This is a genomic window from Streptomyces sp. NPDC051211 (assembly GCF_040689505.1).
Lineage (GTDB): Bacteria > Actinomycetota > Actinomycetes > Streptomycetales > Streptomycetaceae > Streptomyces.
Genome location: NZ_JBFBAV010000001.1, coordinates 336306 through 392978, shown reverse-complemented (window position 1 = coordinate 392978; position 56673 = coordinate 336306). Strand labels below are relative to the sequence as shown.

Below are 56673 nucleotides of genomic sequence, written 5' to 3'. Positions count from 1 at the left end.
AGCCCTTACACCAGACGCACCGTCCTCGAACGCGCCCTGAGAATCACCGAGGAGCGCGAGAAGGACATCGTCGAGGCGATGATCGACGAGCTCGGCGGGACCCGCCCCAAGGCCGAGTACGAGGTCCACCTCGCCAAGGAGTTCATCCGCGAGGCCATCCAGCTGGCCGTCCGCCCCGAGGGGGAGATCCTGCCCTCCCCGGTCGAGGGCAAGGAGAACCGGGTCCAGCGCCTCCCGGTCGGCGTGGTCGCGGTGATCAGCCCCTTCAACTTCCCCTTCCTGGTGACCATGAAGTCGGTCGCACCCGCCCTGGCCCTCGGCAACGCCGTCGTGATCAAGCCGAACCAGAACGCCCCGGTGGTCGGCGGCGGGGTGATCGCCAAGATCTTCGAGGACGCCGGGCTCCCGGCCGGCCTGCTGAACGTCCTGGTCACCGACATAGCCGAGATAGGCGACGCGCTGCTCACCCACCCGGTCCCGAAGGTGATCTCCTTCGCGGGCTCCGACCGGGTCGGCCGGCACGTGGGCTCGGTCGCCGCCCGCCACTTCAAGCGGACGGTGCTGGAACTCAGCGGCAACAGCGCCCTGGTGGTCCTCGACGACGCCGACATCGACTACGCGGTCGACGCGGCGGTCTTCAGCCGGTTCGTCTACCAGGGCCAGGTCTGCATGGCGGCCAACCGGATCCTCGTCGACCGGTCCGTGGCCGAGGAGTTCACCGAGAAGTTCACCGCCCGGGTGAAGGCCCTGCGCACCGGCGACCCGCACGACGCCGACACCCACATCGGCCCGCTGATCAACTCCTTCCAGGCCGACGCCCTGACCGCCCTCGTGGACCGGGCGGTCGAGGAGGGCGCGCAGGCGCTGGTCCGGGGGTCTACGCGCGGCAACCTCGTCGAGCCCACCGTGCTGGCCGGGATCCCCGAGGGCTCGCCGCTGCTCGGCCAGGAGATCTTCGGCCCGGTGGCCCTGCTGGTGGTGTTCGACGGGGAGGAGGAGGCCGTACGGCTGGCCAACGAGACCCCGTACGGACTGAGCGGCGCGGTGCACACCCGGGACGTCGAGCGCGGCGTGCGGTTCGCCGAGCGGATCGAGACCGGCATGATCCACGTCAACGACTCCACCATCGGGGACGAGCCGCTCGCCGCCTTCGGCGGGGAGAAGGACTCCGGACTGGGCCGGCTCAACGGCCGGGCCACCGTCGAGGCCTTCACCACCCAGAAGTGGATCTCGGTGCAACACGGCCGGAGTTCCTTCCCCTTCTAGGACAGGAACTGACCGCAAGCCTCCGTAGCGTGTTTCTTGTCGGCGCGGGGCGTCGGCGGGGAGACATCGCGACATCCACGGAAGAGGCGGTTGATCATGGCTCAGCTTTCCACCGAGGTCATCGGCGACGAGCGCGGCACGCTCCTGGCCTTCGTAGAGGCCCAGCGGACCGCGATCCGCGAGGCCCTGGACGGGCTCACCGAGGAGCAGGCGGCGAGCCGTCCGAGCGCCAGCGAACTCTCGCTGTCCGGGCTGGTCAAGCACGCGGCCGAGGCCGAGTTCCACTGGCTGCGGATGGCCCAGCAGCGGCCCAATGAGCGGTTCCGCTCCAACGGGGCCTGGAGGGACGGCTTCCGGCTGACGGACGACGAGAACATCCCGTCCGCGCTCGCCTTCTGGGAAGAGGTCAGGGCCGAGCTGGAGGCCTTCATCGCGGCCGTCCCCAGCCTGGACGACACCTTCCCGCTGCCCGAGGCCCCCTGGTTCCCGAAGGACGGGAAGGTCTCGATGCGGTGGCTGCTGCTGCACCTGGTGGAGGAGTACGCCCGGCACGCCGGGCACGCGGACATCATCCGGGAGTCCCTGGACGGCACCAAGGCCATGGGCTGACCGCCCGGCCGTTCCCGCCCCGCCGGACCTGCCCGGCCCCGCCGTTCCCGCCCGGCCCGGCTGGATAGCCTGGGCCCCATGTCAGCGATCCGGCTTCTCGTCCTCGGGGCGGTCCGCCAGCACGGGCGGGCCCACGGCTACCAGGTGCGCAACGACCTGGAGTACTGGGGCGCGCACGAGTGGTCGAACGCCAAGCCCGGCTCGATCTACCACGCGCTCAAGCAGATGGCCAAGCAGGGAGTGCTGCTCGCGCACGAAGTGGCCCCGAGCGCGGCCGGCGGCCCGCCGCGTACCGAGTACGAGATGACGGAGGCCGGCCGCGAGGAGTACTTCCGGCTGCTGCGCGAAGCCCTCTCGGCGTACGACCAGAAGCGCGACGCGCTGTCGGCGGCGCTCGGCTTCATGGTCGACCTGCCCCGCGCGGAGGTGCTGGAGCTGCTCCGGCGGCGGCTGGACGGGCTGGCGGAGTGGCGTACGGCGGTGACCGAGTACTACACGCCGGAGGGCGGCCCGGAACAGCTCGGGCACATCGGCGAGATCATGCACATGTGGGTCCACTCGGCCGAGGTGGAGGCTGAGTGGACCCGGGGGCTGATCGCCCGGATCGAAGGCGGCGCGTACTCCTTCGCCGGTGAGGGCGGGGACCCCTTCGTGGGCGTGCTGGCCGAGGGCCAGGAAAACCCCTTCGCTTAATCAAGTTTGACTAGCCCGGGTGCCGGGGATACCTTGGCCGACCCGGCTAATCAAATTTGACTAGCTCGGTATCTCTTCAGGGAGTGGTTCTGCTGATCGTGCTCGAAGGCGTTCACAAGCGGTACGGAGAGAAGCCGGCCCTGGCCGGCCTGGACCTGGAGGTGAAGCCCGGGACCGTGCATGCCGTCCTCGGCCCCAACGGAGCCGGCAAGACCACGGCCGTCCGGGTGATGAGCACCCTGCTGCGGCACGACGAGGGCGTGGTCCGGGTCGCCGGGCACGACGTGCGCACCGAGGCGGCGGCCGTCCGCGCCCGGATCGGCCTGCTGGGCCAGCACGCGGCGCTGGACGAGGAACTGGACGGTCGGCAGAACCTGGAGATGTTCGGCCGGCTCCACCACCTGGGCGCGCGCCGGGCCGGCGTGCGGGCGGACGAACTCCTGGACCGCTTCGCGCTCGCGGACACCGGCCGCAAGCCGGTCAAGCAGTACAGCGGCGGCATGCGCCGCCGGCTGGACCTGGCGGCCTCGCTCATCACCGAACCCGCGGTGCTGTTCCTGGACGAGCCCACCACCGGCCTCGACCCGCGCGGCCGGGCCGAGGTGTGGAGCGCGGTCCGCTCGCTGGTGGGCGGCGGGACGACCGTCCTGCTCACCACCCAGTACCTGGAGGAGGCCGACCAGCTGGCCGACCGGATCGCGCTGGTCGACGGCGGGCGGGTCGCCGCCGAGGGCACCGCCGACGAGCTCAAGGCCCTAGTGGGCGGCACCCGGGTGGAGCTGGCCCTGGCGGACGCAGCGGCCCTGGCGGCCGCGGCCCGGGCCCTGCCGGGAGCCGCGGTCCGCGAGGAGGAGCTGCGGCTCAGCCTGCCCGCGGCCGGCGCCGCCGATCTGGCGGCGGCCGTCCGGGCGCTGGACGAGGCCGGGGTGGAGGCGGCGGACATCGCGCTCCGCCGGCCGACGCTGGACGAGGTGTTCCTGCGGCTGACCGACCGCTCCGACGACTCCGTGGAGGTGACCGCATGAGCACGGCCTGGGCGGTGCAGGATTCCTGGACGATGACCCGGCGCGAGCTCGCGCACTGGGGACGGCAGCCGGTGCAGGTGCTCGTCGGGCTGGTGTTCCCGGTGATGATGCTGCTGATGTTCGGCTTCCTGGTCGGCGGCGGGCGGGGCATCGACGGCGAGTACGTCGAGTTCCTGGTGCCCGGCATGCTGGCGCTGACCATGGCCTTCGGGCTGGAGGCCACCATGACCGCGGTGACCCGGGACCTGGACAAGGGAGTGATCGACCGCTTCCGGTCCATGCCGATGTCCTCGTCGGCGGTGCTGGTCGGCCGGAGCACGGCGGACATGATCCAGTCGGCCCTGGGGCTGGCGGTGCTGGCCGGGGTCGGGCTCGCGCTGGGCTGGCGCTGGCACGGCTCGTTCCCGGCGGCCCTCGCCGCCTTCGGCCTGCTCCTGCTGTTCCGGTTCGCCATGCTGTGGATCGGCATCTGGCTCGGCATGGTCGCGGGCAAGCCGGAACTGGTGCAGGCGGTGCAGATCCTGGTCTGGCCGGTGGGCTTCCTGTCCAACGCGTTCGCGACCCCGGAGTCGATGCCGGGCTGGCTGGGCACGGTGGTCGAGTGGAACCCGATGTCGGCGACCGCCACGGCGGTCCGCGAGCTGTTCGGCAACCCGGCGGCCGCATCCGCCTCCTGGGCCTCGGACCACGCGGCCCTGCTGGCGGTCCTCTGGCCGGTGCTGCTGCTGGCGGTGTTCTTCCCGTTGGCGGTGGGCCGCTTTCGCGGACTGAGCCGCTAGCCCCCCGCCTGCGAAGAGAGCGCGTCAGCGCACCGACCGGCCGTCCTCGGTCAGCTGCATCTGGGGGCGGCCGGTCACCAGTAGCCAGGCCGGCAGCACCGCCACGCACAGGAGCGGCAGCACCCCCGTCGTGGGGGCCAGCACGGCCGCGGTGAACAGGCTCAGCCAGCCCTGCCGGGTGGTGGCCAGCAGGACGCCCAGCACCCCGCAGGTGGTCCCCACCATCGGGTGTACGGCGGGCACCAGGGCGTGCGCCGTCAGCCCCAGGGCGACCCCGATGAAGACCGCCGGGAAGATCCGGCCGCCCCGGAACCCGGCCGAGGCCGCCACCACCAGCGCCACCAGCTTGACCAGGCACATCAACAGCAGCGCGCCCCACGCGTACGCGCCGGGGTCCGAGGTCAGCTCGCGCATCTGGTCCAGGCCCTTGAAGAGGGTGAGCCGGCCGCCGAGGGCCCCCAGCAGCCCGAGCACCACCCCTCCGGCGGTCAGTGCCAGCACCGGGTTCGGGAGGGCGTGGAACACCCGGTGCACGTACGGGAAGGCGTAGACGCCGGCCAGTCCCAGCAGCGCGGCCGCCGAGGCGACCACCATCGCGGCGAGCAGGTCGCCCCAGCCCGGGCTGCCGAAGTCGGGCAGGGTCGTCCGGAAGGACTCGTGCGCGAGCAGCGAAGAGGTGAGGCTGCCCGCACCCGCAGCGATCAGCGGTGCGAACAGCCGGTCCCACAGCGGGGCCGGGTCCGTGTCCGCGCGGCTCGCCGCCATCGTCTCCGTCAGCACCAGGGCCGCCGCCACCGGCGTGCCGAACAGCGCCCCGACCGTCCCCGCCACGCCCAGCCCGACCCACAGGGTGCCCGGCCGGGCCGGGGCGAACCGGCTCCCGAGCCAGAAGGCGAGGGCGACGTTCGAGGCGACGATGGGGTTCTCCGGGCCGAGGCTCACCCCGCCGGCCAGGGTCAGCCCGCCGGCGAGCAGCAGCCCCGGAACCCACCGGGGGTCCATCGGCGCCTCCACCAGCCCGCTGGTGGCCGGGTCCGGGCCGGCATGCCCGTACACCTTCCACACCACCAAGCCGGACAGGACGCCGATCCCGGTCAGCACGATCAGCATCCAGGCCACCGAGTAGCGGCCGAGCCCGACCGCGTCCGGCAGGACCTCCCACAGCACCTTCTCCAGCTGGTCCGCGGCCACCGTCACGCCCACCAGCAGCAGGGCGGAGCCGACTCCTACAGCCAGCGCGGGGAGGATCAGAGGGAGCAGAGCGCGGGCGGCAGGCGTCATCCGCTTAACGTAAAGGGGCAATTCGCCCCTATCGCGGAGGCGTGCGGGCTTGCACCTCACGTCGCGTGAGGGCTCACAGTGAGGTGCGTACCCGATCAGAGGAGCGGAAACGATGGGCTACTCCGTGGGCCAGGTCGCCGGTTTCGCCGGAATCACGGTGCGCACCCTGCACCACTACGACGAGATCGGCCTGCTCTCCCCGAGCGGCCGCAGCCGCGCGGGCCACCGGCGGTACGACGACGCCGATCTGGACCGGCTGCAGCGGATCCTGTTCTACCGGGAGCTCGGTTTCCCCCTCGACGAGGTCTCGGTCCTGCTGGACGACCCGGATTCGGACCCGAAGGAGCACCTGCGCAGGCAGCACGCCCTGCTGTCCGACCGGATCACCAGGCTCCAGCAGATGGCCGAGGCCGTTGAGCGCGCCATGGAGGCACAGAAGATGGGCATCAACCTCACGCCCGAGGAGCGGTTCGAGGTCTTCGGCGAGAACGACCCCGAGCAGTACGCGGAGGAGGCCGAACGGCGGTGGGGCGGCACGGAGGCGTATGCGGAGTCGCAGCGCCGGGCCGCGTCGTACACCAAGGACGACTGGAAGCGGATGCAGGACGCGTACGCCGACTGGAACGCCCGCTACGCGGCCCTGCTGGCCGAGGGTGAACCCGCCGACGGCGAGCGGGCCATGGACCTGGCCGAGGAGCACCGGCAGCACATCGACGCCTGGTTCTACGACTGCGGGTACGAGATGCAGCAGTGCCTGGGTGAGATGTACGTCGCGGACGAGCGCTTCAGGGCGACCTACGAGGCGGTGCACCCGGGTATGGCCGAGCACCTGCGGGACGCGATCCTGGCGAACGCCCTTCGCAAGGGGTGAGTGGAACCGGGGGGTGGCGGTGTGCGTTGATAATTGAGGGCACGACTGCCCACCGCACCGCCCCCACCCCGAATCCAGGAGCCCGGATCTCGTGAACACCCTCGCCCTCGCCCCGGAGTGGCTGTCGCCGGACTACCTGATTTCGCACTTCGGGCTGCCCGGCATCCTCATCATCGTCTTCGCGGAGTCGGGGCTGTTCGCCTTCCTCCCGGGTGACTCCCTGCTGTTCACGGCAGGTCTGCTCGTCGCGGACGGGCAGTACATCACCCAGCCGCTGTGGCTGGTCTGCACCCTGATCGTGGCCGCCGCGATCATCGGCGACCAGGTCGGCTACATGATCGGCAAGTTCTTCGGGCCGAAGCTGTTCAACCGGCCGAACTCGAAGCTCTTCAAGCGGGAGAACCTCGACAAGGCGCACGAGTTCATGGACAAGCACGGCCCCAAGGCCATCGTGCTCGCCCGGTTCGTCCCGATCATCCGGACCTTCGCGCCGATGGTCGCGGGCGCCGGCTCCATGAAGTACCGCACGTTCCTGACGTACAACATCATCGGCGGCATCGGCTGGGGCGCCGGTGTGACGGTGGCGGGCTACTGGCTCGGCCAGATCGAGTTCATCAAGACCAATGTCGAGCCCATCCTGGTCGGCATCGTCCTGGTCTCGGTCATCCCGGTGGCCATCGAGGTCATGAAGGCCCGCAAGGAGGCGAAGGCCGCGGCCGCCGAGGGCATCGACCCCGCCGACGGCTCGGCCCCGCAGGCCGCCGGCCAGGGCGGCCGCGGCCGCCACGCCAAGCGCTAGAGACACACCGGCCGGCGCACCCGGAGCGGGCTCAGAAGCCCCGGGTGCGCTTGGCCGCCCGGCGCTTCGCGGCGCTCGCCGCCCCCGGCATCCGCATGAACAGCCGCGAGGTCTCCGACCCCAGGTTCACCCCGATCGCGATGGCCAGCGCGATCGCCGCCGCGTTGGTCAGCGAGGCCAGGCCCGCGTCCAGCCGGTTCTCGGCGATGGACAGCAGCCCGTAGTACGTCGCCGAGCCCGGCAGCAGCGGGCCGATCGCCGCCGTGACGTACGGCAGGGCCGAGGCGAACCGGTAGCGCGAGAAGAGCTGCCCGAACAGGCCCACCAGCCCGGCCGCGACCGCGGTCGACGGCACCGGCGCCAGCTCGGCGGCCCGCAGCGCACCGAAGGTCACCCAGGCGACCCCGCCGTTCAGGGTGACGATCCACACCGTGGACCGCTCCTGCTGGAGCAGGATCGCGAAGGTGAAGACCAGCACCATCGAGGCGGCGATCTGGATCAGCGGCCGGTCCGGGATCTGGAGCACGTCGTCCGGGTCGGGCGCGGCCCCCAGCTGGAGGCCGACGTAGATCACCGCCAGCACTCCGATGATGATCCCGATGAACAGGTACATCACCTCCAGCAGCCGGGCCGAGGCGGTGATGTAGTAGCCGGTCAGGCCGTCCTGCACGGCCGCCACCAGGGCGCGTCCGGGCAACAGCGCGAACAGCCCGCCGGTGATCACGGCGGAGGCCCGGACATCGATCTCGGCGACCTTGAGGGCCACGCCGATCGCGGCGGGCGGCATCGCGGCCACCACGAACTGGTAGAACTCCGGCAGCCCGCGGCCCGCACAGAACCAGGCCAGCCGGTCGCCGAGCACCGCGCCCAGGGCGGCCGCGAAGAACACGAAGACCCCGCCGCCGACCAGGATGGAAGCCGCTCCCGCCAGCAGTCCGGCGGCGGCCGTCAGCACCCAGGTGGGGTAGGGGTGCCGGTTGCGGCGGATCTCCGCCAGCCGCCGGTACGCCTCCTCCAGGGTGATCTCGACCTCGTGCGCGCTGATGTCGTCGACCAGCCGGTACACGGCCGCCAGCCGGGTGTAGTCGGTGCCGCGGCGGCGGACCGTCCGGCTAGCCGTCACGGGGTGGTCCACCAGGGAAGGCTGGTGGCTGATCGACAGCATGGTGAAGGTGACGGTCGGCTCGCAGCGGTCCAGCCCGTAGCTGCGGGCCACCGCGAACATGGCCGCCTCCACGTCCTCCGCGCCCTCGCCGCCGGCCAGCAGCAGCTCCCCGATCCGCAGGGTCAGGTCGAGGACCCGGCCCACCGCGGGGCCCGCCTCGGTCGGCTTCTGGGCTGGCTCGGCCACCGGCCGGACGTCGACCGGCATGCGGAGCATGGTCCGCATCCGGTCCTGCCAGGGCGATTCCTTGATGCGGTGGAGCGGGAAGCCGTGCCCGGGGATGTAGGCGGGCGGCGAGTGGGCCGCGCTGTAGGTGCTGGGCGTGGCGAAGGCGGAACCCGTTTCGGGCGCGGCCTCGGCCGGCTCGGTGCCCGCCGGAAGGGCGAACTCGGAGGTCGGCTCGTCCTCGGGCGACACCTCCGGGGCCGTCCCCGGGGGCGGCGTGAACGCGCTGTGCGCCTCGTCGGAACGGGGCTTCCTGTCCTCTTCCCCCTCGGCCTCCGCCGCCACGCGCCCTCCACTCCCCGGTCACCCGGGTATCAGTATGCGGAACCGTTTCATCCGCGGCTGCCCCGGATACGCCGAAGGGCACCCCCGGACGACCGGGAGTGCCCTTCGGGGCGTTACGGGGGCGGGATCAGTGGTGACCGCCCTGCGCCTGCAGGCGCTTGAAGGAGGCCTCGATCTCGGCCTCGGCCTCGGTGCGGCCCACCCAGTTGGCGCCCTCGACCGACTTGCCCGGCTCCAGGTCCTTGTAGACCTCGAAGAAGTGCTGGATCTCCAGGCGGTCGAACTCGGAGACGTGGTGGATGTCGCGCAGGTGCTCGACGCGCGGGTCGGAGGCCGGCACGCACAGCAGCTTGTCGTCGCCGCCCGCCTCGTCGGTCATCCGGAACATGCCGATCGCGCGGCACTTGATCAGGCAGCCCGGGAAGGTCGGCTCGTCCAGGATGACCAGCGCGTCCAGCGGGTCGCCGTCCTCACCGAGGGTGTTCTCGACGAAGCCGTAGTCGGCCGGGTAGCTGGTGGAGGTGAACAGGCGACGGTCCAGACGGATCCGGCCGGTCTCGTGGTCCACCTCGTACTTGTTCCGCGAACCCTTGGGGATCTCGATGGTGACGTCGAACTCCACGTCCTGCTCCTCCATGATCAGCTTCTGCAAGCTCGATTGCTTCGAGTGATAGCGCGTCCGGCCCAGCCCTGCCGGGTGGGGTGCCATGCTCGCGGCAAGACGCAGTGGTTAAGTGTCCCTCACGCACACGTGTGATCGCGAAAGGGGCTGGTCCGAGTGCCATTGATCAGAACCTGGCAGCTCGTCGCGGGTTCGGCCGCCGCAGGCCTGATCCTGTCGGCCGGCGCGGTGGTGGCCGCAGGTCCGTGGGACTCGGGCCAGCGTAAGGCCGAGCGGGACCGGGTCGCCTCCCTGAGCCGGACGGGTGGCGCAGATCACGGCGAACGCCCGCTTCCGCAGGCCGCGCCCAGCGCCCCGGGAGTCCTGCCGGGCCTCCCCGGCCTCGGTACGGGCGCCACCGGCGCCAGCGCCCGGCCGGCCGAGCCCGGCCGCGACGCCGCCGCAGCCGACGGGGCCGGCCCCGAGGCGGCCGCCCCGGACAGGGGCGCCCCCGACGCCGCCGCCCTCGCCGCGGCCCTGAAGCCGCTGCTGGCCGACCCCGCGCTCGGAGACCTCCGTACCGCCTCCGTCATCGACACCGCCACCGGCACCGTCCTGTACGAGGCGAAGCCGCGCGAGGCCATGACCCCCGCCTCCACCGTCAAGATCGCCACCGCCGCGGCCGCGCTCGCCGCCCTCGGCCCCGAACACCGCATCGCCACCACCGTGGTCCCCGGCCCCGGAACGGGCCGGATCGTCCTGGTCGGCGGCGGCGACCCCTCCCTCACGGCCCGCAAGAAGGCCCCGGCCGGCTCCGGCGGCAGCCTCGTCGACCTGGCCGCCGACACCGCACAGGCCCTCAAGGCCGCGAACACCACCGCCGTCACCCTCGGCTACGACGACACCCTCTACTCCGGCCCGCCCGTCCACCCGATCGGCATCGACAACGACAACATCGCGCCGGTCAGCGCCCTGACCGCCGACGAGGGCCGCCCGGACGACTCCTTCGCCGGCCCGGTCGACCGGAGCAAGACCCCCGCGGCCGACACCGCCCGCGCCTTCGCCTCCCTGCTCCGCGAAAGCGGCATCAAGGTCACCGGAGCCCCGGCGCAGGCCAAGGCCCCGGCCGGGGCCGCACCCCTCGCCACCACCCGCTCCACACCGCTCGGCGCACTCGTCGAACGGATGCTCACCCACAGCGACAACGACATCGCCGAAGCCCTCGCCCGGCAGACCGCCCTCGCCGCCGGGCAGCCAGCCAGCTTCGAAGGCGCCGAGAAGGCCGTCGCGGCCAAGCTCGCCGGCCTCGGCCTGGACCTCGCCGGCAGCCGCTTCGCCGACGGCAGCGGCCTCAACCGCGCCGACAAGGTCTCCGCCCGACTCCTCACCGCCCTCCTCGCCAAGGCCGCCGACCCCGCCCGCCCCGAGCTCCGGCCCGTCCTCACCGGCCTGCCCGTGGCCGGCTTCTCGGGCACCCTGCGCACCCGCAACACCGGCAGCTCCCCGGCAGCGGGCCTGCTGCGCGCCAAGACCGGCACCCTGTCCGGGGTGAACTCCCTCGCGGGCACCGTGGTCACGCCCTCCGGCCGACTGCTTTCCTTCGCGTTCCTCGCCGCGAACACCCCGGACAAGCCCTCCGCCGAGAAGGCCCTCGACAGGCTCGCCGCAGCCGTCGCCGGCACTCCGTAGCCCCGCACGGGCTCCGCTGAACGGCTGGTCCACGTACGGTTGACGCATGACGAGCATCGGTGGTGCGGAGATGGTCGACTGGAACCTCGCGGTGACGACCGCGACCCGGCTGGTACGGCCCGGCCCGGAGGTCAGCCGGGACGAGGCCCGGGCCGTCGTGGCGGAACTGCGCGAGTACGCCAGGACCGCGGAACGGCACGTGCGCGAATTCACCCGGATGATCCCCGAGGGCACGGCCGTGGACGACACCCCCGTCCTGGTCGTCGACCGGGCCGGCTGGGTCAAGGCCAACGTCGCGGGCTTCCGGGAACTCCTCGGCCCGCTGCTCGGCAAGATGCAGGAACGCCGCGGCGCGACCCCCGGCGGCGCCGTCCTCGGCGCGTTCGGCGGCAAGGTCACCGGCGTCGAGCTCGGCATGCTGCTCAGCTTCCTGGCCTCCCGGGTGCTCGGCCAGTACGAGACCTTCGCGCCCGTCACCCGCGAGCTGCCCGGCTCCACGGCCGGCGGCGGCCGCCTGCTGCTGGTCGCGCCCAACATCGTGCACGTCGAGCGGGAGCTGGAGGCGCACCCGCAGGACTTCCGGATGTGGGTCTGCCTGCACGAGGAGACGCACCGTACCCAGTTCACGGCCGTCCCGTGGCTCCGCGACCACCTGCAGGGCGAAATCCAGTCGTTCCTCGGCGCCACCGACATGGACCCGATGACGGTCCTCGAACGCCTCCGCGAGGCGGCCCAGTCCCTGGCCGGCGCCCGCCCCGAGGGCGAGCGCGGCGACGAGGGCCGCTCCCTGGTCGAACTCGTCCAGACCCCCGAGCAGCGCGAGGTGCTCGGCCGGCTCACCGCCGTGATGTCCCTGCTGGAGGGACACGCCGACTACGTCATGGACGGGGTCGGCCCCGAGGTGGTGCCCTCCGTCGCCGAGATCCGCGAGAAGTTCCAGCGGCGCCGGGCCAGCGGCGCCGGCCGTCTCGACACCGCCCTGCGCAAGCTGCTCGGCCTCGACGCCAAGCTCCGCCAGTACCGCGACGGAGAGCGCTTCGTCCGCGCCGTCGTCGACCAGGTCGGCATGGACGGCTTCAACCGGATCTGGACCTCGCCCAACACCCTCCCCACCAAGGGCGAGATCGCCAAGCCCGCGGACTGGGTCGCCCGCGTACACCGCAAGGGAACCGGAGAACAGGCGTAAACATGTCCCACTGGGGGAAGCAGCGTCACCCGTCCGAGGGACCGTGGGCCGTAGAAGGGCGTGCGATGCTCGGGGAACGGCTCGGTTCTGTCACCATCAACGCACTCTGAGTGACATCTCGATCCCGGGCACACGCCCGAAGAGCATCCCGACTCGGCATCCGAAACTCCACCGAAGGGCACCGGACATGGGTCCCCATCCTGCGGTCGCAGCGATACGCCTGGCGGTCCGCCGCGTACTCCACGACGTCCTCACCGACCTCACCCCCCGGCCGGACGGCCGACAGCCGCTCGTCCTCGTCGCCTGCTCCGGCGGCGCCGACTCCATGGCGCTCGCCTCCGCCCTCGCCTTCGAAGCCCCCAAACTCGGCGTCCGGGCCGGCGGCATCACCGTCGACCACGGACTGCAGCCCGGCTCCGACCTGCGCGCCGCCGAGGTGGTCACCCGTATGACCGCGCTCCGCCTGGACCCGGCGGAGTCCGTCGCCGTGCGCGTCGGCCGCGACGGCGGACCCGAGGCCGCCGCCCGCGACGCGCGGTACGCGGCCCTCGACGCCGCCGCCGAACGCCTCGGCGCCGTCGCCGTGCTGCTCGGCCACACCCGCGACGACCAGGCCGAAACCGTCCTGCTGGGCCTCGCCCGCGGATCCGGCATCCGGTCCCTCTCCGGCATGCCCGAGGTCTCCGGCGGCCCCGGCGGCCCCGCCCGCGCGGCAGCCCGCTACCGCCGCCCCTTCCTCCAGATCGACCGGCAGACCGCCCGCAAGGCCTGCATGGTCCAGTCCCTGCCCGTCTGGGACGACCCGCACAACATGGACCCGGCCTACACCCGCTCCCGGCTCCGCCACGAGGGACTGCCCGCCCTCGAAAAGGCCCTCGGCAAGGGAGTGGTCGAGGCCCTCGCCCGGACCGCCCAGCTCTCCCGCGACGACGCCGACGCGCTCGACGCCTGGGCCGCCGAGGCCGAGACCTCCGTACGCGACGAACTCGGCCGGCTCGAATGCGCGAAGCTCTACGCGCTGCCGCCCGCCGTCCGCCGCCGGGTACTGCGCCGGGCCGTGGTCGCCGCCGGATCCCCGGCCGGCTCGCTCTTCGCCCGCCACATCGAGGAAGTCGACCGCCTCATCACCGGCTGGCGCGGCCAGGGCGCCATCAACCTGCCCGGCCGGGTCGAGGCCCAGCGGCAGGGTGGCAGACTTGTCATCCGGCAGGGCTGATGGCACAACGAAAGTGATGTTGCGGGTGGACGAGAAGGACATGGGTGCCGACCTCAAGTCGGTGCTCATCACCAAGGAAGAGATCGACGCGAAGCTGGCCGAGCTGGCCGCGAAGATCGACGCGGAGTACGCGGGCAAGGACCTGCTCATCGTCGGCGTCCTCAAGGGCGCTGTGATGGTGATGGCGGACCTGGCACGCGCCTTGTCCACCCCGCTCACCATGGACTGGATGGCGGTGTCCTCCTACGGCGCCGGAACCCAGTCCTCCGGTGTGGTGCGGATCCTCAAGGACCTGGACACGGACATCAAGGGCAAGCACGTCCTGATCGTCGAGGACATCATCGACTCGGGTCTGACACTTTCCTGGCTGCTGTCGAACCTGGGCTCGCGCGAGCCGGCCTCCCTCGAGGTCGTCACGCTGCTCCGCAAGCCCGAGGCCGCGAAGGTCGCGATCGACGTCAAGTGGATCGGCTTCGACATTCCGAACGAGTTCGTCGTGGGCTACGGCCTGGACTACGCGGAGAAGTACCGCAACCTGCCCTTCGTCGGCACCCTCGCCCCGCACGTCTACGGCGGCTGAACCCGTGTACGGCCCCAGGGAACCCTGGGGCCGTTCCCGCCGTTGGAGGGTCGAAGGCGGGTCTGTCAGCCGTACCGGAAGGCAGCGGGTGACAATACAGGGGTACATTCCGAAGAACAGTCTTTACTCACAGCAGCATTTACCTACGGGCAGGAGGGACGGGGCGATCACCGCCCCGTATGGATGGACGTGAAGCGATACTTCCGTGGGCCGGTCATGTGGATCGTGCTGGCCGTCCTCGCCGTGGTCGTGTTGATGAACGTCGTCGGCTCCGGCGGCGGCTATAAGTCAGTGGAGACCAGCGAGGTCGTCCAGGCGATCAACCAGAACCAGGTGCAGACAGCAAAGCTCACCACTGGTGACAGCCAGATGATCAAGATCGAGCTGAAGGACGGCCAGCAGCTCGGCGACAACAAGGGCAGCAAGTTCCAGGCCAACTACATCGGCGACCAGGGCGTCCAGCTCGCGACGATCCTCGACACCAAGGTCAAGGACCAGCAGCTCCCCGACGGGTACACCGTCTCCCCGGACAAGACCAGCCCGTTCCTGAGCGTGCTGCTCTCTCTCCTGCCCTTCGTCCTGATCGTCGTGGTCTTCCTGTTCCTGATGAACCAGATGCAGGGCGGCGGCTCCCGAGTGATGAACTTCGGGAAGTCCAAGGCCAAGCTGATCACCAAGGACACCCCCAAGACGACCTTCGCCGACGTGGCGGGCTCGGACGAGGCGGTCGAGGAGCTCCACGAGATCAAGGAGTTCCTGCAGGAGCCGGCGAAGTTCCAGGCCGTCGGCGCCAAGATCCCCAAGGGCGTGCTGCTGTACGGCCCGCCCGGCACCGGCAAGACGCTCCTCGCGCGTGCCGTCGCGGGCGAGGCCGGTGTTCCCTTCTACTCGATCTCCGGCTCCGACTTCGTCGAGATGTTCGTCGGTGTCGGTGCCTCCCGGGTCCGCGACCTCTTCGAGCAGGCCAAGGCGAACGCCCCGGCGATCGTCTTCGTCGACGAGATCGACGCCGTCGGCCGGCACCGCGGCGCGGGCCTCGGCGGCGGACACGACGAGCGCGAGCAGACCCTGAACCAGCTGCTCGTCGAGATGGACGGCTTCGACGTGAAGGGCGGCGTCATCCTGATCGCCGCCACCAACCGGCCCGACATCCTCGACCCGGCGCTCCTGCGCCCGGGCCGTTTCGACCGGCAGATCGCGGTCGACCGCCCGGACATGCAGGGCCGCCTGGAGATCCTCAAGGTCCACCAGAAGGGCAAGCCGGTCGCTCCGGACGTCGACCTCTCGGCCGTCGCCCGCCGCACCCCCGGCTTCACCGGTGCCGATCTCTCCAACGTGCTGAACGAGGCCGCGCTGCTCACGGCCCGCTCGGACAAGAAGCTGATCGACAACCACATGCTGGACGAGGCGATCGACCGCGTCGTGGCCGGCCCGCAGAAGCGGACCCGGATCATGTCGGACCGGGAGAAGAAGATCACCGCGTACCACGAGGGCGGCCACGCCCTGGTCGCGGCGGCTTCCCCGAACTCCGACCCGGTGCACAAGATCACGATCCTGTCCCGCGGCCGGGCCCTCGGCTACACCATGGTCCTGCCCGACGAGGACAAGTACTCGACCACGCGCAACGAGATGCTCGACCAGCTGGCCTACATGCTGGGCGGGCGCGCGGCCGAGGAACTGGTCTTCCACGACCCGACCACGGGCGCCGCGAACGACATCGAGAAGGCCACGGCCACCGCTCGCGCGATGGTCACGCAGTACGGCATGACCGAGCGTCTCGGCGCGATCAAGTTCGGCGGGGACAACACCGAGCCGTTCCTGGGCCGCGAGATGTCGCACCCGCGGGACTACTCGGAAGAGGTCGCTGCGCTGGTCGACGAAGAGGTCAAGAAGCTCATCGAGACCGCGCACAACGAGGCCTGGGAGATCCTGGTCGAGAACCGGGACGTCCTCGACAACCTGGTCCTCGCACTGCTGGAGAAGGAGACGCTGGGCAAGGAGGAGATCGCAGAGATCTTCTCGACCATCGTCAAGCGCCCGGCCCGCCCCGCGTGGACCGGCTCCGCCCGCCGTACCCCGTCGACCCGCCCGCCGGTGCTCTCCCCGAAGGAGCTCCAGCTGACGAACTCGGCGAACGGCACCACGGCCGCTTCCCCGGTCGCGACCGAGAAGGGCATCGAGGTGGCCCCGGAGGACCGCCCCGAGGTCTGACCCAGCCGGCCGGGCCAGCGGGCCCGGAATGGATGCCGCACCCCCCGGGTTCTAGCCTGGGGGGTGCGGCACTTTCGCATGCCGGCGACACAGGACAGGAACGAGGAACACATGACCGACCCGGTGACCCTGGACGGCGAGGGCACGATCGGCGAGTTCGACGAGAAGCGCGCCGAGGCGGCAGTCCGTGAGCTTCTCATCGCGGTCGGCGAGGACCCGGAACGCGAGGGCCTTCTGGAGACGCCGGCGCGGGTGGCGCGGGCGTACCGGGAGATATTCGCGGGCCTGTGGCAGAAGCCCGAAGAGGTTCTGACGACCACGTTCGACCTCGGCCACGACGAGATGGTCCTGGTGAAGGACATCGAGGTCATGAGCTCGTGTGAACATCATTTGGTCCCGTTTCACGGCGTGGCCCACGTGGGGTACATACCGTCCACGGACGGCAAGATCACCGGTCTGTCGAAGCTGGCCCGCCTGGTCGACGTCTACGCCCGCCGCCCGCAGGTGCAGGAGCGCCTCACCACTCAGATAGCGGACTCCCTGATGGAAATCCTGGAGCCGCGCGGTGTGATCGTGGTCGTCGAGTGCGAGCACATGTGCATGACCATGCGCGGAGTCCGCAAGCCGGGCGCGAAGACCATCACCTCGGCCGTCCGCGGCCAGCTGCGCGACGTCGCGACCCGCAACGAGGCGATGTCCCTGATCATGGCGCGCTGACCCCTCGGCCATCGGCCCGGTCTGGCCTCGGCCGCAGTGCACGTCCGTGGTGCGATGGAACAGAGGGCCGTGGTCGCACCGGCGGAGGAGCGCAGCGGCGGGGTGGGCCCGGTGGTGGTCCGGGCCATGGGGGAGGCGGATCTGGAAAATCAGGCGTGGGCCGGGGCCTTGCCCGGGTCGTCGTCATCGGGGAGTTTGCAGACGCGTTCCAGGAAGAGGGCCGCCGCGATGACCGCCGCGCCCGCCAGGACCGAGAAGCCGGCGTAGACGGCCTGGTCGCGGCGGGCCGGGACCTGGGTGAGGTCCGCGAGGAACAGGAACAGGCCCGTCCCGCCGTACATGCCGGCCACCAGCGCCGCGACCAGCGCGCTGGCCTGGCCGAAGACCACCGCGCGGGCGGCCATCAGGGGTTCGACCCCCTTGGCGCCCGGGCGGCGCTCCCGCTGGGCCTTCAGGCGGGCGCGCAGGGACAGGGCGGTGGCCAGCAGGACCGCCGCGATGACGGCCAGCACGATGGGCGCGGCCAGCGGGATGCCCGGCAGGGTCCCGTACGTGTTCCACAGCCGGGCGCCGGCCCAGGACAGGACTCCGGCGACCAGGAAGATGCCCGCGAGGACTCCCAGCCTCAGTTGCTTCACGTGCCTGTTCCCCGTTCTCGTCCGATGCCGCGGTATCGCGGGTTCAGGCTAACGAACGCCTACTCGGGGAGGTGGAGTTCCAGGTCGGGGCGCGCGGTGACACCGCTGCGGTCGAGACCGGCCAGCAGGTCGGCGACGGGGCCGTGGCCGGGGAGCTGGGCCTCCGGGTCGACGTCGTGCCAGGGGGCCAGCACGAAGGCGCGCTGGTGGGCGCGCGGGTGCGGGAGGGTGAGCACCGGGTCGGCCGAGACGACGTCGGCGTACGTGATGATGTCGACGTCGAGGGTGCGGGCGCCCCAGCGCTCCTCGCGGACCCGGTGGAAGGCCTCTTCGATGGCGTGGCCGCGCTCCAGCAGGGAGGACGGCGGAAGGGTGGTCTTCAGGACCACCACGGCGTTGAAGTAGGAGGGCTGGGAGCCGGGCTCCACGCCCCAGGGCTCGGTCTCGTAGACCGGGGAGACGCCCTTGACCCGCAGGCCCGGGGTGTCGCCGAGGGCGTCGATGGCGCCCTGGAGGGTTTCCAGGCGGTTGCCGAGGTTTGCGCCGAGGGCGATCACCGCCCATTTGGGGTTGGACAGTGTCACGTCGGCCGCATCGACCGTTTCGACGACGGACGCGGGGACGGGCTGCACCGTGGGGTCGCTCTGGGTCTGGTTCATGCGCGGCTCCGGGTGATCGTGATGGTCACATCGTCGAAGGGGACGGTGATCGGTGCATCCGGCTTGTGGACGATGACCTCGACCTGCGCCACCGCCTCGTGCTTGAGGCACTGCTGGGCGATCCGCTCGGCGAGCGTCTCGATCAGGTCGACCGGCTCGCCTTGGACCACGTCCACGACCTCCTCGGCGACGACCCCGTAGTGCACGGTCTTCGCCAGGTCGTCGTCGGCCGCCGCGGGGCGGGTGTCGATGTGCAGCACCAGGTCGACGATGAAGGTCTGGCCTTCCTCGCGCTCCCGGGGGAAGACGCCATGGTGCCCGCGGGCCTTGAGGCCGCGCAGCGCGACACGATCCACGCGAATCACTCCTGCTTAGGTAGGTGCTTCCTACGCCGAGTGCGGTCGGCGTCGTACCTTCGAATTTACCTGCGATAAACAGCAAACCCTGCGACAGGGGTCACGCGGGGTCCTCTTCTTCCTCTTCGTCGTCCTCGGTGAGGACCGGAGAACCGTGGTGGGACCAGAGCTGCCACCCCTCGGATGTGCGTCGGAACACATTCGTGGCGACGACCAGCTGTCCGACGAGCGGGCCGAGGTCCTGGCCGTCCTCGGCGGGGCCGCCGCTGAGGATGTTCTCGGTGCAGGTGACGACGGCGGTGTCGCCGATGACGGCGACCTTGGTGTCGGTCAGGAAGAACTGGATGTAGTCCGTGTGGGACATGATCAGCGCGTAGGAGCGGAGGACCTCGCCGCGGCCGGTGAGGACCGGCCAGCCGGGGTGCACGCAGGAGATCTCGTCGTCGAGCCAGAGCCCCGACAGGGTGTCGAAGTCCCCCCGTTCCATGGCCTCGTAGAAGGCCGTGTTGACCTCTTCGACCGCCTCGATGTCGGTTCTGCTCACCTGGCTCCTCTCGCGCCCGTTCGGATCCGGGTACGGATCACAGTGCTCCTTCCACGGCGCGCGCGACCCGAACCGCGTCGGCGGTGGCCCGTACCTCGTGGACCCGGACGGCCCAGGCGCCCTCGTGGGCGGCGATGGCCGAGACGGCGGCGGTGGCGGCGTCCCGCTCGCGGGCGGGCGGCGGGTCGGTCCGGCCGTCCCCGGCCAGTACGCGGCCCAGGAACCGCTTGCGGGAGGCGGCGACGAGCAGCGGGAAGCCGAGGGCGCGCAGCTCGCGCAGGTGGGCGACGAGGGCGAGGTCGTGTTCGGCCTGCTTGGCGAAGCCGAGGCCGGGGTCGACGACCAGGCGCTCGGGGGCGATCCCGCCGGCGATGACGGCGTCGATGCGGGTCCGGAGTTCCGCGGTGACCTCGCCGATCACGTCCTCGTACACGGCGAGGCTGTTCATGCCTTCGCTGAAGCCGCGCCAGTGCATGACCACGAAGGGCACTCCGGCGGCCGCGACGGCCGGGATCATGCCGGGGTCGGCGAGGCCGCCGCTGACGTCGTTGACGAGGGCCGCGCCGGCCGCGACGGCCTGCTCGGCGACGGCGGCCCGCATGGTGTCGACGGAGACGGTGACCCCTTCGGAGACCAGGCCGCGGACGACGGGGACGACCCGGCGGAGCTCTTCGTCGGCGTCGACCCGGCTGGCGCCCGGCCGGGTGGACTCGCCGCCGACGTCGACGAGGTCGGCGCCCTGGGCGACGAGGTCGAGGCCCCGCTTGACGGCGGCGGTGGTGTCGAACCAGCGGCCGCCGTCGGAGAAGGAGTCGGGCGTCACATTGACCACGCCCATGACCGCGCAGCGGTCCCAGTCCGGAAGCCCTTCGATCCGGCCCCTGACGGCGGGCCCGCGCATGCTGTTCATGTGTTCCAGGGTAGGGCCGCCGGTCGGGTCGACGGTCGGGCCGCCGGTCAGGCGGCCTGGACCTCGCGCTCGGGCTGGGTCGGCAGGGTGGCGAGCGGGCGGGTGCCGTGGGTGGCGTGGGTGCAGGCGCGGACCGGCTTGGGCCGGCGGCGGCCGGCGAAGAGGCGGGGCAGCGCCAGGGTCACGAAGCCTTCGGCCTGCATGGCGGCGAAACCGATGCGGGGCAGGTCGCGGGTGCTGCGGAAGACGACGAAGCGGGGCTCCCAGCGGGGCTGGAACTTGGCGTTGAACTTGTAGAGGGACTCGATCTGGAACCAGCGGGAGAGAAAGACGAGCAGGCCGCGCCAGGCGCGCAGGACGGGGCCGGCGCCGATCTTCTCGCCGCGGGCGAGGGCCGAGCGGAACATCGCGAAGTTGAGCGAGACCTTCTCGACCTTGAGGCCGGGGCAGGCCTGCAGGGCGGCGACGATCAGCAGCTCGTTCATGCCGGGGTCGGCGGCGCGGTCGCGGCGCATCAGGTCCAGGGACATGCCGTCCGGGCCCCAGGGGACGAAGTGGAGGACGGCTTTGAGGTCGCCGAAGGGGCTGGTGTCGCCCTCTTCGACGCGGTGGGCGGTGGCGATGACGCAGTCGCCGTCGCCGGGGTCGCCGACCCGGCCGAGCGCCATGGAGAAGCCGCGTTCGGTGTCGGTGCCGCGCCAGGCGTCGGAGGCGCCGCGTACGGCGTCCAGTTCGGCCTCGGTGAGCTCGCTGACCCGGCGCACTTTGGTGGTGTAGCCGTTGCGCTCGATGCGCTTGACCATCTGGCGGACGTTGCGCATGGCGCGGCCGGAGAGGGAGAAGTCCTTCACGTCGACGATGGCCTCGTCGCCGAGCTCCAGGGCGTCCAGGCCGGTCTCGCGGGTCCAGACCTCGCCGCCGGTCTCGCTGCAGCCCATGACGGCGGGGGTCCAGGAGTGGGCCTTGGCCTCCTCCATGAACCGCTCGATGGCGCCGGGCCAGGCCTCGACGTCGCCGATGGGGTCGCCGGAGGCGAGCATCACGCCGGAGACCACGCGGTAGGTGACGGCGGCCTTGCCGCTGGGGGAGAAGACCACGGCCTTGTCGCGGCGCAGCGCGAAGTGGCCGAGGGAGTCGCGGCCGCCGTGCTTGGCCAGCAGTCCGCGCAGCTTGGCCTCGTCGTCGGAGGTCAGCCGGGCGGCCGGGTGTTCGGGGCGGAAGGCCAGGTAGATGGTGGTGAGCGCGGTCAGCATGCCGAGGGCGCCGAGCGAGTAGCCGACGGTCCAGGACACCTTGCCGGCGTAGTCGACCGGTCCTTCGAAGCCGAAGAGGCCGTAGACGACGTGGGTGATCTGCTCGTAGAGACCGGGGTCGCCGACCACCCGGCGGGGGTGGGAGTTGACGATGACCAGGCCCAGCCCGATGGAGCCGGCGCTCATCAGGACGAAGTTGGCGAGGGCCTTCCAGCGGCTGCGCGGGTCGGGCAGGGCCTTGAATTCACCCTGGTGGCGCAGCAGCAGGGCCAGCAGGGCGGCGGCGATCAGTACGCCGATGACCGAGTGCCGGTAGGTGAACTGGGCGACCGCGCCGGCCGGAAGCAGCACGACGGCGGCCCGCCAGGCGCGGCGCTTGCGGCGCTTGAGTCCGTGGGCGAGGAGCAGCAGCAGGACGCCCGCGCTGATGGCGAGGGCGGCCGCGAAGGGGCCGAACGAGCCGGGCAGCACCTCGGTGACGGCGTGGATGCGGCTGTGACGGAACCGTGGGAAGACCCCCGCGGCGATGTCGAGGAGCCCGACGACGGTGACGGCCGTACCGACCAGGCCGGGCACCGATTCCGGTCGTGGGCCGCGGAGAATCCGCTGGATGCGGTTCGGAACCTGTCCGGACTTATCGGCATCTATCCTGCTAGACATCGCTTCCCGTTGCTCCGCGAGAGATCATGTGGCCGAAGGCCGCAGCGGCCTCCGGGGTTGTGCGTCCATTAGGACGACATCAAGGGGCTGCGGGTTCACTCTCGCTCAGGAAAAACTCGACCTGCCCTCCAGAAAGACGGCTTACTCCTCATGGGTCTCACCAGCAATACGGTTCTGGTCCTGGCCATCGTCGCCGGTGTGCTGCTCTTCGCGGCCACCATCTGGCTCTGGCCGCGGCTCTCGGGCCGCACCTGGCGCGCGGTCACCGGCAGGATCGGCCTGCTGCTCGCGACCCAGCTGGCGCTGTTCTCCGCGGTCGGCCTGGCCGCCAACAAGTCCTTCCTGTTCTACGGGTCCTGGGCGGACCTGTTCGGTCAGCAGACCGAGATGGGGAAGGTCGTCGACCACTCGATGAGCAGCAAGGACATCAAGGTCGTCGACAAGCAGCAGCTGGACGTTCCGGGCGGGGCCAAGCCGGCCGTCGGCGGGCAGATCCTGAAGGTGGCGATATCGGGGCAGAAGTCGAAGATCGACAGCCCGGGGTACGTGTACCTGCCGCCGGAGTACTTCCAGCCGCAGTACGAGAAGCAGAACTTCCCGGCCTCGATCGTGCTGACCGGCTACCCGGGCACCGCCGAGAACCTGATCAAAGGGCTGAACTACCCGATGACGGCCTTCAAGCAGGCCAAGGCGGGCAAGATGAAGCCGATGATCCTGGTCATGCTGCGGCCGACGGTGGCCGGCAACCGGGACACCGAGTGCGTGGACATACCGGGCGGCCCGCAGACCGAGACCTTCTTCGGCCAGGACCTCCCGCAGGCGGTCAAGGACACCTTCCGGGTCGGTGACAAGCCGCAGAACATGGGCTTCATCGGCAACTCCACCGGCGGCTACTGCGCGCTGAAGCTGGCCGTCCACTACCCGCAGACCTTCGGCGCGGGGGCCGGCCTGTCCGCCTACTACCGGGCGGCCCACGACGCCACCACCGGAGACCTGTTCCACGGCGACGACAAGCTGAAGAAGCGCGCCGACATCCTGCACAGCCTGAAGAACCGGCAGCCCTCCGGCACGTCCTTCCTGGTCACCAGCAGCCAGGAGGGCGAGGGCAACCTCGGCGACACCAAGAAGTTCATCAAGCAGGTCAAGGGACCCGACCGGGTCTCCTCGATCATCCTCGACAGCGGCGGCCACAACTTCAACACCTGGCGCCGGGAGATCCCCCCGATGCTGGAGTGGATGAGCGACCGCATCCAGGCCTGACGGCCCCGGCCGGTAAGGATCGGACGTCAGGCGTCCTGTAGTCGTGCGCGGCGCAGGGCCCGGTGCACTCCCTCCGTGGTGAGTACGCCGGCCAGCGCGCCGGAGTCGGGATCGGTGACCCCGATCCGCCCCGAGTCCTCCTGGAGCAGCGCCGCGAGGGCCTCCCGCAGCGAGGCCCCGAGCGGGACCGAGGCGGCGGGCGGGGCGCCCTCGGCCGGCGACAGGTCGGCCGCCTCCACCGGGGTGACCGCGAGTCGCTTCAGCCCCCGGTCGGCGCCGACGAACCGGGCGACGTACTCGTTGGCGGGCGCGCCCAGGACCACCGCCGGAGCGGCGAACTGCTCGATGGTTCCCTGCCCGTAGACGGCGATCCGGTCGCCGAGCCGGACCGCCTCCTCCAGGTCGTGCGTGACCAGCAGGATGGTCTTCCGCACCGACTTCTGCAGGGCGAGGAACTCGTTCTGCAGGTGCTCGCGGACCACCGGGTCCACCGCCCCGAACGGCTCGTCCATCAGCAGGACCGGCGGATCGGCGGCGAGCGCCCGGGCCACTCCGACCCGCTGGCGCTGTCCGCCGGACAGCTGTTCCGGATAGCGGCCCCCGTGCACCGCCGGGTCCAGGCCCACGAGTTCGAGCAGTTCGGCGGCGCGCGCCCGGGCCTTGGCCTTCGGGGTGCCGAGCAGCTGCGGCACGGTCGCGGTGTTCTCCAGGACCGTCTTGTGCGGGAACAGCCCGACCTGCTGGATGACGTACCCGATGCGGCGGCGCAGTTCGACCGGGTCGGCGGCGGCGATGTCGTGGCCGCCCAGCAGGATGCGGCCCTCGGTGGGCTCGATCAGCCGGTTGACCATCTTCATGGTGGTCGTCTTGCCGCAGCCCGAAGGTCCGACGAGCGTGACCAGTTCGCCCTCCGCCACCTCGAACGACAGGTCGGCGACGGCGTTCGTCCCGTCGGCGTAGCGCTTGGTCACATGCTCGAATCGGATCACAAAGGCATCTTTCCCCACCGGCGCCCGGATTGTGTAAAGGGAGTGTTGCCCGGTTGCGAAGGATTCCGGCCATGGCCCGTGTCCGGGGTTAGGGTCACTCCTGTACTGACGTTCGGTGGCAGTGGGTGACGGGGGGTGAGGGGCGTGTCCGGGCAGCCGGGGCGGAATTGCCTGGTGGCGAACGACTGGATCTGCTGGGAGTACGTCCGCAGCCGCAGTCAGGAACTCACCGACGCCACCCTCCAGCACATCGGGATCACCCTGCTGTCCGTGGCCATCGGAGTGGTCGTCTCGGTGCCGCTGGCCCTGCTGGCCCGCCGCGGCCGCCGGTACGCGACCCCGGTCCTCGGCGTGTCCACCGTGCTCTACACGATCCCCTCGCTGGCCATGTTCTCCCTGCTGCTCCCGGTGTTCGGGCTGTCCGGGGCGACCGCGCTGGTGGTGACCGGCCTGGTCCTGTACTCGCTCACCATCCTGGTCCGCAACGCGCTGGCCGGCCTGGAGGCCGTCCCGGAGGACGTCCGGGAGGCCGCGCGCGGCATGGGCTACGGGCCCGGGCGGCTGTTCTGGCAGGTGGAGCTGCCGCTGGCGCTGCCCGCCCTGCTCGCCGGGGTCCGGATCGCCACGGTGTCCACGGTGGCGCTGACCACGGTCGGCTCGATCGTCGGCAAGGGCGGGCTCGGCAACCTGCTGGCCCCCGCCGTGGACAGCTCCTTCAAGGCGCAGGTGCTCACCGCCTCGGTGCTGTGCGTGCTGCTCGCCCTGGTCGCGGACCTGCTGCTGCTCGGACTCCAGCGGGTGCTGACCCCCTGGACCCGTGCCACCAAGGGGGCCTGAGGTCATGGGCGGAGTGTGGGGCGGCACCTGGGACTGGCTCACCGACGGCGCCAACTGGGCCGGCGAGAACGGGGTTTGGCACCGGCTGGCCGAGCACGCCTACGTGAGCGCGCTGGCGCTGGCGATCGCCTGCGCCGTGGCGCTGCCGGTGGGCCTGCTGCTGGGTCACCTCGGCAAGGGCGGCGCACTCGCCGTCAACATCTCCAACGCGGGCCGGGCGATCCCGGTGTTCGCCGTGCTGGCCCTGTTCATGGTGTCCCCGCTGCGCAACGCGGGCTACGTGCCCACGGTGACCGCGCTCGTGCTGTTCGCGGTGCCGCCGCTGCTGACCAATGCGTACGTCGGCATGCGGGAGGTGGACCGGTCGGTGGTCGAGGCCGCCCGGGGGATGGGCATGTCCGGCGGGCAGCTCTTCCTGCGCGTGGAACTGCCGCTGGCCCGCGGCCTGCTGATGACCGGTCTGCGGGCGGCGGCGGTGCAGGTCGTCGCCACGGCCACCATCGCGGCGATGGTCGGCCAGGGCGGCCTCGGCCGGATCATCACCGCCGGCTTCAACACGTACAACACCCCGCAGGTCATCGCGGGAGCCCTGCTGGTGGCCCTGCTGGCGCTGCTGGTGGAGGGCGTACTGGTGGTGGCGGACCGGCTGCTGTCGCCCGCCCGTCGTCGACCTTCCTGAACGGAGCCCCTGGAAATGGAACACCGCACGAACAAGGCAACGCGCGTCCTCGGCGCGTCTCTGGGCGCGCTGGCCCTGGCCGTGTCGCTGGCCGCCTGCGGCGGCGACAGCCTGGAGAAGGCGAAGGACGGCGGCAGCCCGTCCGGCTCCGGCGGCGACAAGGGCAGGCTGGTGATCGGCGCGGCCGGGTTCACCGAGTCCAACGTGCTCGCCGAGCTGTACTCCCAGCTGCTGAAGGACGCCGGGTACGGCACCTCGATCACCACGGTCAAGAACCGTGAGCTGTACGAGCCGGCCCTGGAGAAGGGCGAGATCGACGTCGTACCGGAGTACGCGGCGACGCTGGCGGAGTTCCTCAACGCCAAGGTGAACGGCCCCAAGGCGCCGGCGGAGAAGCCGGTCGCGTCCAGCGACGTGGCGGCGACGACGGCGGCGCTGGAGAAGCTGGCGGCGCCGCTGGGACTGAAGGTGCTGCCGGCCGGCCGGGCCGTGGACCAGAACGCCTTCGCGGTGAGCCGGGAATTCGCGGCGAAGAACAACCTCAAGACCCTTTCCGACCTCGGAAAGTCGGGGCTGAAGGTGAAGATCGCGGCGGGTGACGAATGCGCTGTCCGGCCCTTCTGCGCACCCGGGTTGAAGAAGACATACGGAATCGATGTTTCCGGTATAGACCCGAAGGGCGTCGGAACTCCGCAGGCAAAGCAGGCGGTCAAGGACGGGGTCGACCAACTGGTCCTCACCACGACCACCGACGCCACGCTGGACGGCTTCGGTCTGGTGCTGCTGGAGGACGACAAGAAGCTCCAGAACGCGGACAACGTCCTGCCGGTGGTCAACGCCAAGGACGCCGGAAGCCCGGAGATCGCGGCCGTGCTCGGCACCCTCTCCACGGCCCTGACCACGGCCGATCTGACGGAACTCAACCGCAAGGTGGACGCGGAACGCGCCAAGCCGGCGGATGTCGCCAAGGCCTGGCTCCGGTCCGAGGGCCTGTTGAAGAACTGAAACACAGTCGGGGGGTAACCGCCTGGAAACAGATTGCCCGGCGGTTGCCCCATGCGAGCTCTACTCCCTGTAAATTTCAGGCCATGCCCCGTGGACGCCACCGCAATCCCGAACCCCTGCACCGGCTGCTCACGCCTTCGGCGGTCGCCGGTGTGTCGCTCACCGCCGCCGCCGTGGCCTGGCTGCCGGCGGAACCGCTGGTGCTGAGACTGCTGGTGGCCGTCACGGCCGCCGTCGGCATCACGGGTGCGGTGTTCATGCGGTCCTGGGACCGGGCGGCCGGGCGGCGGGTCGCCGAACTCGCCCGCGAGCGGGTCAAGGACGAGTGGCGGACCGAGGAGCGAATAGCCGAGCTCGAGTCCGATCTCGAGGAATCCCGGGTCCTGCGCACCAAGCTCGACGCCAAGCTCCGCGCCAAGCGCGTCGAACTGGCCGGACTGCGCGGCGAGCACGCAGCTCTGCTGCGGCGGTACGCCACGGCGGAGACGGAGCGGGCGAGCGCGCTGGAAGGCCGCCGGCTGCTGGCGATCGAGGCGTCCGGGGCGGCCGCTTCCGCCCCCAAGGAACTCCCTCCGGTCTCCGCGGAGCGCACGGCCGCGGGCGCACCGACCCCGGTGGGGTACGCGCGGGCGCACGCGGCGCTGGTGGCGCTGGCGCGCCGGGCCGAAGCCGGGGCCGACGCCCCGGCGAAGACTCCTGCGGACGGGCCTGCGGCCGCGGCCGGTGAGGCGGCCGACGGGTCCGACGCGTCCGACGCGTCCGACGGCAGGGCCGAGGGGCAGGTGTCGCACGGCCGGCCCGGTCCGGCGGCTGCCGTTCCGGCCCGCCGGCTGGCCGCCACGGTGGCCCCGTACACCGCCCCCCTGAGGTCAGCCTCCCGCGTGGAGGGCGGCTTCGACTTCTTCGGCACCAAGGCCGGGGAGTCACAGGCCCGGGCCGCGATCGAGGCCGTCCAGAACGAGGACCTCGCCGATGTGGTGGGCGAGGAGGCGCTGGCGGTCCACAAGGCCGAGTCGGCCGCCGGCCGGCCCGCCCAGCCCGCGCTGCCCGCGGCGCCGGCCTCCGGCCAGGTCATCGACCTGACCGCGCACGACGAGACCGAGCCGATCGACGTGGCCCGGCTCCGCACCGCGATCTCGTAGACCCCTCCGTCCGGCCGCCTTGGGCCGGCTCAGCCCGTGTACGAGCCGATCAGGCGGGACAGGTGGCGGCCCGCCACCAGCAGCGGGGTCTGGCTCTGGGTGACCTGCGCGGACATCTCCGCGCCCTCCAGGGTGTTGATCACGGTGGCGGCCAGGTCCCGGGCGTCCTCCTCGGCCACCCCGCTCGCCAGCAGTTTCTCCTCCACCAGCCGCTGCCAGTTGGCGAAGGCCCGCGCGCAGGCGGCCTGGAGGTCAGGCAGCCGGCCCACCGATTCCAGGGCCGTGGCCGTCACCGGGCAGCCGTCCCGCCACGCCGAGTCCCGCAGCGCCTCGGCCAGCAGCACCGTCACCGCCTCCACGGCCTCCGCCGGGTCCGTACGGGAGTCCAGCCCGGCGGCCAGCACCTCCGCGAACTCGCGGTCGCCGAAGTCGAGCGCGGCCACCGCCAGTTCCTGCTTGCCGCCCGGGAAGAAGTGGTAGAGCGAGCCCAGCGTGGCCCCGGCCTCCTTCACCAGCTGCTTGACCGGGGTGCTCTCGTAGCCGCCGTGCTGCATCAGCCGGGAGGCGGTGCGGACCAGGCGATCACGGGTACCGAGGGCCGCCTCGGCGGTCGCGGTGGTCGCGGTGGTCGTGCTGGTCGTGCTGGTCGTGCTGGTGACCGGGCTCGTCATGGGCACGATCGTACCGCCTGAATGGATAGAGCGTTCGTTCCAGCCGTGCTACGGTCGCCGCAAGAGCTGGATAGAGCGTTCGTTCTAGTCGGAACTCCAGGGGAGAAGTACGTCATGAGCCAGAACACCGTCAGCATCGTCGGCCTCGGTCCCATGGGCCGGGCCATGGCCGCCGTCTATCTGGACGCCGGATACCGGGTCACCGTCTGGAACCGCAGCCCCGGCAAGGACACCGCCCTCGCCGAGCGCGGCGCGCACACCGCCGCCACCGTCCAGGGGGCCCTCGCCGCCTCCGAGCGCACCCTCCTCAGCCTGATCGACATCGAGGCCATGTACGCCACCCTCGGCGAGGCCGACCTCAGCGGGCGGGTGCTGGTCAACCTCTCCTCAGACGTGCCGGAGAAGGCGCGGGCCGCGGCCGGCTGGGCCGCCGCGCGCGGGGCCTCGTACCTGACTGGCGGGGTCAACGCCAGCCCCGACGGGCTCGGCAAGCCGGAATCCTCGATCTTCATCAGCGGCCCGCAGGAGGTGTACGAGGCCCACCGCGAGGCGCTCGACCTGCTCGCCACGACCGACTTCCGCGGCACCGAGCCGGGGCTCGCGCAGCTCTACTACCAGCTCAACATGACCCTCTTCTGGACCGCCATGACCGGCTACTACCAGGCCGTCGCGATCGCCCGGGCCAACGGCCTGACGGCGGCGGACATCCTGCCGTACGCCCGCTACACGGCCGACGGCATGAGCGGCTTCTACGAGTGGGCCACGCCCGCCATCGACGCCGGGGACCACGACGGCGGGGCCGAACGGCTCGCCATGTGCGCCGCCAGCGTCGAGCACGTCCTGCACACCGCCGCCGGCGCGGACATCGACACCTCGATCCTCGCCGCCCACGCCGACCTCTTCCGCAGCGGTGTCGCCGCGGGCTTCGGAGCGGACAGCAGCTCCCGCCTGATCGGCCTGCTGCACAAGGGCTGACGGCGGGCTCGGCCCGGTCGAGCAGGGGTGGCCCGTGGCCGGGCCTACGCCCCGGCCGCGCGGCCCGCCAGCCAGGTCTCGTGGGCGCGGGACACCTTCGCCCACAGGGCTGCCCGGTCCGTCGGGGTCAGATCGTCCAGCTCGCGCCCGAAGACCCCTCCGATGGCGTCGTAGAACTCCTCCGCCGTGTTCAGTTCGGTCTCGCTGGAGCCCTTCGCCCCGTCGATCCGCGTCAGCACGCGGCCGCGCAGCAGGTCGATCCCCTCGGCGTCGCGGCGCAGCAGGGTGAGCGTCGTGACGAAGGGGGAGTCCTCGGCGGTGGACAGCCGGACGTGCTCGGCCTCGAAGTCCGCCATCGTCGCGGGGGCGGAGCGGAAGTTCGTCACCGGGAACGGGCCGCCGGCGCTCTGGCAGGTCCAGCCCGGCCCGTCCGGCCCGCCGAGCGGCTCGATCCGGTAGCCGAACTCGCCCTGCTCGTAGGAGCCTTCGAGGAGCGGCAGCGGCTCGTACGGGCCGTCGCCCAGCCCGGTGTCGACGAAGTAGACCGCCCCGTCGACCCGGACGCTCAGCGCCATGTGGTTGCCGTTGACCCCGCGCGCGTCCAGGTCCTCGTACACGCCTCCGACGTGCCGGGACACCTCGTAGCCCAGGGACTCCAGCAGCGCAGCGAACGCACCGTTCAGGTGGAAGCAGTAGCCGCCCCGCCCGGCGGCGAAGCGGCGCGCCGACAGCTCCGGGTCGATGCCGGGGGTGCGGCCGAGCTGGATGTCGATGTTCTCGTACGGGACGCGCTCCACGTGGGCGCGCTGCAGGGCGAACAGGGCCTCGGCGGAGGGCTTGCCGGGGTCGGGGATGCCGAGCCGACGCAGGTAGCCGGCGGATATGCCAGAGATCATGGCCCAACCCTAGGCACCGAAGGCGGCCGCGCGCCCCCAAATCCCCCTGATTCAGCCCGGATTCCGATGTTCCGCCTTACTTGTCGATATCGCCGACCACGAAGAAGAGCGAGCCGAGGATCGCGACCATGTCCGCGACCAGCTGGCCGGGCAGCAGCTCGGTCAGCGCCTGGATGTTGTTGAAGGAGGCGGACCGCAGCTTCAGCCGGTACGGGGTCTTCTCGCCCTTGGAGACGAGGTAGTAGCCGTTGATGCCGAGCGGGTTCTCGGTCCAGGCGTACGTGTGGCCCTCGGGCGCCTTCAGGACCTTGGGCAGCCGCTGGTTGACCGGGCCGGGCGGCAGCTCGGCCATCCGGTCCAGGCAGGCGTCGGCCAGGTCGAGGGAGTTGTGGGTCTGGTCGAGCAGGCACTCGAAGCGGGCCAGGCAGTCGCCCTCGGTGCGGGTGACGACCTTGAGGACGTCCTGGAGCTCGCCGTAGGCCAGGTACGGCTCGTCGCGGCGCAGGTCGAAGTCGACGCCGGAGGCGCGGGCGATCGGGCCGGACACCCCGTACGCGTGCACCGTCTCGGCCGAGAGCACGCCGACGCCGCGGGTGCGGCCGCGGAAGATCTCGTTGCCCTGCACCAGCTTGTCGTACACGTCCATGCGGGAGCGGCACTCGGCGACGGCGGCCCGGGCCCGGCCGAGCCAGCCGGCCGGCAGGTCCTCCTTGAGGCCGCCGACGCGGTTGAACATGTAGTGCATGCGGCCGCCGGAGATCTCCTCCATGACCGCCTGGAGGTCCTCGCGCTCGCGGAACGCGTGGAAGATCGGAGTGATGCCGCCCAGCTCCAGCGGATAGGAGCCGAGGAACATCAGGTGGTTCAGGACCCGGTTGAGCTCGGCGAGCAGGGTGCGCATCCACACCGCCCGCTCGGGGACCTCCATGCCGAGCATCCGCTCGACCGCCATGACCACACCGAGCTCGTTGGAGAACGCGGACAGCCAGTCGTGGCGGTTGGCGAGCATGACGATCTGGCGGTAGTCGCGCGCCTCGAAGAGCTTCTCGGCACCACGGTGCATGTAGCCGACGACGGGTTCGGCGCTGGTGATCCGTTCCCCGTCCAGGACGAGGCGCAGGCGCAGCACGCCGTGCGTGGAAGGGTGCTGGGGCCCGATGTTGAGCACCATGTCGGTGCTTTCCGCCGCTCCGCCGATGCCGACCGTGGTCTCCGTCATGGCCGCATTGTCTCAGCCCGGTGCGGGATCTCGTCCTCTGGTCCCACAGGACGGATCCTCCCGCGTCCTAGGGTTGAGACATGGACACGGGGACGAACGCCGGGACGGGTGCGGGCGCGGCCGCCGGGGCCGGGACGGGCGCGGGGACGGCCGGCGAACCGGAGTGGGTGGGTCTGCCGGCCGGACTGCTCATCCTGCGCAGGTTGCTGGTGGTGCTGTGGATGACGGTGTTCGCGCTGGTCACCGGTGTGGTGCTGGGCATCTCGGCGGGCCCGTGGTGGGCGGCTCTGGGGCTGTTCTGGGTGGCGGTGATGGCCTGGGGCTGGTGGCTGGCCGGCCGGAACTGGAGGTCCTGGCGGTACGCCGAGCGGGCCGACGACCTGCTGATCTGCCGGGGCGTGCTGTGGCGCGAGCAGACGGTCGTCCCGTACGGGCGGATGCAGCTGGTGGAAGTCACCTCGGGCCCGCTGGAGCGGAAGTTCGGCCTGGCCTCGCTACAGCTGCACACGGCGGCCGCGGCGACGGACGCGAAGATTCCGGGGCTGGACCCGGCCGAGGCGGAGCGGCTCCGGGACCGGCTGACCGCGCTGGGCGAGGCAAGGTCGGCGGGCCTGTGAGCACCCCGCAGGAGCCGCAGCCGGGTCTGCCTCAGCCGAGCCTGCCGCCCGGGAGCCTGCCGCCCCGGAGCCCGGAGCCCGGGAGCCCGAAGCCGGACCTCCCACAGGCGGGCCTTCCCCAGCCCGGCCTCCCGCACGGGAACCGGCTGCACCCCCTCACCCCGCTGCGCCGCGCCTGGATGCCGATCGGCTTCACCGCCGGTCTGATCTTCCAGCAGGGCGACCGGGCCGCCGAATGGATCGAGGAGGGGCGGTCCGCGTTCGGCCTGCTGATCATGGTCGGGGTCGTGCTCGTCGCCTGCCTGTACGGCTTCCTGAGCTGGTGGTTCACCTCCTACGCGGTGACCGACACCGAGCTCCGCATCCGGACCGGCCTGCTCTTCCGGCGGGCCGCGCACATCCGCCTCGAACGCCTCCAGGCCGTGGACGTCACCCAGCCGCTGCTGGCCCGGTTCGCCGGGGTCGCCAAGCTCAAACTCGACGTCATAGGGACCGAGGACAAGGACGAGCTGGCCTACCTGGGCGAGAAGGAGGCCCGCGCGCTGCGCGCCGAGCTGCTCGCCCGTGCGGCCGGCTTCGCCCCCGAGGAGGCGGTGTCCGTCGGCGAGGCCCCGGTGCGCGAGCTGCTGCGCGTCCCGGCCCGGCAGCTGGCCGTCTCCCTGCTGCTCAGCCTGGGCGTGTGGGCGGCCCTGGCGGGCGGGCTGGTCGCACCCGTGGTGGTGTGGTGGCTCAGCTCCAGCCTCTGGGCGGCCGTGGTCATCCTGCTGCCGGTCCTCGGCGGTGTCTGGGCCGGTACGGTCGGCCGCTTCCTGACCGAGTACGACTGGACGGTCGCCGAATCCCCGGACGGGCTGCGCCTGGACCACGGCCTGCTGGACCGGGCCCACGAGACGGTCCCGCCGGGCCGGGTGCAGATGGTCCGGATCGTGGAGCCGCTGCTGTGGCGGCGCCGCGACTGGGTCCGGGTGGAGCTGGCGGTGGCCGGCTCGAAGAACGAGCTGCTGGTGCCGGTCGCCCCGCGCGCGGCGGCGTACGCGGTGGTCGCCCGGGTCCTGCCCGGGGTGGACCTGGCCGCCCTGACCTTCTCCCCGTCTCCGGAGCGGGGTTCGCGCTGGGTGGTCCCGCTCTGGTGGAAGGGCTACGGCCTGGCCCTCTCCCCACAGGTGTTCGCGGCCCGGCACGGCCGTCTGTGCCGCCGTACCGAGGCCGTGCCGCACGCGAAGGTGCAGAGCGTCCGCCTCACCCAGGGCCCGTGGGAGCGGGCCCGCGGGCTGGCCGACGTCTGCGTGGACACCGGTGCCAACGGCACGGTGACGGCCCGCCTGCGCAGCTCGGCCGAGGCCGCGGCCCTGCTCCAGTCCCAGGCGGACCGCTCCCGCACGGGCCGCGCGACGGCCCGGCCGGACCGCTGGATGACCTGAGGCCACCGGGGTGGCCGGGCGAGGCACCCGGGGTAACTGTGTGCTGAAGATCGGACGATCATCATCACTCTGGGTAGTGCGGACGTGACGGGCCCTCGACCAGGCCCGCTCTCCGCAACCCGAGGACTGACAGAGCCGATGAACCACACCGCTCCACGCCTCCGCACCGCCGTACGCCTGGCCGCCCCCGCCGTGGCCGCACTGACGCTGACGATGGCCTTTGCCGGCCCGGCGTCCGCGAACCCCGCGTTCGTCAGCCGGTCCGGCGGCCAAGTCAACTTCTCCGCCCTGCCGGGTGAACAGAACACCGTCACCTTCACCCTCGACGCCAACGAGACCAGCTTCCTCGTCGGCGACTCGACGAGCACGCTCGTCGCCGGCCCGGGCTGCACGCAGCTCAACCCCAACGTCGTCAGTTGCGGTCCGGCCGCGGGTGTGACCAGGATCCGGGCCAGCCTGGGCGACGGGGACGACTTCGTCAGCAACACCACCTCCATCCCGAGCGACCTGCTCGGCGGGACCGGTGACGACCGGCTCTTCGGCGGCGAAGGCCCGGACCGGATCAGCGACCCCGACGGGTCGAACAGTGTCCACCTCCTCCAGACCATCGACGGGCGGGGTGGCAACGACACCATCATCAGCCGCAACGGCCGGTTCGACACGATCCAGTGCGGCCCCGGCTTCGACGTTCTGCTGGCCGACAGGGTCGGCGTCGACACGGTCCTCGGGGGCTGTGAATTCGTCCAGCGCTTCTGAGCACTCCGGCGCGCGGGGCGGGGGCCCCGCCCCGCCCCGGCCCGCGGCAGGCGTTACGCGCCCCCGCCGCCCCCGGCCCGCACCAGCCCGGTCTCGTACGCCAGAACCACCACCTGGACCCGGTCCCGCAGGCCCAGCTTGGTCAGGATGCGGCCCACGTGCGTCTTGACCGTGGCTTCCGACAGGACCAGGCGGGCGGCGATCTCACCGTTCGACAGGCCCTGCGCCACCAGCAGCATGACCTCGCGCTCGCGGTCGGTCAGCCGCTCCAGCTCCTTGTGCTGCGGCTCGGCCGTCGTCGTCGGCAGCATCGGGGCGAAACGGTCCAGCAGCCGGCGGGTCGTGGACGGGGCCACCACCGCGTCGCCGCTGTGCACGCTGCGGATCGCCGCGAGCAGCTCGCCCGGCGGCACGTCCTTCAGCATGAACCCGCTCGCGCCCGCCTTCAGGCCGGAGAAGGCGTACTCGTCCAGGTCGAAGGTGGTCAGGATGATGACCTTCGGATGCTCCGCCGGCTCGCAGATCCGCCGGGTCGCCTCGACCCCGTCGAGCTTCGGCATCCGCACGTCCATCAGCACGACGTCGACCTTGGTGGCCCGCAGTACCTCGATGGCTTCCAGGCCGTCGCCCGCTTCCGCGACGACCTCCATGTCCGGCTGTGCGGCGAGCACCATCCGGAACCCGGTGCGCAGCAGCACCTGATCGTCGACCAGCATCACTCGGATGGACATCCGTTACCTCGACCTCACTTCTTCTTCAGCGGCAGCAGCGCACTGATCCGGAAGCCGCCGCCCGGGCGCGGTCCCGCGTCCAGGGTCCCGCCGACCATACCGACCCGCTCACGCATACCGATCAGCCCGTGCCCGGCGCCGTCGGCGCCGCCGTCCTCGTACAGCTCGTGGGCGGCGCCCCGGCCGTCGTCCTCGACGAGCAGGCCGAGCCCGTCGTCGAAATACACCAGCCGGACGCTGGCCTTGGCGTCCGGGCCGCCGTGCTTGCGCGTGTTCGTCAGCGCCTCCTGCACGATCCGGTACGCCGTCAGCTCCACGCCGCTCGGCAGCTGCCGCGGCGCCCCCTCGACCTGGAAGTCCACGTCGAGGCCGGCCGTCCGCACCTGCTCGACGAGCACCTCGATCTGCTCCACGTCCGGCTGCGGCACGTAGTCCTCGGACTCCTGCGGCTCACCGGTGCGCAGGACGCCCAGCAGCCGGCGCATCTCGGCGAGGGCCTGGCGGCCCGTCCCGGAGATGGTCTGCAGGGCCTCCTTGGCCAGCTCGGGGGAGGCGTCCATGACGTACGCGGCGCCGTCCGCCTGAACCACCATCACCGACACGTTGTGCGCGACCACGTCGTGCAGCTCGCGGGCGATCCGGGCCCGCTCGGCGGCCACCGCCACCTGGGCCTGCGCGGCGCGCTCCTTCTCCAGCCGCTGGTTCCGCTCGACCAGCTGGGCGTAGTAGGCGCGGCGGGTCCGGACGGAGTCGCCCAGCACCCAGGCCAGGGCGAACATGACCATCAGCATGACGACGGTGAAGGCCGTCTCGCCGCCGCTGGTGTCCTCGTGCAGCGGCCAGCGCAGCAGGCTCAGCACGGGCGCGGCCAGGCCGACGCCGAGGGCGCTGCGCGAGATCCAGCGGGCCACGTCGGCGGCGGCGACGGTGTAGAGCATGACGAGCATGCCCAGGTCCGCCGCGTTCGGTTCGGAGCCGGTGAGCAGCTGGTAGACACCGGTGCCGACGGTGACCCAGAGCATCGGCACGGTCCACTTGCGGCGCAGGGCGACGGCGGCGGACAGCGCGACGACGGTCGGTACGGCGGTCAGCCGCTCCCCCGTCGAGTCGTAGCCTCCGGCGACCTGCAGCATTCCGAGACCGAAGAGCAGGACAGCCCAGAAGCTGTCGACGCCCGTCGGGTGTCTGCGGAGGAAGTCGTAGAGGCGCTGCACGTAACCCAGAGTAGGGAAAGGAGATAGGTGCTGGAGTCAACCACAGGTGCGATCCGTGGGACAGGGGTGTACTCCCCAAGGTGGAGGGCGAGCATAACCTTTGTGGGATGAGCACGGAGAGCACTGAGGGTGGGGGCGCGGGGCGGCCTGCGGTCGGGTGGCGGGCGGCCATGGAATCGGCGCTGTACGGGCCGGACGGCTTCTACGTACGGCCGGCCGGGCCGGGCCCGGCCGGGCACTTCCGCACCTCCGTGCACGCGTCCCCGCTGTACGCCGGGGCGGTGGCGCGGCTGCTGCTCTGGGTCGACGAGCAGCTGGGCCGGCCCGCGGTGCTGGACCTGGTGGACGTGGGCGCGGGGCGGGCGGAGCTGCTGACCGGGGTCCTCGCGGCGCTCCCGCCGGAGGTGGCCGGGCGGGTGCGCCCGTACGCGGTGGAACGCGCGGCCCGCCCGGCGGGCCTCGACCCCCGGATCGGGTGGGTCCCCGAACCCCCCGAAGGCGCGACGGGGCTGCTGTTCGCCAACGAGTGGCTGGACAACGTACCGCTGGACGTGGCGGAGGACGGGCGGTACGTGCTGGTCGCCCCGGCGGACGGGACGGAGACCCCCGGCGGCCCCCTCACGGCGGAGGACCGGGCCTGGCTGGACCGCTGGTGGCCGGGTGCGGCCGTCACCGGCGACGCTGCCGGTGCGGGCGCCACGGGCGGCGCGGGCGACGAGGGCGCCACGGCCGGCCCTGCCGTCACCGGCGGCTGCCGCGCCGAGATCGGCCGCACCCGGGACGAGGCCTGGGCCTCCGCCGTGGCCTCCCTCGCCCGCGGCCTGGCAGTGGCGGTGGACTACGCGCACACGGCGTCGGCGCGGCCGGAGTGGGGGACGCTGGCCGGGTTCCGCGGGGGGCGGGAGTGCCGGCCGGTGCCGGACGGCAGCTGCGACGTGACGGCGCACGTGGCGCTGGACGCCTGCGCCTCGGCGGGCGCGTCGGCGGCCCGCGCGCCCGGCCAGCCCGTACTGCTCACCCAGCGTGAGGCGCTGGCGGGCCTCGGCGTCTCGGGCAGCCGCCCGCCGCTCGCCCTGGCCTCGACGGACCCGGCGGCATACGTCCGGGCACTCGCCTCGGCGGGCGAGGCGGCGGAACTCACCGCCCGCGGCGGCCTGGGCGACTTCGGCTGGCTCCTCCAACCGGTGGGCATCCCCACCTGGCAGCCCCCCGCTCCTGCGGCGTGACCGCCACCCGGCCCCGCTGATCCAGCCCCGCCGGCGTTTGAGGCGCGGGGTCCGGGGCGGAACCCCGGGACCGCCCGCAGGGGCGGCTCAGCTCGCACGGGCCTCCGCGCCCGGTGCGCTCAAACGCCGCGCGGGCCGGATGCGGTCGGCCCCCGGCGCGCAGGCGCGCCGGGGGCCGGAAAAGCCGGGTCGGGGTTACTCCGTCACGTGGTCGTGGCCGTCGTGCAGGCCGCCGCCGCTGCCCGCGTCCCCGTCCGTCGGCTCCGAGACCACCGGCTTCGACAGCGGCGCCAGGTCGAACGCGTAGTGGCCCACCGCGTCCGCGATGACGTCGACGTTGATGTCCAGCGCCTTCTGGTCGATGTTGTCGATGGTGTCGCCCGCCGCGTGGTAATTCACGTCGTACGCGACGCCCGCCTGCCCGCCGAACTTGGCGGCCTGCGCCTCCGTCTTGATGCCCTCGGCGCCGGTGAAGGTGCCGCCCGACGGGATGCCCACCTCGATGAACGGCCCGTAGTCGGAGCGCCCGGTGAAGTCCGTGCCCTCGTGCGGGATCTGCTTCGAGTCGAGGAAGTCGGTGATGCCCCGCTCCAGCTGGGCCGAGCCCTCCGGGCCGGGCCCGGCGCCGGTGGCGTCGGAGTCGTCACCGTCGTAGACGAAGTACGCGGCGTTCGGCGAGGCGATCATGTCGAAGTTCAGGTAGAGCTTGATCTGCTTCTTCTGCTCGTCCGTCAGCGAAGCGACGTACGCCTCGGAGCCGAGCAGCCCGAACTCCTCCGCCGACCACCACGCGAACTTGACCTTGTTCTTGATCTTGTTCTGGCTGGGCGCGAGCCGCTGCGCGACCTGCAGGATGCCCGCCGAGCCCGACCCGTTGTCGTTGATGCCGGGGCCGGCCGCGACCGAGTCCAGGTGGGCGCCGAGGAACACCGTGTTGTTCGCGTCGCCGCCGCGGGTCTCCGCCACCACGTTGTACGTCTTGCGGTTCTCCCGCAGTTCGCGGATGTCCAGGGTGACCTCGACCGGTCCGGCCGCCGCCTCGGCGGCCAGCTTCTCGCCGTCCTCCTGGGTGACGCCGCCGGTGGGGACCTTGCCCAGGGACGGGTCGCCGAGGGTGCCGTTGAGGGCGCCGGCGGTGTTGTTGTAGATGACCGCGCCGACCGCACCGGCCGCCGCCGCGTTCGCCTGCTTCACGGCGAAGGTGCAGCCGCCCCGCTTGACCAGGGCGATCTTGCCGGTGAAGGCGCCGGCCGCGAAGTCGCCGGGCTCGCAGCCGTTGGTGCCGTCGGCGTCCACGGGGGCGACGGCGACCTGGGCCGTCACACCGTCCGCCGGGCCGCTCGCCGTGTACGTCATCAGCTTGATCGGGACGTCCCGGCCGGCCGCCCCGTTCACGGTCAGCTTCTCCGCGATCGTCTCGACGTACACGAAGTCGAACTCGTGCTTGGTGACCTGGTAGCCGGAGCCCCGCAGCACGGCCTCGACGTACTTCGCCGACTGCTCGTGGCCCTTCGAGCCGGCGACCCGGTTGCCGTTGTTGTAGTCGGCGATCGACTGGAACACCTTGAGGTGGTTGTTGGCGCCCTTGCCGGTCGCCTCCTTGACCAGCTTCTTGGCGAGCGCGTCGGCGCGGGCGGCGTCGCTCTGCGGGCTGGTGGCACCGGCCGGGCCGGCGAGCAGCAGCGGCGAGACGAGGGCTGCGGCAGCCAGGGTGGCGGTGGCTACGGCTATACGGCGTGAGGGCATGGAAGTCCTTTCACGACAGGCAGGTGGAATGCAGGTCTGCGGACATGCGGGGGCACCGGCGCACTGTGTGGGGGGAGTGGTGGACGCACGGTAGACACCAAGGCGCCACTCTGGCCAGAGTTTTCGCTGATTCCGGTTTATGAAATCCGTATATCGGTACGGAGTCGCCGTATCGACACGGTCGCGGACCGGCCGGTTCGCTCCTCGTCGGGCAGGGGTTCCGGCTAGCGGAGAATGCCCTCGACGAAGTCCGAGCCGATCCGCGCCACTATGGACAGATCCAACTGATGCTGGGCATAACGGCCCTGTCGGCGCGTGTGCAGCAGCCCGGCCTTCTTCAGCACCGACAGGTGCCGCGACACCTCCGGCGAGGTGATCCCGTGCGCGTTCGCCAACTCGCCCGTCGAGTACGGTGCCCGCGCCAGGCTCCGGCACAGCATCATCCGCATCGGATGGGCCAGGGCATCCATCCGCAGCTGCAGCAGCTCCACCGAGGCGGCACCGGCGAGCAGTTCGGGCGAGCCGAGCGGGTAGTGCACCACCGGGCGCCAGCCGCGCGCGTGCAGCACCAGGAGGTGCGGCCGACCGAAGTGCGTGGGTATGAAGACCAGTCCGCTGCCGACGGCCGGATCGGTCGCCGTGGCCGTTCCGTTGACCAGCTTGTCCACGGTGATCCTGGTCTGCTCCTCGTCCACCGAGAGCGCCGCCGACACCTCCTTCAGCACCGCCGGCAGCCCCTTGCGGCGCAGCACCTGCGTCTTGTGCCGGGCATCGGCGGTCTGCTGCGGACCGACCCGCCGCCAGGTGTCGGCGAAGAAGGCCTCGTCGCAGTCCTCGACGAGCCGCCGCAGCCAGGCCCGTACCGCCGCCGTATCGTCCAGCAGCCGGATCGAGAACTCCAGCTGCCGCGGACCGCGCGCGGCGGCCGTCTCCAGGGCCTTGGCGCGGGCACCGGCATCCTTCAGCGGCGACGGCCCGCCGCCCTCGTTGTAGAGCGCCATCCAGCAGTGCTCCAGGGCGGCCATCACGAACCGCTCGTCGTCCATCCGGTCGAGTACGTCGAGTTCCTCCGCGAGCGTGGCCGCGGGCAGCCCGGTCCCGCCAGGGACACCCGCGAACGGCATGAAGATGTCCGCGAAGGAACTGCGCCACATGAAATCCGCCTCCAGCAGCCGGTCCGCGAGGCACGGATCGAGAGCGGCGGAGGTGGCGGTGGTCCAGGAGGACAGCCCGGGGTGGTGGGCGGGCTGGGAGAGCGCGTGCAGGGCCATGCAGAGCTCGGCGAGCGGGGAGGCCGCGAAGGAGATCTGCTCGGTGGGGAGCCCGGCGATGTCGATGGTGACGCTCATTGCGCCATTCTGCCGGGGCCCGCGTCCCGGCCACCCCCGGACAGGTCCATCTGCGGGGCACCCATCCGAGCCCGCCCGGCTCGCCCTGCGGGCTGCCGCTGCGCGGAGCTGTTCCCCTCCCCGCCCCTTCCCGTAACCGGGCTCTGCCCGGACCCGCGCCTCAAACGCCGGCGAGGCTGGGTGGGTACCCCCGGCGGGCTGGATTGCCGCAGGCAACTCCAGCCCCGCCGGCGTTTGAGGCGCGGGTCCGGGCAGAGCCCGGTTACGGGAAGGGGCGGGGTGGGGGAAAACCCCGCAGGGCCCCCGCTCCGCCCCGCCCCGGTCGAGAGCCCTGGCCGGGCCGGGCCAGACAGGTCGCGGTTCGGCAAGGCCGGACACGACAGGGGGCCAGGCAATGCCGGGACCGTTGGGCCGGGGGCCATACCGGACCCGCCAGGGCCCGAGACCCGGCAAGGCGGGGCAGGACCCGGGCCAAGCCGCGCCACGCCAGGCCAACAGCGCCAGGGCCGGTCCGGGCAGCGTGGCCGGGCCGGTCCCGGCCGGTCGGGCAGCGTGGGGCCCGGCGGAGCCCGGCCGGTCCGGGCAGCGTGGGGCCCCGGGAGCCCGGCCGGTCCGGGCAGCTTGGGGCTCGGCCGGCCGGGGTCCGGGTGCCGGCAAGCCGGCAGGGGGGAGTTAGAACTCGACCACCGAGCGGAGGACTTCGCCGCGCTCCATCCGCCCGAACGCCTCCTCCACCCCCTCCAGCCCAATCCTCTCCGACACGAACGCGTCCAGGTCCAACCTCCCCTGCAGGTACAGGTCGATCAGCAGCGGAAAGTCCCGCTCCGGCAGACAATCCCCGTACCACGACGACTTCAGCGCACCCCCACGCCCGAACACGTCCTGCAGCGGCAGGTCCAGCCGCATGTCCGGCGTCGGGACGCCGACCAGGACGACCGTGCCCGCCAGGTCACGGGCGTAGAAGGCCTGTTCGTAGGTCTCGGGGCGGCCGACCGCCTCGATCACCACGTCCGCGCCGTGGCCGTCCGTGAGCGCCCGGATCGCCTTCACCACGTCCTCGGTCCGCGCATTGACCGTGTGGGTGGCCCCGAGCCCCGTCGCCCACCCCAGCTTGCGGTCGTCCAGGTCCACCGCGATGATCTTCGCCGCGCCGGCCAGCCGGGCCCCGGCCACCGCCGCGTTGCCCACTCCGCCGCAGCCGATGACCGCGACCGAGTCGCCCCGCCCGACGTTCCCGGTGTTGAGGGCCGCCCCGAGGCCGGCCATCACCCCGCAGCCGAGCAGGCCCGCCGCGGCCGGCGAGGCGGCCGGGTCGACCTTGGTGCACTGGCCGGCCGCGACCAGGGTCTTCTCGGCGAAGGCTCCGATGCCGAGCGCCGGGGCCAGCGGGGTGCCGTCCTCCAGCGTCATCGGCTGGACGGCGTTGTGGGTGGCGAAGCAGTACCAGGGCCGGCCGCGCCGACACGCCCGGCACCGGCCGCACACCGCACGCCAGTTGAGGACCACGAAGTCGCCGGGGGCGACGGAGGTGACGTCCGGTCCCACCGCCTCGACCACCCCTGCGGCCTCGTGGCCGAGCAGGAACGGGAACTCGTCGTTGATCCCGCCTTCCCGGTAGTGCAGGTCCGTGTGGCAGACCCCGCAGGCCTTGACCTGGACGAGCGCCTCGCCCGGCCCCGGATCGGGCACCAGCACGGTGGTGGTCTCCACCGGTGCGCCCTTGCTCCGCGCGATGACTCCTCGTACCCGATGCGTCACGTCGTACCCCGTTCGTTTCGTTCCGTGCCGGACCGTCGAACGTTACTCCTGCGGGAGTTCGGGCGGTACGGCCTCGCGCAGCGCGGCGCTGAAAGCGGCGACGGCCGGGTGGCCGGCGGCGCCGCGGCGGAAGGCGATCCGGGTGCGACGCCGGCTGCGCAGCCGGGTGAGCCGGACCGCCGGATCCGGTTCGGAGAGCGAGAGCCGGGGAATGCCCAGCTGGGGGACGAGGGCGACGCCCTGGCCGGCGGCCACCAGGGCGAGGACGGTGGCGAACTCGTCGGCCTGGTGCCGGATCCGGGGGGTGAACCCGGCGGCCTGGCAGGCCCGTACCGTCATCGCGTGGCACAGGGTGCCGGGTGTGGCGGTGATCCAGGGCGCGTGCTGCCGGCGGCGGAGTACGGCCTCCTGCTCCCCTTCGGCCGGCTGCTGTGCCCCCGCCGACTGGTCCCCCTCGACCACCCCGGCCGAATCGGCGGAATCGGCGGAATCGGCCGAATCGGCGGAATCGGAGGGGGTGGCCAAGTACATGGCCTCCGCGCAGAGCGGTTCGGTCGTGAGGCCCGGTTCCTCCGGTGCGGGCACGAAGTCGTACACGTGGACCAGGGCCACGTCCAGGTCGCCGGCCCGCAGGGCGTGGGCGACCGCCGCCGGGTCGGTTTCGGAGACCATCGGCTCCAGCCGCGGGTGGCGGCGGGCCAGGGAGACCAGGGCGGCGGGGACGATGGCCCGGGTGGCGGTCGGGAAGGCTCCGATCCGCAGCACGCCCGCCAGGCCGTCGCGGGCCCCGGCGAGTTCGGCCTCGGCCCGTTCGAGGCGTTCCAGGACGGCTTCGGCGTGCCGGACCAGATTCATCCCGGCCGGGGTGAGCCGGACCCGGCGGCCGGTCCGCTCCAGCAACGGCAGCCCGGCCTCGCGTTCGAGGACGCCGAGCTGCTGGGAGACGGCCGAAGGGCTGAAGGCGAGGGCCTCGGCGACGGCGGCGATGGTGCCCCGGCGGGCGAGTTCGCGCAGCAGGCGCAGGCGTCGTACATCGAGCATCGACTCAGCTTACGTTTTCCGTAAGGAACGCGAACTGGATTTGATGACGGCGGCGGGCCACGCTCGGGTCATGGCACAGGACACCGCCCTCCGGGGCATTCACGTACCGCTCGTCACGCCCTTCGACTCCTCCGGCGGGATCGCCGCCGGAGCACTGGAACGCCTCGCGCACGAGGTGCTCGACGCCGGCGCCGCCGGGATCGTCGCCCTCGGGACCACCGCTGAGGCCGCCTCGCTGGATCCGGCCGAACGCGATCTGGTCACGGAGGTGTGCGCCCGGGTGTGCCGGGAGCGGGGCGCCCGGCTGACCGTAGGCGCCGGGAGCAGCGACACGCGGGCGAGTGAGGCGGCCCTGGCCCGTCTCGGCCGGTGGCCGGAGGTGCGGACGGCGCTGGTGACGGTCCCGTCCTTCGTGCGGCCTTCGCCGGCCGGGGTGCTGGCCCACTTCGAGCGGCTGGCGGCGTCCAGTCCGGTCCCGCTGATCGTCTATCACATCCCCTACCGCACGGGTCTGCCGCTGGATGCGGCGACACTGCGGGCGCTGGGTGCGCTGCCCGGGGTCGCCGCGGTGAAGTACGCCGGCGGGGGCATCGACCAGGAGGCGGTGGCGCTGCTCGGGGACCTGCCGGCCGGGTTCGACGTACTGGCGGGCGACGACACGTACCTGTCGCCGCTGCTGGCGATGGGGGCGGCGGGCGGCATCCTGGCCTCGGCGCATCTGGCGACGGCCCGGTTCGTGGAGCTGGCCGACGCCTGGCAGGCGGGCGACGCTCTGCGGGCCCGGGAGCTGGGGCATGCGCTGGCCCGGCTGTCGGCGGCCGCGTTCGCCGAGCCCAATCCGGCGGTGGTCAAGGGTGTGCTGCACGCGCAGGGGCGGATCCCGTGCCCGGACGTGCGGCTGCCGCTGCTGCCCGCCGGGGCGGAATCGGTGGCGGAGACGCTGCGGCGGACCGCCGAACTGGAGCCGGTGATCAGTACCGTGTGACGGGGCGTGCGCCGCGGGACCACAAGCGCCGGCACGCGCCTGCCCACTCCCCCTGAGACCGTGTCAGGACGGGTGGCGCCGGCGTTGGACCGGCATCGCCCCGCTGCCGGAGGAGCTGCCCGTGCCCGTACCTGCACCCGTACCCGTACCCGAACCCGAGCGTGAGCCGTCCGAGCCGTCCGAGCCGTCCGAGCCGTCCGAGCCGTCCGAGCCGAATGATCCGCGCGAGTCGTACGAACCGGACGAGACACACGACGCGCACGAGCCGCGTGAGGCGCGTGAGCCGCGCGACCTGTCCGTTCCGTACGAGTCTCCGGAAGCGCACGAGCCGAGCGGGCAGCCCTCGCCGGAGCAGGTGCGGGCGTACTACGCGGACCGCCCGTCCCCGCTGGTCGCGGCCACCGGGATCGTCCTGGACGATTCGGGCCGGGTGCTGCTGCTGACCCCCTCCTACAAGGAGGGGCTGGAGCTGCCCGGCGGAACGGTGGAGGACACCGAGACCCCGGAGGAGGGGCTCGCCCGGGAGCTGAAGGAGGAACTCGGTCTGAGCGTGCCCGTGGGGCGGCTGCTGGCCGTGGACTCGCGGGCGCCGGGTGTGCTGGGCCGGTCCCTGGTCGCGCACGTGCACCTGGTCGGACCGCTGTCGGCGGAGCAGAGCGCGGCGATCTCCTACGCGGACGGCGAGGTGACCGAGGCGCACTGGCACACGCCGGAGGAGGCGTTCCGGCTGCTGCCGGAGCGGATCGCGCCACGGCTGCGGGCCGGGCTGGCCGCGCTGTACGCGGGGTCGATCGCCCACCTCGTCAACGGGGTGCCGCAGGCGGGCTCACCCGCCGCACTCGATCCGGCGCGGCGGGCCGCGCTGGAACACGCGAACGCCCTGGACTCGGCCAGTCACCGGGCCAACCGGCCCAAGTCCTTCACCGCCGCCCACATGCTGTGCACCGACCAGTCCGGCCGGGTCCTGCTGGTGCAGCCCGCCTACGGTGCGGCCGGCCGGTGGCACCTGCCGGGCGGCGGGGTGGACAGCGACCTCGGGGAGAGCCCGCGCGACGCGGCGAGGCGGGAGGTACGGGAGGAGCTGGGCCTGGAGCTCGAGCCGGGCCGGCTGCTGGCGGTGAACTGGGCGAGCCATGCGCCGTATCCGGCCCGGGTGGCGTTCGCCTTCGACGGCGGGATGCTCGACGCGAACACCCTCGCCTCGATCCGGCTGCCTCCGGCAGAGCTGAGGGAGTGGCGGCTGGCGGGCCAGGAGGAGCTGCGGGACCTGCTCCGGCCCAAACTGCGGCGGCGGGTCGAGGCCTGCCTGACGGCGCTGCGCGAGGGCACGGGACCGCTGGAGCTGTACGCGGGCCGGCCGTGGTCCCCGCCCGGTGCCGGCGCGGGTGGTCGGAAGTGAACGGCGCGACGGCCGCGCTGCTCGCCGAGGCGTACGCGCTGACCCCGCAGGCTGTCGAGCCGGGCCCCTCCGGCACCGCGACCGTGAACCACATCGTGACCGATTCCGGCGGGCGCCGCTGGTTCGTCAAGGCGTATCCGCCCGGGGCCGATCTGGCGGCCGAACAACAGGCCCTGGAACTGGGCCGGTTCGCGGGCCGGGCCGGGGTGCCGGTGCCGGAGGTACGGGCGGCCGCCGACGGCCGGCTGATCGCGCAGCGACCGGGGGGCCCGCTCTCATCGGCCGCGGTCTCCGTCTCCGCCTACGTGGAGGGCGCCGAGACGGCGGAGGGGGGCCTGCACGGCGGCCGTTGGGCCGCGGTCGGCGAAACCCTGGCCCGGCTGCACACGGCACTCGCCCGCCACCCGGCCGGCCGCCCGCGGTCCGCCCCGCCCACCGCCGTGTACGACCCGCCGGCGAAGCGGGCCCGGCTGCGCCGGCTGATCGGCCGCTACGAGGAACAGCCGCGCGAGGGCTTCGAGGGCTGGGCGCTGGCCACCGCCCGGGACCGGCTCGCCCTGCTGCCCCGGATCGACGCACTGGCCGCCGCCCTGCCGGCCCGGCTGACCGTCCAGGCCGTACACGGCGACCTGGCCTCCCCCAACCTGCTGCTGCGCGGGGAACGGGTGGCCGCCGTCATCGACTTCCGTCCGCCCCGCCCGCGGGCGGCGGCCTGGGAGATCGCCCGCATCGGCTGCGACCCCCGGACGGTGGTCACCCGCGAGGACTGGCCCGCCGGCCTGGCCCGCCTGACCGCCGCCTACCGATCGGCCCGCCCGGACTTCCCGCTCGCCGAACTGGCCGCCGTACCGCGGATCGCCCTGTGCGCGCTGGCCGGGTCGGCGTACCCGCTGGGCGAACCCCTGGATCACCCGGAGTCCGTGACCCGGCCCCTGCGGACCTATGCGCTGCACCGGGACCGGGCGATCGGGCTGCTGCTGGAGCGGCTGGCGGAGGCGGAGGGGGAGGTGGTGCGGGCGCTGGGGCCGGGGTCAGCCGGCGGGGCACACGGGGCCGACTGACGGGTCTGGGAGGTATCCCTTCCGTTCCTGCGGGGTGAAGTCGCGGTTGACGGCACGACAGATCTTCTGGATGGCTTCGGCAGGCTTGAGGAAGACGACGTCCCACAGCCGCACCGTGGTGTCGAAGTTGCCGGCTGCGAGGATGCGTCCGTCAGGGCTGAACGCCACTGCATGCACCGAAGCGACCTGCGGCACGGTGACGCGGGTCTTGCCGGTGTTCACATCCCACAGCCGAACGTAGAAGTCGAGACTGCCGGTGGCCAGGGTGCCCCCGTCCGGACTGAACGCCACCGAACTCACCGAGTGCCAGTGGCCCGTCAGGGTGGCGCGGTTCGCTCCGGTGTCCACGTCCCACAGCCAAACGGTCATGTCGCTGCTGGCAGTGGCGAGAGTACGTCCATCAGGGCTGAACACCAGCGACCACACGAAGTCGGCGTGGCCGGTCAGGGGGGCGACGCGGAGCTTGCCGGTGTCCACGTTCAACAGCCGCACGGTGTTGTCGTCGCTGCCGACTGCGAGGGTGCGCCCATCGGGGCTGAACGCCACCGCGGTCACCGCGTCGGTGAAGTCCTTCAGGGTGGCACGCGGCTTGCCGGTGTCCACGTTCCACAACCGCACGGTCTTGTCGTCGCTGCCGGTGGCAAGGATGCGTCCATTGGGGCTGAACGCCACCGAACGCACCGTGTCAGTGTGGTCTTTCAGGACGGCAAGGGGCTTGCCGGTGTCCACATCCCACAACCGCACGGTCTTGTCGTAACTGCCGGTGGCAAGGATGCGCCCGTCGGGGCTGAAATCCACCGAGGCCACCCCGATGGTGTGGCCTTTGAGGATGGCACGGGTCTTGCCGGTGTCCACATCCCACAACCGCACGGTCTTGTCGCTGCTGCCGGTGGCAAGGGTGCGTGCATCGGCACTGAACGCCACCGAGGACAGCAGCTCCGTGTGGCCCGTCAGGATTGTGTGCTTCCCTCCAGTGGCCACGTTCCACAACCGCACGGTCTTGTCGTCGCTGCCGGTGGCAAGGGTGCGTCCATCGGCACTGAACGCCACTGAATGCACCGTTCCCGTGTGGCCGGGCAGGTAGGCGCGGTACACCCCGGTGGCCGCGTCCCACAGGCCCACCGTGTTGTCGAAGCTGCCGGTGGCAAGGGTACTCCCGTCGGGACTGAAGGCCACCGCCCTCACCCCCTCGTCGTGGCCTGACATGGCGTCGCCGCGGGGCTTGCCGGTGTCCACATCCCACAGCTGCGCGGTCGTGTCCTCGCTGCCGGTGGCGAGGGTGCCTCCATCGGGACTGAACGCCACGGAAAACACCCTGTCGGTGTGGCCCGTGAGCTTGGCGCGCTCCGCTCCGGTGGCCGCGTCCCACAGCCGCGCGATGCCGTCCTCGCTGCCGGTGGCGAGGGTGCGTCCATTGGGACTGAACGCCACCGAGACCACCCCGGCGGCAGCGTCGAGGGGGGTGCGGCTCTTGAGGGTGGCCATGTCCCACAGCCGCACGGTCTTGTCGCTGCTGCCGGTGGCGAGGGTGCTTCCGTCAGGGCTGAACGCCACCGACCACACCAGGTGGGTATGGTCCTTCAGGGTGGCGCGGGGCTTGCCGGTATCCACGTCCCACAGCCGCACGGTCTTGTCGTGGCTGCCGGTGGCGAGGGTGCTCCCGTCGGGGCTGAACGCCGCCGAGGTCACCGCGTTGGTGTGGCCTTTCAGGATCCTGCGGGGTTTGCTGGTGGCCACGTCCCACAATCGCACGGTCTTGTCATCGCCACCCGTGGCAAGAGTGTGTCCATCAGGACTGAATACCGCCAGCCGCACCCCCTTGCTGTGGCCGGTCAAGCGCCGCTGCAGCGGGAGAGCGGCAGCGTTCCGCAGGCCTTCGACGGCCTCGGGATTGGGGCTGGTGCGGTAGGCCTGGATGGCCAGCAGCGAGGCAAGGTCGGGGTTTGCGTCGATGAGCGTGGTGGACCGGGCGACGAGCTCACGGGACAGGGCTGCCTGTCGCTGATCGATGGCCGTCCGCCACTGCCAGACGGCTCCTCCCACGGCGACGAGCGCGAGGACGAGCAGGCCGGCCAGGATCGCGTTGAGGCGTCGGCTGCGCCGGATGGCGGCCTGCTGGTGTTCCTTGCTGGCGGCGAGGAAGGCGGCGATATCGGCCGGCAGCCGGCGTTGCTGCGACCATTCGAGGCCTTCTGCCAGTGCTGTTCCCCCGAGCAGGTCTCCCGGATCGTTCCCCTCGGCCCATCGGGCCCGCTGTTCGAGGGTGTGGGCGAGCCACTCATAAAAGTGGTGGTCCTGACGGACCCATTCACGCAGGGTGCCCCAGTCGCGGATGAGGGCGTCATGGATCAGTTCGGCCACCGGCTGCGCGGGAGCGGTGTCGCGAACCAGGGAGATGTGGGGTGTGTGGGTGGTGATGATGCGGTGACGCGTGAGGGCGGCGAGGACGTCGTCGATGTCTTCGCCGTTATCAGGCTCACCGCTCACGTCGGCCGCCATTTCGCGCAGGTCCTCCAGGGGGACCTGCTCGCGGATGGCGGGGATGTTGTGGCGCGTGTCGGCCGGTCGCACCAGGGAGGTCAGGATGCGCTGGGCGATGGGGCGGTGGTCGGGGGGCAGCTGGTTGAGGGCCGTGTCGCACCACGTGGTCAGGCTGCCCGTGACTCCGCCGATGCGCCGGTACGCGTCGTGGGTGAGGTATCCGTCGTGGCGCCTCTGCCACAGCTGGCTGAGGGTCAGCTCCAGCAGGGGAAGGACGGTGACGGGCGCCCGGCGGGCCGCGCCCCCCTCGGGGGTGGTGGCCAGGACGTCGGCGATGATCTGCTCCGGCAGGCCCTGCTCGAAGTGGGCGCCCGCCTTCCGGGCGGGCAGGGTGATGATGTCGTGCAGGTCGTCCTGGCTGAGGGTGCCCGGCATGTTGAGGAGTCCCGGCATCGCCACTTCCAGCAGCTTGGGCGCCAGGGCCGCCTGCCGGGGGTAGAAGTCGTCGCGCATGATGAGGATCACGCTGAGCTCGGCGTGTGAGGTGACCGCCTTGGTGATCTGGTCCGTAGCGGCCAGGCGGCGCTCCCACTGGCCGTCGGCCGAGGGCTGGGTGAGGAGTTCTTCGAACTGGTCGATGATCAGTACGAGGCGCCGGCAGTCGGGTTCGGCCGCGAGTCTGCGGGTAACTGCTGCGGTGATCCCGTCGCTGCCGGCTCCGGGCAGTCCGGCGCGCTCGAGTTCGGCCAGCAGGTCCTGCCTCGGCCGGGTGAGTACGGGCAACCACGTGTCACTGCCGGGTAGTTCGCCCGCCGCCAGCGCGGGCAGGACGCCCGCCTGGATCAGGGAGGATTTGCCGGATCCGGAGGGCCCGAGCAGCAGCGTCACCCGCTGCTGATCGGCGAGGTTCGCCAGTACCTGCCGCACCGCGTCCTTCCGCCCCTCGAACCACTGGGCGTGTTCGGCGGTGAACGACTCCAGTCCCCGGTAGGGGCACAGGTCCTGCTCGGTGAGTTCGGGGCGGATGGCCCGCAGCACCTGGGTCGGCGTGACATAGGCGATCCCCTGTCCCCGTTCGTGCTCGTCGGGGGCGGTGATCTCGGTGAGCATGCCGATGACCAGGCCCGTCACCTCGTCGACGACCGGCCCGCCGCTGAAGCCGGTGGTCAGGTCGTTCGCGGCGGTCAACTGCAGGTGGCTGCCCCGGTTCTCGGTGGCCGGGATCAGATCGCCGGCCACACCGAATCCGAAGTGCCCGCCCGGCGGGGCCTGGACGGGGAACCCGAACGAGCGCACCTGGTGGCCCCGGCAGCCGGCCGCGGAGCCCAAGGGCAGCGGATCCGCACCGGCCGGGCTTGCGCTGAGGCGCATGACGGCCACGTCCTCGCCCTCGGGGGGACGCCACGCGTCGTCCAGGACGAGCCCTTCGATCCTGGGCACACCATCCACGTGCGGAAAGACCAGTTGCACGGTTTCACCGGGGCCGGATCCGGCGGCCAGGACCACGTGCGCACACGTGACCAGAATTCCCTCCGCAACCAGGAAGCCGGCTCCGGCCACCTGGTCGTCCGGTCCGAGGATTTGGGCCACGGCCGCCAGCAGCGCCGAGCCGCGGTCACCGTTCCGGGCCTTTCCGGGGACGCTCATCGGGTCAGCCCGGATTCTCGCCCGCACCGGAGCTGCCGGGAGGGTTCTTCGTCCACATTGCGGTCACCTTCAAGTGGCTGTTGGCGCTGCTCTTGGTGATGACGGCCCCGGCCTCGACCGCGAGGTCGACACCGAACTCGACGGTGATCCCGTCCGGGCCGGCCTTGCGCAACTGGTCGAGCGTGGCGCGCGCCGCCTCGGCGACCGAGCCCAAGGCCGCTTGCAGGGTCCCCGGCAGCTCGTGGATGGCATCGCTGACGCGGCCCGCCTTGACCGGCCCTTCCACCGGGGCCGGAGCCTCCACGAGCAGAGAGCCGCCGCCTTCCAGCGGAATCCGGGCCAGCTGGGTCAAGGCTCCTCCTTCACGCGGCGCAGAGCCATGGTCCTGCAGTGATCGTCCTCGACGCCGGTGCGTGCCGCATCCGGGGTGGGCCGTACGTATGAGGGCCGGCCAACTCCCGTGTCCGGCAGCTCATTTCCCAATGGAATTCGCCAATTGTGGCGCGCCGCAAGGCGCGATGCCGCAGCCCTCCCACAGGCGCGGGAATTCATGTCCGATTCACCCCTTTATGGGGGCACAAAATACATTCTGAGAATTGATCAGTGATACCGGTCATACTGCGGAATTCATCTCTTGTTCCGACACCTCCGGGTCGCTTACGGTCACCGCAATCCCGATGGGTCACACGAATACCTGAGGAATTGCGCCATGCCCGGAAAAGGTAAGCACCGCCGCCCCAAGAACAACCCGCTCTCCCGTGGATTCCTCGTCGCGGGGACGGGCGGCGCCGCCCTGGTCCTGCCGTTCGTCGGCGCGACCGGCGCACAGGCGGTCACCCCGGCGGCCGCCCCGGCTGCTGCGCCGACCACCGCACCGGCCGCCGCGCCGGTGAAGGCCACGACCACCTACACCGTGGCGGCGGGCGACACCCTTTCCGAGATCGCTGCAACGCATTCCGTCAGCGGCGGCTGGAAGAAGCTCTACGAGAACAACCGCGCGGTGATCGGCAACAACCCGTCGCTGATCCGCCCCGGCGCCAAGCTCACCCTGGACGCCCGGGCGGCCGAGCCCGCCCGCGCCGACCGTACGAAGCGCAGCGCGACGCTCTACCCGAACACCCTCGACGGCTGGATCAAGGAATCCCTGGCGATCATGGCCGACAAGGGCATTCCGGGCACGTACGACGGAATTCACCGGAACGTCATGCGCGAATCCAGCGGCAACCCGCTGGCGATCAACAACTGGGACATCAACGCCAAGAACGGTGTCCCCAGCAAGGGCCTGCTGCAGGTCATCCTGCCGACCTTCAAGGCGTACCACGTCGCGGGCACCAAGTTCGACCAGTACGACCCGGTCGCCAACATCGTCGCCGCCTGCAACTACGCGGCCGACCGCTACGGCTCGATCGACAACGTGAACGGGCCCTACTAGGCCGAGGCCGCGAGGGGACCCGCCGGGCCGGGCAGGGCCGGGCGGGTCCAGCGGACTCAGGCAGGCCCAGCGGGCCCAGGCAGGCCCAGCGGGCCCAGCGGGCTCAGACGGCGCCCATCAGGCGGGTGAACTCCTCGGGGTCCGCCGTGAAGCCGTGGACCGCCGCACGGAGGCTCCAGATGCCGGAGGCGTCGCGGACGAACTCGGCGACGGTGGCCGCCGAGGCGGCCGCCAGGCCCGCGAAATCGTCCTGGACCAGGTCGGTGTAGCCCTCCCGGATACGGAGGGCAGTGCCCGGAATGTCCCCGAAGGTCCGGGTGCCGTCACTGCCCTGGATGACCACGCCGACCACCACCCGCCCCAGCGCCTCGCTCATCCGGTCGAGCTCGAGGACCATCACCTCGTCGAAGCCGAAGCCCTGGCCGGTCCGGCTGTCCCGGCTGAGGGTGATGGTGCCGTCGGGTGCCCGGTTGCCGAAGTGCACCAGGTGGACGGGAGCGCCGCGGAGGCCGTCCGCGGCGTACACCGCGGCGACGATGTCGAGGTCGTTGGCCGGAGCACCGGCCGGGCTCGGGTCCCACTTCAGCGCGACCTCGACCCTGGCCAGTCCTTTGCGTACACCGCTCATCGAACTTCCCCTCCTTGACCGGGTGTTCCACCCTACTCCTGTGCCGGCAGCACCACGACGCCGTCCTCGTCCGCGTACAGGCCGTCGCCCGGCCGGAACGTGACCTCCCCGAAGGAGACCGGCTCGTCGACGGTGCCGGCGCCGGTCTTGCCGCTCTTCCGCGGAACCGTGCCGAGCGCCATGACCCCGATGTCGAGCCGGCCGAGGGCCGCGCTGTCCCGCACGGCCCCGTGGATGATCAGCCCGGCCCAGCCGTTCCGCTCGGCCGCGCCCGCGAGGAGGTCGCCGACCAGGGCGGTACGGAGCGAGCCGCGCCCGTCCACCACCAGGACCGCGCCCTCGCCCGGCGTGTGCACCAGCTCCCTCAGCAGCGCGTTGTCCTCGTGGCAGGACACCGTCCGCACCGGCCCGGCGAACATGCGGCGGCCGCCGATGCCGCGGAACGGGACGGTGCAGATGGCGAGCCGCTCGCCGTACTCGTCGTACAGGTCGGCGGTGGGGGTCGGGGTGACGGGGGCGACGGTCATGGCGGCGGCTCTCTGTTCCGATGGGGCCCTCGGAGCTCTCGGAGCTCCCTGAGCTGCCGGGGCTCTCGGAGCTCCGAGGGACGGTTCACGATCAGCCGGACCAATATCTCAGCATCGCCGGCGGTCCTCGACGAGGGTGCCCTGCGCGGTGCCGACGGTCCGGTCGTAGCAGCCGGCGGTGCCGTACCGGCGGTACCGCTCGGAGCTGGTGCCGACCGCGTGCCGCTGGTCGCGGGGGACGCCGGTGGTGTAGGTGGCGTCGCCGGTGTAGCTGTGGTCGAGGCGCTCTACGGAGGTCCGGCGGCCGTCGCGCAGGGCCAGGGTGTCCGCACGGTCGCCGAGGGCCAGGACGGTCCGGAGCCGGTCCCCGGCGCCGAGGGTGGTCTCGCCGTCCATGGTGTAGGTGCGCTGGGTGCGGGTGGTGTTCCGGCCGTGGGACACCGTCTCGTGGTCGGTCCAGGTCGCGGTCAGCGCGTCCCGGGTCTCGCCGTCCGTCCAACGGTGGACGGAGGTGTGGGCGAGGGTGCGGGTGACGGTGGTGGCGATCCGGCCGCGGGAGGTGTCCAGGTATCCGCCGACCGTCAGCGTCCGGCCGGCCCGGGTGTCCAGGCGGTGCTCCGGACCGGCCGCGTACTCCGAGGAGTTGGCCGGATCGCTCGCTTCGTGCCGGGTCAGGGCGCCGGTGACGACGGCCCGCGCCTCGTCCTGCCACAGCAGTACGTTGACGGGGGTGCTCCAGCCGGTCTGCCCGGCGGGCACGCCGCCCACGGAGACCTCGATCCGGTGCGGGCGACCGTCGTTGAGGAGTCCGGCGAAGGGCGTGAGGTCGTAGACCACCGGCTGTACGTCGAGGGCCCGGGGTGCGGGGGTGACGTACCAGAGGAAGGGGTTGGACCAGCCGCCGGTCCAGACGGTGGGGAAGGGCGCGGCGATGCCGGCGAGCCGGCCGTCCACGGCGATCCGCACCTCCCGGTGGGGGCCGTCGGCCGCCTTGCAGGAGTACGGGGCCCGGTCCGGCACGGTCAGGTACCAGTACTCCTCGCAGCCGCCGCCGGAGCCGGTGGCGTACACCTCGGCCAGGATGCGTTCGGTGTTGCGCGGGGTGGTGAGGGTGTTGTCGGTGAGCGGGAGCACCCGGTCCGGGGTGACGGACGACGGGGTGGTGGCCGTCGCGGTGGCGGACGTCGCGGTGGCGGCTTCGGCCGGGTAGAGGGTCAGGGTGACCTTGACGTCGATGACGCCGGTGTAGGTCTCGTTGACCACGTTGCCGATGAGCATCTCGACGGGCTGCGGCCGGCTCAGGGTGTCGCGGTAGCGGGTGACGTCCTTCTCCACCGACCAGGTGATGCCGTCGGGCGAGGGCTGCGGGGTGGAGGTGCGGAGGATTTCGACACCGCCGACGGTGAGGTTGCCGAGCCGGTCGTACTGGCGGCCCTTGACCTTCCCGTCGAGCCGCAGGACGGCCTTGGTCCAGTGGCTGCCGCAGTCGGCGGGCGGCGTGTAACTCCCCCGGTACGGGGTGAAGTCGCGGAACTGCGCCTCGGCGAGGGTGAGGGTGCAGGACCGGGTCGCGGGCCTGTCCACGGGCGGGGCGGCGGTGAGCGGGTCGTGCCAGTCACTGCCGAACTCGGGCGGGGGCGGGGTGGCCGCCGCGGCCGGAGTGCCGCTGCCGAGCAACGAGCCCGCGGCGAGCAGGAGTCCGCCGAGCAGGACCGTGATCCTCTGTCGTCTCATGGCCTCGCAGTGAAGCGCGGGGCGGGCCCCGACTGCCAGGTCCCGGGCAGCGAACTGGCCGGATCCCACCGGTGCCCGGCCGACGGCAGGTCCGGGTGGGCCGGGCCGGGCGGGCCGGGCCGGGCGGGCCGGGCCGGGCGGGCCGGGCGGGGTTCAGCGGTCGGCGATCCGCTCGTTGTACCTGTCCCACCACACGGCCCCGATCCCCGGGCATTCGGCCTCGGTGCGCTCCGCGAGGAAGGCCAGGTCGGTGCGCCGGTAGCGGGTGATCATCTGGGCCAGGGACATCTTGCTCTGGTCGGTGATGTCGATCCGGGCGCCGGCCCCGAGCAGGGCCCGGACGAGGTCCGGGGAGCCGCCGCCGTGCACGGCCGCGTAGAGCGGGGTGCGCAGCTGCTTGTCGTGGGCCTCCAGGTCGAGGCCGGCCGCGAGCAGCCGGGGCAGCAGCCGTTCGTGGTCGACGAGGTGCAGGAGGTGCAGGAGGGTGCGGCCGCCCGCCACGCGGACCCGCGGATCGAGGCCGGCGTCCAGCAGGGCGACCACCCCGGGGGTGTCGCCGTGCAGGGCGTGCTGGAGGAGGTCCTGCAGCTGGGCGCGCAGGGCGCGCGGCAGCCGGCCCTCCGTGCCGGTGAGGGCCTGCTGGACGGCGAAGCAGCCGGTGACGGCGCCGCCGAAGGCCCGCATCGCGCGCTCTCGTTGCTGTTCCTGCTCGGTGTGCGGCATGTCCGGCCGGCCGTCCCGGTAGCCGACCTCGTGCCAGCCGTCGCCGCAGCGGACCCGGACGGGGGCCGGGGCCGTCGGGGCGGGCGGGCCGTCGGCGGGGCCGGCCTCGGGGAACAGGGCGGCGGCGACCAGGGGGTGCAGTGCGCGGGGCGTGATCAGGCCGGCCCGGACCAGGGCCGGATCGGGCGGCCGCTGCCAGGCGTGGCCGGGGAGCGGGACCACGCCGTCCGGAAGGTTCCGGTGGGCGTACCCGATCCGTACGCCCGCGTCCGGGTGCGTGCCGGCGGGCTGCAGGAGCAGGTACAT

Annotated in this window: 52 protein-coding genes (2 of these 52 running past the window's edge); 27 read left to right on the top strand and 25 right to left on the bottom strand. The window is 72.0% G+C overall.

The genetic code is table 11. The features are described 5' to 3' along the window. From AB0447_RS01915 to AB0447_RS01895, 5 genes are all read left to right on the top strand, one after another. Positions 1-1266, top strand: partial view of an aldehyde dehydrogenase family protein gene (locus AB0447_RS01915; protein ID WP_366474449.1) — the 3' portion only. The gene continues 192 nt to the left of window position 1, outside the view; 1266 of the gene's 1458 nt are visible here — the last part of the coding sequence; its start codon lies off the left edge, out of view; it ends in the stop codon at positions 1264-1266. Positions 1267-1362: 96 nt separating this feature from the next. Beyond that, the gene (locus AB0447_RS01910; protein ID WP_366474448.1) at positions 1363-1875 is read left to right on the top strand and encodes a DinB family protein; all 513 of its coding nucleotides are present in this window, start codon (positions 1363-1365) and stop codon (positions 1873-1875) included. Positions 1876-1953: 78 nt separating this feature from the next. Beyond that, complete coding sequence (locus AB0447_RS01905) at positions 1954-2568, top strand: PadR family transcriptional regulator (RefSeq protein ID WP_366474447.1); 615 nt, start codon at positions 1954-1956, stop codon at positions 2566-2568. A gap of 83 nt (positions 2569-2651) precedes the next feature. Beyond that, positions 2652-3593 (top strand): ATP-binding cassette domain-containing protein, encoded by a 942-nt coding sequence (locus AB0447_RS01900; RefSeq protein WP_366474446.1) that lies wholly within the window; start codon positions 2652-2654, stop codon positions 3591-3593. After that, positions 3590-4372 (top strand): ABC transporter permease, encoded by a 783-nt coding sequence (locus AB0447_RS01895; protein WP_366474445.1) that lies wholly within the window; start codon positions 3590-3592, stop codon positions 4370-4372. The genes AB0447_RS01900 and AB0447_RS01895 overlap by 4 nt, the downstream gene beginning before the upstream one ends. A gap of 24 nt (positions 4373-4396) precedes the next feature. Here AB0447_RS01895 and AB0447_RS01890 read toward each other — a convergent pair whose 3' ends face one another. Next, positions 4397-5653: an ion channel protein gene (locus AB0447_RS01890; RefSeq protein ID WP_366474443.1), complete on the bottom strand. Its 1257-nt coding sequence runs from the start codon at positions 5651-5653 to the stop codon at positions 4397-4399. A 112-nt stretch (positions 5654-5765) separates the two neighbouring features. Here AB0447_RS01890 and AB0447_RS01885 point away from each other — a divergent pair, with 112 nt between their 5' ends. Both AB0447_RS01885 and AB0447_RS01880 read left to right on the top strand, forming a co-directional pair. Further along, on the top strand, positions 5766-6524 hold the full coding sequence (locus AB0447_RS01885; protein WP_366474442.1) for a MerR family transcriptional regulator: 759 nt from the start codon (positions 5766-5768) through the stop codon (positions 6522-6524). Positions 6525-6615: 91 nt separating this feature from the next. After that, positions 6616-7323: a VTT domain-containing protein gene (locus tag AB0447_RS01880; RefSeq protein ID WP_366474441.1), complete on the top strand. Its 708-nt coding sequence runs from the start codon at positions 6616-6618 to the stop codon at positions 7321-7323. 31 nt (positions 7324-7354) lie between these two features. Here AB0447_RS01880 and AB0447_RS01875 read toward each other — a convergent pair whose 3' ends face one another. Then, positions 7355-8998, bottom strand: a complete 1644-nt coding sequence (locus tag AB0447_RS01875) for a threonine/serine exporter family protein (RefSeq protein ID WP_366474440.1) — start codon at positions 8996-8998, stop codon at positions 7355-7357. A 127-nt stretch (positions 8999-9125) separates the two neighbouring features. Further along, a complete protein-coding gene (locus AB0447_RS01870; RefSeq protein WP_150212202.1) occupies positions 9126-9620 on the bottom strand; it encodes an inorganic diphosphatase in 495 nt (164 codons plus the stop codon). A gap of 156 nt (positions 9621-9776) precedes the next feature. Here AB0447_RS01870 and dacB point away from each other — a divergent pair, with 156 nt between their 5' ends. The 6 genes from dacB (at position 9777) to folE (ending at position 17198) form a co-directional block, all read left to right on the top strand. Further along, positions 9777-11288 (top strand): D-alanyl-D-alanine carboxypeptidase/D-alanyl-D-alanine-endopeptidase, encoded by a 1512-nt coding sequence (dacB, locus tag AB0447_RS01865; protein ID WP_366474439.1) that lies wholly within the window; start codon positions 9777-9779, stop codon positions 11286-11288. Positions 11289-11334: 46 nt separating this feature from the next. Next, positions 11335-12474, top strand: coding sequence for a zinc-dependent metalloprotease (locus AB0447_RS01860; protein WP_366474438.1), 1140 nt, complete (start codon positions 11335-11337; stop codon positions 12472-12474). A 187-nt stretch (positions 12475-12661) separates the two neighbouring features. After that, positions 12662-13690 carry a tRNA lysidine(34) synthetase TilS gene (gene tilS / locus AB0447_RS01855; protein ID WP_366474437.1) on the top strand — a complete coding sequence of 343 codons (1029 nt, stop codon included), beginning with the start codon at positions 12662-12664 and terminating at the stop codon, positions 13688-13690. 40 nt (positions 13691-13730) lie between these two features. After that, positions 13731-14270: a hypoxanthine phosphoribosyltransferase gene (hpt, locus tag AB0447_RS01850; protein WP_351316948.1), complete on the top strand. Its 540-nt coding sequence runs from the start codon at positions 13731-13733 to the stop codon at positions 14268-14270. Positions 14271-14453: 183 nt separating this feature from the next. Next, entirely contained in the window at positions 14454-16481 is a 2028-nt protein-coding gene (gene ftsH, locus AB0447_RS01845; protein WP_366474436.1) for an ATP-dependent zinc metalloprotease FtsH, read from the top strand. 111 nt (positions 16482-16592) lie between these two features. Then, on the top strand, positions 16593-17198 hold the full coding sequence (gene folE / locus AB0447_RS01840; protein ID WP_366474435.1) for a GTP cyclohydrolase I FolE: 606 nt from the start codon (positions 16593-16595) through the stop codon (positions 17196-17198). Between the two features lie 149 nt (positions 17199-17347). Here folE and AB0447_RS01835 read toward each other — a convergent pair whose 3' ends face one another. The 6 genes from AB0447_RS01835 to AB0447_RS01810 all read right to left on the bottom strand — a co-directional run bounded on the left by AB0447_RS01835 (position 17348) and on the right by AB0447_RS01810 (position 22218). Beyond that, positions 17348-17836: a DUF3180 domain-containing protein gene (locus AB0447_RS01835; RefSeq protein ID WP_366474434.1), complete on the bottom strand. Its 489-nt coding sequence runs from the start codon at positions 17834-17836 to the stop codon at positions 17348-17350. A gap of 59 nt (positions 17837-17895) precedes the next feature. Beyond that, positions 17896-18495, bottom strand: a complete 600-nt coding sequence (gene folK, locus AB0447_RS01830) for a 2-amino-4-hydroxy-6-hydroxymethyldihydropteridine diphosphokinase (RefSeq protein ID WP_366474433.1) — start codon at positions 18493-18495, stop codon at positions 17896-17898. After that, entirely contained in the window at positions 18492-18851 is a 360-nt protein-coding gene (folB, locus tag AB0447_RS01825; protein WP_366474432.1) for a dihydroneopterin aldolase, read from the bottom strand. Before folB ends, folK begins: the two co-directional genes overlap by 4 nt. A gap of 100 nt (positions 18852-18951) precedes the next feature. Next, the gene (locus tag AB0447_RS01820; protein ID WP_366474431.1) at positions 18952-19395 is read right to left on the bottom strand and encodes a nuclear transport factor 2 family protein; all 444 of its coding nucleotides are present in this window, start codon (positions 19393-19395) and stop codon (positions 18952-18954) included. 37 nt (positions 19396-19432) lie between these two features. Next, positions 19433-20305, bottom strand: a complete 873-nt coding sequence (gene folP, locus AB0447_RS01815) for a dihydropteroate synthase (protein ID WP_366474430.1) — start codon at positions 20303-20305, stop codon at positions 19433-19435. 47 nt (positions 20306-20352) lie between these two features. Beyond that, a complete protein-coding gene (locus AB0447_RS01810) occupies positions 20353-22218 on the bottom strand; it encodes a phosphatidylglycerol lysyltransferase domain-containing protein (RefSeq protein WP_366474429.1) in 1866 nt (621 codons plus the stop codon). A gap of 150 nt (positions 22219-22368) precedes the next feature. Between AB0447_RS01810 and AB0447_RS01805 the strand changes: the two genes are divergently transcribed. Then, positions 22369-23478, top strand: coding sequence for an alpha/beta hydrolase-fold protein (locus AB0447_RS01805; RefSeq protein ID WP_366474428.1), 1110 nt, complete (start codon positions 22369-22371; stop codon positions 23476-23478). Positions 23479-23504: 26 nt separating this feature from the next. Here the strand turns inward: AB0447_RS01805 and AB0447_RS01800 are convergent, their stop codons facing one another. Then, positions 23505-24467 carry an ATP-binding cassette domain-containing protein gene (locus AB0447_RS01800; protein ID WP_366474427.1) on the bottom strand — a complete coding sequence of 321 codons (963 nt, stop codon included), beginning with the start codon at positions 24465-24467 and terminating at the stop codon, positions 23505-23507. A gap of 144 nt (positions 24468-24611) precedes the next feature. On the opposite strand from AB0447_RS01800, the gene AB0447_RS01795 reads away from it, so the two are divergent. From AB0447_RS01795 to AB0447_RS01780, 4 genes are all read left to right on the top strand, one after another. Continuing rightward, positions 24612-25304, top strand: a complete 693-nt coding sequence (locus tag AB0447_RS01795; protein WP_366474426.1) for an ABC transporter permease — start codon at positions 24612-24614, stop codon at positions 25302-25304. A 4-nt stretch (positions 25305-25308) separates the two neighbouring features. Then, positions 25309-25983: an ABC transporter permease gene (locus tag AB0447_RS01790; protein WP_366474425.1), complete on the top strand. Its 675-nt coding sequence runs from the start codon at positions 25309-25311 to the stop codon at positions 25981-25983. A gap of 15 nt (positions 25984-25998) precedes the next feature. Next, positions 25999-26988: an ABC transporter substrate-binding protein gene (locus AB0447_RS01785; protein ID WP_366474424.1), complete on the top strand. Its 990-nt coding sequence runs from the start codon at positions 25999-26001 to the stop codon at positions 26986-26988. Between the two features lie 83 nt (positions 26989-27071). Continuing rightward, entirely contained in the window at positions 27072-28130 is a 1059-nt protein-coding gene (locus AB0447_RS01780; protein ID WP_366474423.1) for a hypothetical protein, read from the top strand. Positions 28131-28159: 29 nt separating this feature from the next. Here the strand turns inward: AB0447_RS01780 and AB0447_RS01775 are convergent, their stop codons facing one another. After that, positions 28160-28801, bottom strand: a complete 642-nt coding sequence (locus AB0447_RS01775) for a TetR/AcrR family transcriptional regulator (RefSeq protein ID WP_366474422.1) — start codon at positions 28799-28801, stop codon at positions 28160-28162. A 114-nt stretch (positions 28802-28915) separates the two neighbouring features. On the opposite strand from AB0447_RS01775, the gene AB0447_RS01770 reads away from it, so the two are divergent. After that, positions 28916-29776, top strand: a complete 861-nt coding sequence (locus AB0447_RS01770; protein WP_366474421.1) for an NAD(P)-binding domain-containing protein — start codon at positions 28916-28918, stop codon at positions 29774-29776. A 44-nt stretch (positions 29777-29820) separates the two neighbouring features. On the opposite strand, the gene AB0447_RS01765 is transcribed toward AB0447_RS01770, so the two are convergent. After that, positions 29821-30672, bottom strand: coding sequence for an arylamine N-acetyltransferase (locus tag AB0447_RS01765; protein WP_366474420.1), 852 nt, complete (start codon positions 30670-30672; stop codon positions 29821-29823). A gap of 76 nt (positions 30673-30748) precedes the next feature. Beyond that, positions 30749-31891 (bottom strand): NADH-quinone oxidoreductase subunit D, encoded by a 1143-nt coding sequence (locus tag AB0447_RS01760; protein ID WP_366474419.1) that lies wholly within the window; start codon positions 31889-31891, stop codon positions 30749-30751. A gap of 80 nt (positions 31892-31971) precedes the next feature. Here AB0447_RS01760 and AB0447_RS01755 point away from each other — a divergent pair, with 80 nt between their 5' ends. The 3 genes from AB0447_RS01755 to AB0447_RS01745 all read left to right on the top strand — a co-directional run bounded on the left by AB0447_RS01755 (position 31972) and on the right by AB0447_RS01745 (position 34685). Next, positions 31972-32508, top strand: coding sequence for a PH domain-containing protein (locus AB0447_RS01755; RefSeq protein WP_366474418.1), 537 nt, complete (start codon positions 31972-31974; stop codon positions 32506-32508). Between the two features lie 146 nt (positions 32509-32654). Beyond that, the gene (locus AB0447_RS01750) at positions 32655-33929 is read left to right on the top strand and encodes a PH domain-containing protein (protein WP_366474668.1); all 1275 of its coding nucleotides are present in this window, start codon (positions 32655-32657) and stop codon (positions 33927-33929) included. 138 nt (positions 33930-34067) lie between these two features. Next, positions 34068-34685 carry a hypothetical protein gene (locus AB0447_RS01745; RefSeq protein WP_366474417.1) on the top strand — a complete coding sequence of 206 codons (618 nt, stop codon included), beginning with the start codon at positions 34068-34070 and terminating at the stop codon, positions 34683-34685. A gap of 53 nt (positions 34686-34738) precedes the next feature. Here the strand turns inward: AB0447_RS01745 and AB0447_RS01740 are convergent, their stop codons facing one another. Together AB0447_RS01740 and AB0447_RS01735 are read right to left on the bottom strand one after the other, a co-directional pair. Beyond that, positions 34739-35416, bottom strand: coding sequence for a response regulator transcription factor (locus AB0447_RS01740; protein ID WP_366474416.1), 678 nt, complete (start codon positions 35414-35416; stop codon positions 34739-34741). Between the two features lie 14 nt (positions 35417-35430). Beyond that, a complete protein-coding gene (locus AB0447_RS01735; protein WP_366474415.1) occupies positions 35431-36630 on the bottom strand; it encodes a sensor histidine kinase in 1200 nt (399 codons plus the stop codon). A 107-nt stretch (positions 36631-36737) separates the two neighbouring features. Here AB0447_RS01735 and AB0447_RS01730 point away from each other — a divergent pair, with 107 nt between their 5' ends. Beyond that, positions 36738-37856, top strand: a complete 1119-nt coding sequence (locus AB0447_RS01730; protein ID WP_366474414.1) for an SAM-dependent methyltransferase — start codon at positions 36738-36740, stop codon at positions 37854-37856. Positions 37857-38051: 195 nt separating this feature from the next. Here AB0447_RS01730 and AB0447_RS01725 read toward each other — a convergent pair whose 3' ends face one another. The 4 genes from AB0447_RS01725 to AB0447_RS01710 all read right to left on the bottom strand — a co-directional run bounded on the left by AB0447_RS01725 (position 38052) and on the right by AB0447_RS01710 (position 43750). Further along, positions 38052-39602 carry a M28 family metallopeptidase gene (locus tag AB0447_RS01725; protein ID WP_366474413.1) on the bottom strand — a complete coding sequence of 517 codons (1551 nt, stop codon included), beginning with the start codon at positions 39600-39602 and terminating at the stop codon, positions 38052-38054. Between the two features lie 224 nt (positions 39603-39826). Further along, positions 39827-40951, bottom strand: a complete 1125-nt coding sequence (locus AB0447_RS01720; RefSeq protein ID WP_366474412.1) for a DUF5937 family protein — start codon at positions 40949-40951, stop codon at positions 39827-39829. A gap of 672 nt (positions 40952-41623) precedes the next feature. Then, a complete protein-coding gene (locus tag AB0447_RS01715; protein WP_366474411.1) occupies positions 41624-42709 on the bottom strand; it encodes an S-(hydroxymethyl)mycothiol dehydrogenase in 1086 nt (361 codons plus the stop codon). A 42-nt stretch (positions 42710-42751) separates the two neighbouring features. Then, positions 42752-43750: a LysR substrate-binding domain-containing protein gene (locus AB0447_RS01710; protein WP_366474410.1), complete on the bottom strand. Its 999-nt coding sequence runs from the start codon at positions 43748-43750 to the stop codon at positions 42752-42754. Positions 43751-43820: 70 nt separating this feature from the next. Here AB0447_RS01710 and AB0447_RS01705 point away from each other — a divergent pair, with 70 nt between their 5' ends. The 3 genes from AB0447_RS01705 to AB0447_RS01695 all read left to right on the top strand — a co-directional run bounded on the left by AB0447_RS01705 (position 43821) and on the right by AB0447_RS01695 (position 47195). Beyond that, positions 43821-44735, top strand: a complete 915-nt coding sequence (locus tag AB0447_RS01705; protein WP_366474409.1) for a dihydrodipicolinate synthase family protein — start codon at positions 43821-43823, stop codon at positions 44733-44735. A 121-nt stretch (positions 44736-44856) separates the two neighbouring features. Then, positions 44857-46134 carry an NUDIX hydrolase gene (locus AB0447_RS01700; protein ID WP_366474408.1) on the top strand — a complete coding sequence of 426 codons (1278 nt, stop codon included), beginning with the start codon at positions 44857-44859 and terminating at the stop codon, positions 46132-46134. Next, positions 46131-47195: a phosphotransferase gene (locus tag AB0447_RS01695; RefSeq protein ID WP_366474407.1), complete on the top strand. Its 1065-nt coding sequence runs from the start codon at positions 46131-46133 to the stop codon at positions 47193-47195. Before AB0447_RS01700 ends, AB0447_RS01695 begins: the two co-directional genes overlap by 4 nt. Here AB0447_RS01695 and AB0447_RS01690 read toward each other — a convergent pair. Further along, positions 47166-51323: a trypsin-like peptidase domain-containing protein gene (locus tag AB0447_RS01690; RefSeq protein ID WP_366474406.1), complete on the bottom strand. Its 4158-nt coding sequence runs from the start codon at positions 51321-51323 to the stop codon at positions 47166-47168. The two genes, AB0447_RS01695 and AB0447_RS01690, sit on opposite strands and share 30 nt — an antisense overlap. Before the next feature lie 4 nt (positions 51324-51327). Further along, positions 51328-51675 carry a CU044_2847 family protein gene (locus AB0447_RS01685; protein ID WP_366474405.1) on the bottom strand — a complete coding sequence of 116 codons (348 nt, stop codon included), beginning with the start codon at positions 51673-51675 and terminating at the stop codon, positions 51328-51330. 357 nt (positions 51676-52032) lie between these two features. Here AB0447_RS01685 and AB0447_RS01680 point away from each other — a divergent pair, with 357 nt between their 5' ends. Then, positions 52033-52755, top strand: a complete 723-nt coding sequence (locus AB0447_RS01680; RefSeq protein WP_366474404.1) for a LysM peptidoglycan-binding domain-containing protein — start codon at positions 52033-52035, stop codon at positions 52753-52755. Positions 52756-52858: 103 nt separating this feature from the next. On the opposite strand, the gene AB0447_RS01675 is transcribed toward AB0447_RS01680, so the two are convergent. The 4 genes from AB0447_RS01675 to AB0447_RS01660 all read right to left on the bottom strand — a co-directional run. Further along, a complete protein-coding gene (locus AB0447_RS01675; protein ID WP_366474403.1) occupies positions 52859-53383 on the bottom strand; it encodes a TerD family protein in 525 nt (174 codons plus the stop codon). A 32-nt stretch (positions 53384-53415) separates the two neighbouring features. Further along, entirely contained in the window at positions 53416-53910 is a 495-nt protein-coding gene (gene rraA, locus AB0447_RS01670; RefSeq protein ID WP_366474401.1) for a ribonuclease E activity regulator RraA, read from the bottom strand. Positions 53911-54018: 108 nt separating this feature from the next. Then, positions 54019-55644, bottom strand: a complete 1626-nt coding sequence (locus AB0447_RS01665; protein ID WP_366474400.1) for a peptide-N4-asparagine amidase — start codon at positions 55642-55644, stop codon at positions 54019-54021. Positions 55645-55797: 153 nt separating this feature from the next. After that, a protein-coding gene (locus AB0447_RS01660; RefSeq protein ID WP_366474399.1) for an ankyrin repeat domain-containing protein crosses the window boundary here: on the bottom strand, positions 55798-56673 show its 3' portion. 879 nt of this gene lie beyond the right edge of the window; 876 of the gene's 1755 nt are visible here — the last part of the coding sequence; its start codon lies beyond the right edge, outside the window; the stop codon is at positions 55798-55800.

Excerpts from the sequence above, each read along its gene's own strand:
- AB0447_RS01860 (WP_366474438.1), top strand. The coding sequence starts at position 11,335 with ATGACGAGCATCGGTGGTGCGGAGATGGTCGACTGGAACCTCGCGGTG.
- AB0447_RS01780 (WP_366474423.1), top strand. The coding sequence starts at position 27,072 with ATGCCCCGTGGACGCCACCGCAATCCCGAACCCCTGCACCGGCTGCTC.
- AB0447_RS01785 (WP_366474424.1), top strand. The coding sequence starts at position 25,999 with ATGGAACACCGCACGAACAAGGCAACGCGCGTCCTCGGCGCGTCTCTG.
- AB0447_RS01905 (WP_366474447.1), top strand. The coding sequence starts at position 1,954 with ATGTCAGCGATCCGGCTTCTCGTCCTCGGGGCGGTCCGCCAGCACGGG.
- AB0447_RS01755 (WP_366474418.1), top strand. The coding sequence starts at position 31,972 with ATGGACACGGGGACGAACGCCGGGACGGGTGCGGGCGCGGCCGCCGGG.
- folE (WP_366474435.1), top strand. The coding sequence starts at position 16,593 with ATGACCGACCCGGTGACCCTGGACGGCGAGGGCACGATCGGCGAGTTC.
- AB0447_RS01885 (WP_366474442.1), top strand. The coding sequence starts at position 5,766 with ATGGGCTACTCCGTGGGCCAGGTCGCCGGTTTCGCCGGAATCACGGTG.
- AB0447_RS01760 (WP_366474419.1), bottom strand. The coding sequence starts at position 31,891 with ATGACGGAGACCACGGTCGGCATCGGCGGAGCGGCGGAAAGCACCGAC.
- AB0447_RS01890 (WP_366474443.1), bottom strand. The coding sequence starts at position 5,653 with ATGACGCCTGCCGCCCGCGCTCTGCTCCCTCTGATCCTCCCCGCGCTG.
- AB0447_RS01745 (WP_366474417.1), top strand. The coding sequence starts at position 34,068 with ATGAACCACACCGCTCCACGCCTCCGCACCGCCGTACGCCTGGCCGCC.
- AB0447_RS01770 (WP_366474421.1), top strand. The coding sequence starts at position 28,916 with ATGAGCCAGAACACCGTCAGCATCGTCGGCCTCGGTCCCATGGGCCGG.
- hpt (WP_351316948.1), top strand. The coding sequence starts at position 13,731 with ATGGGTGCCGACCTCAAGTCGGTGCTCATCACCAAGGAAGAGATCGAC.
- AB0447_RS01720 (WP_366474412.1), bottom strand. The coding sequence starts at position 40,951 with ATGAGCGTCACCATCGACATCGCCGGGCTCCCCACCGAGCAGATCTCC.
- AB0447_RS01675 (WP_366474403.1), bottom strand. The coding sequence starts at position 53,383 with ATGAGCGGTGTACGCAAAGGACTGGCCAGGGTCGAGGTCGCGCTGAAG.
- folP (WP_366474430.1), bottom strand. The coding sequence starts at position 20,305 with ATGAACAGCATGCGCGGGCCCGCCGTCAGGGGCCGGATCGAAGGGCTT.
- AB0447_RS01765 (WP_366474420.1), bottom strand. The coding sequence starts at position 30,672 with ATGATCTCTGGCATATCCGCCGGCTACCTGCGTCGGCTCGGCATCCCC.
- AB0447_RS01730 (WP_366474414.1), top strand. The coding sequence starts at position 36,738 with ATGAGCACGGAGAGCACTGAGGGTGGGGGCGCGGGGCGGCCTGCGGTC.
- AB0447_RS01805 (WP_366474428.1), top strand. The coding sequence starts at position 22,369 with ATGGGTCTCACCAGCAATACGGTTCTGGTCCTGGCCATCGTCGCCGGT.
- AB0447_RS01665 (WP_366474400.1), bottom strand. The coding sequence starts at position 55,644 with ATGAGACGACAGAGGATCACGGTCCTGCTCGGCGGACTCCTGCTCGCC.
- ftsH (WP_366474436.1), top strand. The coding sequence starts at position 14,454 with ATGGACGTGAAGCGATACTTCCGTGGGCCGGTCATGTGGATCGTGCTG.
- AB0447_RS01810 (WP_366474429.1), bottom strand. The coding sequence starts at position 22,218 with ATGTCTAGCAGGATAGATGCCGATAAGTCCGGACAGGTTCCGAACCGC.
- AB0447_RS01705 (WP_366474409.1), top strand. The coding sequence starts at position 43,821 with ATGGCACAGGACACCGCCCTCCGGGGCATTCACGTACCGCTCGTCACG.
- folK (WP_366474433.1), bottom strand. The coding sequence starts at position 18,495 with ATGAACCAGACCCAGAGCGACCCCACGGTGCAGCCCGTCCCCGCGTCC.
- AB0447_RS01775 (WP_366474422.1), bottom strand. The coding sequence starts at position 28,801 with ATGACGAGCCCGGTCACCAGCACGACCAGCACGACCAGCACGACCACC.
- AB0447_RS01680 (WP_366474404.1), top strand. The coding sequence starts at position 52,033 with ATGCCCGGAAAAGGTAAGCACCGCCGCCCCAAGAACAACCCGCTCTCC.
- AB0447_RS01710 (WP_366474410.1), bottom strand. The coding sequence starts at position 43,750 with ATGCTCGATGTACGACGCCTGCGCCTGCTGCGCGAACTCGCCCGCCGG.
- AB0447_RS01740 (WP_366474416.1), bottom strand. The coding sequence starts at position 35,416 with ATGTCCATCCGAGTGATGCTGGTCGACGATCAGGTGCTGCTGCGCACC.
- AB0447_RS01790 (WP_366474425.1), top strand. The coding sequence starts at position 25,309 with ATGGGCGGAGTGTGGGGCGGCACCTGGGACTGGCTCACCGACGGCGCC.
- rraA (WP_366474401.1), bottom strand. The coding sequence starts at position 53,910 with ATGACCGTCGCCCCCGTCACCCCGACCCCCACCGCCGACCTGTACGAC.
- AB0447_RS01690 (WP_366474406.1), bottom strand. The coding sequence starts at position 51,323 with ATGAGCGTCCCCGGAAAGGCCCGGAACGGTGACCGCGGCTCGGCGCTG.
- tilS (WP_366474437.1), top strand. The coding sequence starts at position 12,662 with ATGGGTCCCCATCCTGCGGTCGCAGCGATACGCCTGGCGGTCCGCCGC.
- AB0447_RS01725 (WP_366474413.1), bottom strand. The coding sequence starts at position 39,602 with ATGCCCTCACGCCGTATAGCCGTAGCCACCGCCACCCTGGCTGCCGCA.
- AB0447_RS01895 (WP_366474445.1), top strand. The coding sequence starts at position 3,590 with ATGAGCACGGCCTGGGCGGTGCAGGATTCCTGGACGATGACCCGGCGC.
- AB0447_RS01910 (WP_366474448.1), top strand. The coding sequence starts at position 1,363 with ATGGCTCAGCTTTCCACCGAGGTCATCGGCGACGAGCGCGGCACGCTC.